The sequence below is a fragment of the Pseudomonas sp. BF-B-30 genome (genome assembly GCF_019956305.1).
GTDB classification, from domain to species: domain Bacteria; phylum Pseudomonadota; class Gammaproteobacteria; order Pseudomonadales; family Pseudomonadaceae; genus Aquipseudomonas; species Aquipseudomonas jessenii.
In genome coordinates this window covers 1-57671 of the sequence record NZ_JAHBDG010000004.1, presented here as the reverse complement: position 1 = coordinate 57671, position 57671 = coordinate 1, and the positions used below count along the sequence as shown (strand labels likewise).

The following is a 57671-nucleotide window of genomic DNA, read 5'->3' as shown; positions in this document are numbered from 1 at the left end:
CACCGGTGGTGGTTTCCGGGCTACCGAACATCACGCCGATTTTCATACGGATCTGGTTGATGAAGATCACCAGGCAGTTGGCGTTCTTGATGTTACCGGTGATTTTACGCAGTGCCTGGGACATCAGACGGGCTTGCAGGCCCACGTGCATGTCACCCATTTCGCCTTCGATTTCAGCCTTTGGCACCAGGGCGGCCACGGAGTCGACGATGATCACGTCAACCGCGTTGGAACGCACCAGCATGTCGGTGATTTCCAGGGCCTGCTCGCCGGTATCCGGCTGGGAAACCAGCAGGTCGTCGACGTTGACGCCCAGCTTGCCGGCGTACTCAGGGTCGAGGGCGTGTTCGGCGTCGACGAATGCGCAGGTCGCGCCGGCTTTTTGAGCCTGGGCGATCACGGACAAGGTCAGCGTGGTTTTACCGGAAGATTCAGGACCGTAGATTTCAACAATACGGCCTTTTGGCAGACCGCCAATGCCGAGAGCGATGTCCAGCCCCAGAGAGCCAGTGGAAATGGCCGGGATCGCCTGACGGTCCTGATCGCCCATACGCATTACGGCACCCTTGCCGAATTGACGTTCGATCTGACCCAAGGCCGCAGCCAAGGCTTTCTTCTTGTTGTCGTCCATTAAAGTCCTCACGTAATCAATAAGGCCTGACGGCCAACACCTGTATAAGTAGCCAGTATTATTCCACAGCGTTTCCGGATCGCCTACCCCTGATTTGAGATTTCTGCCGCGGCATAGCGCAGCAGCCCCTCTAGCGCGGCCTTCACCGTTTGTCGGCGGACGTCATCGCGATTACCCGGGAAGTGCTGCCGTTCGCAGAACACCTGATCTCCGACGCCCCAGGCCAGCCACACCGTGCCAACCGGCTTGTTCGCCGTTCCACCATCCGGCCCGGCGATGCCACTGACCGCCACGGAGAAATACGCGCTATTTTTCTCCTGCGCCCCCCGGACCATCGCCTCGACCACCTCGCGGCTGACCGCGCCCACGGTGGTGAACAACTCCACCGGGACATTCAGTTGCAGGGTTTTCTGTCGGTTGGAGTAAGTGACATAACCGGCCTCGAACCAGGCCGAACTCCCGGGGATACGGGTGATTGCCTCGGCGATGCCTCCGCCGGTGCAGGACTCCGCCGTGGTGACGTGGGCATTGAGAACCTGCAGGCGTCTGCCGAGTTCGGCGGCGAGCTGGGTGATTTCGTTCACGGTCATCTCCTGATCGGGCGGGATGAGGTTAACCGTACACGAGCAGACCGCACTTGCAAGCGACAGGAACGATCAAAATGTAAAGAACCGGAGGCTCTGGAAAAGGCCTGTCGGAGAATCAATCCTCCACGTCACCGGAGGGGGTATGGCCGATACCCATGCGCTTGGCCAGCCAACGCTCATACAACCCCAGAACGACGTCTGTCCCGGCCATCGCCGCTAAACAACCACCCGCACAAGCAGCCCAGATGGAAACATTGGCAGCGTGCAGCAGCATGATGACCGAAGCGCCGCAGATCATGCTGGATCCAGACCGCAGGCTCAGGCGCCGGACAAGGGACCAGCCACGAACGCCCTCTTTTTCGGCACGCCACATTTCACCGGTAACGCCACCAAGTATTGGCAGACTGATGACCAGCCACAGAGGCATGTCCAGCAACGCATATTGCTCAGCGGTCATTTCATGCCTCCTTGAGTAGTGATCACAGCGCATTCTTTAATAGTCAGGCAGCAACATTATGCACTTATGCATAATCAGTCAATGCACAAACGCATGATCAAAGGATGTCCAATGCTTTCGGCACACGAAAAAAACCCGCTCGGGAAGCGGGTTTTATCTAAACGGATGAGTGTTAGCGGGCGTACATACCCCACCAGAAGACATGTCCGAGGATAACAATCGGCTCCTCCTGGATCTCCTGAAAGGTGTAATCTTCGTCCGGATGCTCGTCACGGTTGAAGCTGCGCAGGCGAATCCCGGTCGGCAGGCGATAGAGTTGCTTCACCCGCAATTGGCCGTTGTGATTGATTGCATAAAGGTCGCCGTCAACGATATCGCCAATGCCGCACTTGCCGGCATTGACCCCGACCGTGGCGCCGTCGCGCAGCACCGGCAACATGCTGTTGCCCCGCACTGTCACGCATTTGGCCTGGTCGAACTGCACGCCGTTATGGCGCAGGCTCCGCTTGCCGAAGCGCAGGCTAGAGCGCTCGCTCTCCTCGATAACGAATCTTCCCGATCCCGCAGCCAATTCAACCTCGCGAAGAAAGGGGACCGACACCTCGTCGTCATCGACTGGGGTATCGTCGTCCCACAGACTTATATCCTTGAGTTCCGAATGCACAGGAGCACGCCCGGCATTGGCGGCAGACGAGACGTCCGCGCGACCACGCAACTGGTCGGTGCTCAAGGCGAAATACTCGGCAATCTTCGAAATATGTTTATCCGAAGGATCGACGATCTTCCCGCTGAGAATGCGCGAGAGCGTGGATTGAGGCACGCCGGTGCGACGGTGAAGCTCCGTGGGGGAGATCCCGTGCTGATCGAGCAATGCCCTTAATACAGTAGATACGTTGCGCTTTTGCATAACGCGCATAGTGCTTGCACTTTTCGAAGAAGACAATGCCGATTTGCATAATCGATGCATAACATGATTTTGCATCGTAAAGGATGTCACCCGGCCGTGGCGCCTGCGTCGGGCAGACCGCCCATGGTAACCTTGCGCCCATCGCGGAAAAGCCCGGCCGTTGCCCTGCTTTTGCCCCACCTCTTTCAACGAGCTTCCTGACAATCCGATGAATAAAGCCGTCTCCGACCTGTCCTCCCACACCCCGATGATGCAGCAGTACTGGCGCCTGAAAAACCAGCACCCGGACCAGCTGATGTTCTACCGCATGGGCGACTTCTACGAGATCTTCTATGAAGACGCGAAGAAGGCCGCCAAGTTGCTGGACATCACCCTGACGGCCCGCGGGCAGTCGGCTGGCCAGGCGATTCCGATGTGCGGGATTCCTTACCACGCCGCCGAGGGTTACCTGGCAAAACTGGTGAAGCTTGGCGAATCGGTGGTGATCTGCGAGCAGGTCGGCGACCCGGCCACCAGCAAAGGGCCGGTGGAGCGGCAGGTGGTACGCATCATCACGCCGGGGACGGTGAGTGACGAGGCGCTGCTCGACGAGCGCAGGGACAACCTGATCGCCGCTGTCCTGGGCGATGAGCGCCTGTTCGGCCTGGCGGTGCTGGACATCACCAGCGGCAACTTCAGCGTGCTGGAAATCAAGGGCTGGGAAAACCTGCTGGCGGAACTGGAGCGGGTCAACCCGGTGGAGTTACTGATCCCGGATGACTGGCCCAAGGACTTGCCGGCGGAAAAACGCCGCGGCGTGCGTCGCCGTGCGCCGTGGGATTTCGAGCGCGATTCGGCGCTCAAAAGCCTGTGCCAGCAATTCTCGACCCAGGACCTCAAGGGCTTTGGCTGCGAAAACCTGACCCTGGCGATCGGTGCCGCCGGTTGCCTGCTGGCCTACGCCAAGGAAACCCAGCGCACCGCCCTGCCCCACTTGCGCAGCCTGCGTCATGAACGCCTGGACGACACCGTGGTGCTCGATGGCGCCAGCCGTCGCAACCTGGAGCTCGACATCAACCTGGCCGGGGGCCGCGACAACACCCTGCAATCGGTGGTGGACCGTTGCCAGACCGCCATGGGCAGCCGCCTGCTGACCCGCTGGCTGAATCGCCCATTGCGCGACTTGACGGTGCTGTTGGCACGCCAAAGCTCGATCACTTGCCTGCTCGACGGTTATCGCTTCGAAAGACTGCAACCGCAGCTCAAGGAAATCGGCGACATCGAGCGGATTCTTGCGCGGATCGGCCTGCGTAATGCCCGCCCCCGCGACCTCGCCCGGTTGCGTGACGCCCTCGGCGCACTGCCCGAACTGCAAGTGGCAATGACGGAGCTCGAAGCCCCACACCTCCAGCAACTCGCCACCATCACCAGCACCTACCCGGAACTGGCGGCACTGCTGGAAAAAGCCATCATCGACAACCCGCCCGCGGTCATTCGTGATGGGGGCGTGCTAAAAACCGGCTACGACAGCGAACTCGACGAATTGCAGTCGCTGAGCGAAAACGCCGGACAATTCCTGATCGACCTCGAGGCACGGGAAAAGGCCCGCACCGGCCTGTCGCATCTGAAGGTTGGTTACAACCGCATCCATGGTTACTTCATCGAGCTGCCAAGCAAGCAGGCGGAATCGGCACCGGCCGACTACATTCGCCGCCAGACGCTCAAAGGCGCCGAGCGTTTCATTACGCCGGAACTCAAGGCGTTCGAAGACAAGGCACTGTCAGCCAAGAGCCGCGCCCTGGCCCGCGAGAAGATGCTGTACGAAGCGTTGCTCGAAGATCTGATCAGCCAGCTGCCACCTTTGCAGGACACCGCCGGTGCCCTGGCCGAGCTGGACGTCTTGAGCAACCTGGCCGAACGTGCACTGAACCTCGATCTGAACTGCCCACGCTTCGTCAGTGAGCCGTGCATGCGCATCAGCCAGGGTCGTCACCCGGTGGTCGAACAAGTGCTGACCACGCCGTTCGTGGCCAACGACCTGAGCTTGGACGACAACACCCGCATGCTGGTGATCACCGGTCCGAACATGGGCGGTAAATCCACCTACATGCGTCAAACCGCATTGATTGTGCTCCTGGCGCACATCGGCAGCTTCGTGCCAGCGGCCAGTTGCGAATTGTCGCTGGTCGACCGCATCTTCACCCGGATCGGCTCCAGCGATGACCTGGCCGGCGGGCGTTCGACCTTCATGGTGGAAATGAGCGAAACCGCGAACATCCTGCACAACGCCACCGAGCGCAGCCTGGTGCTGATGGATGAAGTCGGGCGCGGCACCAGCACCTTCGACGGTCTGTCCCTGGCATGGGCGGCGGCCGAGCGCCTGGCGCATCTGCGTGCCTACACGCTGTTCGCCACCCACTACTTTGAACTGACCGTCCTGCCGGAAGCCCAGCCGCTGGTGGCCAACGTGCACCTCAATGCCACCGAGCACAACGAGCGCATCGTGTTCCTGCACCACGTGCTGCCCGGGCCGGCCAGCCAGAGTTATGGCCTGGCAGTTGCGCAGCTGGCAGGCGTACCGAGCGAGGTCATCACCCGTGCTCGCGAGCATCTGAGCCGCCTGGAAGACACCGCCTTGCCCCACGAAACACCGGCACCGGCCAAAGGCAAACCGGCCGCGCCGCAGCAAAGCGACCTGTTTGCCAGCCTGCCGCACCCGGTGCTGGATGACCTGGCCAAGCTCGACCTGGACGACATGACGCCACGTCGTGCTCTCGAAATGCTCTATACACTAAAGACACGGATCTAACGCAGCGGCTTGCAAGCTGTTAGAATCTCGCGCGGTTTGGGATGCTGCTGGCTAATAGCCTGGCCAGCAGACTATCGCTCCCGAACCTGGCGACCCCTACGAGAAGGGGCGCAGCAAGCCGCGCCTGAGGAGAAAATTAGAAATGACCTTCGTCGTCACCGACAACTGCATCAAGTGCAAGTACACCGACTGCGTAGAAGTCTGTCCGGTGGACTGCTTTTACGAAGGCCCGAATTTCCTGGTGATCCACCCGGATGAGTGCATCGATTGCGCGCTGTGCGAACCTGAATGCCCTGCCGTGGCTATCTTCTCTGAAGATGAAGTTCCGGCCGGCATGGAAAACTTCATTGAGCTGAACGCTGAGTTGGCCGATATCTGGCCAAACATCACCGAACGCAAAGATCCAATGCCCGATTCCGCAGAATGGGACGGCAAGCCAGGCAAGATCGCAGACCTCGAACGCTGATTACCCCCGCGTTCGCGAAAAAGGCCCCACAAGGGCCTTTTTGCTTTTCTGCGGGCAAAAAAAAGGGGCGGTTTGACCCGCCCACATTTTTTCCCTATTCCCTGTGTTCCTTTTCATCGTCCTGATGAATCGCGTCCTGCGATATCCATATCCCTCATCCATGAAGGACGTGTCTGTCCGTCGACACAACCTCAATACTAGAGTGTTCCCCTCCGGGATCAATCGGCCCCTGGCGCGAGATTCTGGTGTCACACATCATTAATACTAAAAAATATTAATATAAATCAAACATATATATGCGGTCAGCGCTCCGAATGGACGACTGCCGGGGTGTAAAAATAACGAACACTTACGCAAGAGTAAGCCTAGGCTTACAGCACGAAACCAAAATCCCGAGGGGGCTCGGTCTCCTGGCCAGGCAATAAAAAACCCCGAGCCAGTCGGGGTTTTTCATGCCATCGCAGTGAGTGCCTTATTGGAACAGCGACTCGCTCGACAGACCATTTTTTTCCAGGATCTCGCGTAGCCGCTTCAAGCCCTCCACCTGAATCTGTCTGACCCGCTCCCGGGTCAGGCCGATTTCCAGGCCGACGTCTTCAAGGGTGCTGCTTTCATGGCCGCGCAGGCCGAAGCGGCGTACAACCACTTCGCGTTGCTTGTCGGTCAGTTCCGAGAGCCATTGATCGATGCTCTGGGACAGGTCGTCGTCCTGCAACAACTCGCATGGATCGGTTGGACGATCGTCAGTCAGGGTGTCCAGCAGGGTTTTATCCGAATCCGGACCCAGCGAGACGTCGACCGAAGAAACCCGTTCGTTAAGGCCGAGCATACGCTTGACCTCTCCCACCGGTTTTTCCAGCAGGTTGGCGATTTCTTCGGGTGAGGGTTCATGGTCGAGTTTTTGCGTCAGCTCCCGCGCAGCCCGCAGGTACACGTTCAGCTCCTTGACCACATGGATCGGCAGCCGGATGGTCCGGGTCTGATTCATGATTGCGCGTTCGATGGTCTGGCGAATCCACCAGGTCGCGTAGGTCGAGAAGCGGAAACCGCGTTCCGGATCGAACTTCTCCACCGCCCGGATCAAGCCGAGGTTGCCCTCTTCGATCAGGTCCAGCAGCGACAGCCCACGATTGACGTAGCGTCGGGCGATTTTCACCACCAGTCGCAGGTTGCTTTCAATCATGCGTTTGCGCCCGGCCGGATCGCCACTTTGCGACAGGCGCGCAAAATGAACTTCTTCTTCGGGTGATAGCAGGGGAGAGAAACCAATTTCATTGAGATACAACTGCGTGGCATCAAGTGCCCGCGTGTAGTCAATGTACTTGTGCTGTTTCAAGGATGCGGAGTGTTTGGATTTGGCACGAACGGAAGGTGGAGCCGCCCCTTCATCATTCGACATCGAATCCGTATCGATGCTGCTCTCCATCAGGAGAACCTCATCGTCGATGTCAAACTCCGGCACTTCTTTACTGAGAGCCATTGTTATAGTCCTTTGGTGAGTTCGACCTCAAGCTCAAGCGGCGCCTTTCTCCCTGGCAACGCTGGAGCCTGTCCCCTCTACGCGACGGAACAGGCTGGTAGCGATCAACGGCGTGGCAGGAATTGCAGCGGATCTACAGGTTTACCTTGGCGGCGAATCTCAAAATGCAGTTTCACCCGGTCTGTACCCGTTGACCCCATTTCGGCAATTGTCTGTCCGACCTTGACCTGCTGCCCCTCCCGAACCAACAGCCTGCGGTTATGTCCGTAGGCACTGACGTAGGTTTCACTGTGCTTGATGATCACTAATTCGCCGTAGCCCCTTAAGCCACTCCCGGCGTATACCACCGTCCCATCAGACGCAGCTAAAACAGGCTGTCCCAAATCTCCGGCGATATCAATTCCTTTATTCAAACTACCGTTTGAAGAGAATTTTCCAATCAGAATGCCATTAGATGGCCATCCCCAGCCGGTCGGGGCTGGCCCGGGAGGTGGCAAAGGAGCAGGGGCTGGCTTGCTCGCGACGGACGGTACAACCGTCGTTGTGCTGGTGGTCGTACCGTTTGCCGAACGACGGATGACCGTGGTTTTACTCGACGACGAAGGTGTTGAACTGGACGAGCTGACCACCGCCGTCGACGTTGAATTGGTACGACCATCAAAGCGAATCGTCTGACCCGGACGGATGGTGTAAGGCGCAGGAATGTTGTTGCGTGCCGCCAGGGCCTTGTAGTCCCAGCCGTAACGGAAGGCGATGGAGAACAGGGTGTCCTTGGGCCGAACAATGTATTGCCCGGTGGTCACGGCTGGACGCTGAGCCGCGGCATTGTTACGGTCCACGACACGAACATCGCTGGACTTGTTGCTGGAACAACCGACCAGCAAAGTGCTCAAGACAAGGCCAGTCACCAGGCGCTGAAAGCTCGTTTTACTCATACGCTGCGCAATGACTGTGAGACTCACCCGCCGCTCCCTCTGTGGTGGCTGAAAATGTGAAATGCCGGAGTCCGGCATGAACTGTCGCAAGTATAACGGGCCGTGCACGCTTTACCTTTAATGTGGCGAATCGGTGCCGCGCACACGTTTGCTGCCTGACGATGAATCCCGTTTAACACAACGATGCCGCTGTAAGACAAAGGCAATCGAAGAGAATTCAGCGTGCCGAAACAAATGCTCAGGCCAGTGGCCCATTGAGCAGTGGCACGAAGCGCACAGCCCCCAGGACATGCCTGGAAAAACCTTGTTCCTCGCGGATGATCAGCATCAATTGCTGGACTTCGCCGGCCCCGACCGGGATCACCATTCGGCCTCCCGGTGCCAACTGGTCAAGCAATGCCTGGGGCACGTCGGTTGCCACTGCGGTGACGATAATCCCGTTGTATGGTGCCAGTGCCGGCCAACCCTCCCAGCCATCGCCCCAGCGGAACACCACGTTGCGCAGGTTCAGTTCGACCAGGCGTTCCTTTGCCCGATCCTGCAGAACCTTGATGCGCTCGACCGAGAACACACGCTCGACCAGTTGCGACAGCACCGCCGTCTGATAACCCGACCCGGTGCCGATCTCCAGCACCTTGTCGAGGGGACCGGCCTCCAGCAGCAGCTCGCTCATGCGCGCCACCATATAAGGCTGGGAGATTGTCTGGTTGTTGCCAATCGGCAGCGCGGTGTCTTCATAGGCACGGTGCGCCAGCGCTTCGTCGACGAACAGGTGGCGCGGGGTCCGGCGAATGACCTCCAGTACCCTGGCATTGGAGATGCCTTCTTCGTACAGGCGCTGGATCAGCCGCTCCCGGGTTCGCTGGGAGGTCATGCCGATGCCGCGACGCAGCATATCGTCTTGTTCGCGACCCATCAGCGCAGCCCCTCCAGCCAGCCGTCCAGACTTCTGAAGGCATCATTGAAGGTGCGATCCAGTTGCAGCGGCGTGATCGAAACATAACCCTGCATCACTGCATGGAAATCGGTACCCGGGCCGCCATCTTCGGCATCCCCGGCCGCCGCGATCCAGTAACCGGACTTGCCCCGCGGATCCACCACTTTCATCGGTGCCGCGGCTCGGGCGCGATGGCCCAGGCGGGTCAGCTGGATACCGCGGATGCGGTCCAGCGGCAAATTGGGAATGTTCACGTTCAGTACCGTACGCGGTGGCAGATCCAGGTCAGCATGGGCTTCAACCAGTTTGCGCGCGAAATGGGCAGCTGTGGGAAGGTTCTCTACCTGGCGTGAGACCAGCGAAAAGGCAAACGAGGGGTGATTCAGGAAACGCCCCTCGAGGGCCGCCGCCACCGTGCCGGAATACAGGACATCGTCCCCCAGGTTCGCACCCAGGTTTATTCCGGAAACCACCATGTCCGCTTCGCGCTCCAGCAGGCCGTTGAGGCCCAGGTGCACACAATCGGTTGGCGTGCCGTTGAGGCTGATAAAGCCGTTGGCCAGGGTTTGCGGGTGCAACGGACGGTCGAGCGTCAGCGAACTGCTGGCGCCGCTCTTGTCCTGGTCCGGGGCGATAACCACGCACTCGGTGTAATCCGCCAGCGCAGCATAAAGCGCGGCGAGACCGGGTGCGGTTACCCCATCGTCGTTAGAAATCAGAATACGCATGGGCTGTCCGTCTGCCCCACCGGCACCAGATCAACAAGCTCGCGCACCAATACGGTGGCGAAGCATCCGGCCGGCAGGACGAATTCCAGTTGCAGAATGTCAGGCTCGGGATAATGCCACGTCAACCCGCCAATGGGCAGCCGCAGGATGCGACGTTCGTGGCTCATACCGGCGTTAATCAACCAATCGCGAAGGTCCGCTTCGCGCGCGGCGATTGCCTGCTCCAGTTCATGGACAACACCCGTGGCCGGCGAGTCACCTTCGCCCCACTGCGGGCCGGTCGGGTGCAGATCGAGAATCGCCAGGCGCGGGTCGCTGCACTCGGCTTCGCCTGCCGGGAAAAAGCTGCGGCTGTCGGTGAACGCCAGCAGGTCACCGACCTGGGCACGCTGCCAGGTGCCATCGGCGACGCGGGCGGCCAGCACCTGATTGAACAGAAAACTGCGCGCCGTGGAGAGCAGACGCGAGCGCACGTTGCGCTGCTCCGGCAAGGCCTTGCGCGCGGCCCAGGCGCGAGCATCGACGACGTTGCCGCCGTCATGGCCGAAGCGCTGTGCGCCGAAATAGTTAGGGATGCCGTGTTTAACGATCAGTTGCAGGCGTTCTTCGATAGCAGCCTTGTCGCCAGCGAACTGGGTGAGGCGCAAAGTAAAGCCGTTGGCCGAGTGGGCACCGCGTTGCAGTTTGCGCTTGTGGCGGGCGGTCTTGAGGATCTTCAGCGTATCGTTTTCCGCAGCCGACAGATCAGGGTCGGCCTTGCCCGGCAATTGCACGCTGAACCACTGGCGAGTCAACGCCTGACGGTCCTTGAGCCCGGCATAACTGACGGTGCGCAATGGCACGCCGGCAGCCTTGGCAATCCGTCGCGCCGCTTCTTCAGTATTCAGACCACGCTTTTCCACCCAGATCCACAGGTGTTCGCCCTCGCCGCTGAGGGGAATGTCGAGGACTTCGTCGACCTGGAAATCTTCGGCGATCGCTTTCAGGACCGCCGTGCCGAGGGCCTCACCGTACGCCCGCGGGCCGAGCAATTGCAGTTCGTTCATGCGCGCAGCAACAAGGCAACGGAGTGCACGGCAATGCCTTCTTCGCGACCAACAAAGCCGAGCTTTTCGGTGGTGGTAGCTTTCACGTTCACTTGATCCAACTCTACTTGAAGATCCGCGGCAATCAGCGCGCGCATCGATTCGATATGCGGGGCCATTTTCGGCGCCTGGGCGACGATGGTGTTATCGACGTTGCCGACTTTCCAGCCTTTGGCATGGACCAGTGCGACGACGTGACACAACAGCGCACGGCTGTCGGCGCCCTTGAATTGCGGGTCGGTATCCGGGAAATGCTTGCCGATGTCGCCCAGCGCCGCGGCGCCGAGCAAGGCATCGCTCAAGGCGTGCAAGAGGACGTCACCGTCAGAGTGGGCGAGCAGCCCGAAGCTGTGTGCAATGCGCACACCGCCCAGAGTGATGAAATCGCCTTCAGCGAAACGGTGCACATCATAGCCGTGGCCAATACGCATAAAAAAACGCCCCGATTTTTGTCAGGGCGTGATTCTACCTGCATTAGCCAACCAGAGCATGCGCGTGATGCCGCAAGTGCTCATCGATGAAACTGGCAATGAAGAAATAGCTGTGGTCATAGCCCGGTTGCAGGCGCAACGTCAGCGGGTGACCGGCCAGTTTGGCCGCCTGCTGCAAGGCTTCCGGCTTGAGCTGGTTGGCGAGGAAATCGTCGCGATCACCCTGGTCGACCAACAGCGGCAGCTGTTCATCGGCCTCGGCAATCAACGCGCAGGCATCCCATTCGCGCCATTTCGAACGGTCCTCTCCCAGATAGCGGGAAAAGGCTTTCTGCCCCCACGGGCAATCCATCGGGTTGTTGATTGGCGAGAACGCCGACACCGACAGATAGCGCCCCGGATTGCGCAAGGCGCAGACCAGCGCACCGTGGCCGCCCATGGAATGGCCACTGATACCGCGCCTGTCCGACGCAGGGAAATGGGCTTCGACCAATGTCGGCAATTCCTGCACGACATAGTCATGCATCCGATAGTGACGCGACCAAGGCTCCTGAGTGGCATTCAGGTAAAACCCGGCGCCGAGGCCAAAGTCCCAGGCACCATCCGGATCGCCCGGCACTTCAGGACCGCGAGGGCTGGTGTCCGGTGCGACGATGATCAGCCCGAGCTCCGCGGCCATGCGCATGGCGCCGGCCTTCTGCATGAAGTTCTCGTCGGTGCAGGTCAGGCCGGACAACCAGTACAACACCGGCAGCTTGCCGCCCTGCTCCGCTTGCGGCGGCAGGTAGACGGCGAACACCATGTCGCAGCCGAGTACTTCCGAGCGATGGCGATAGCGTTTGTGCCAGCCGCCGAAGCTTTTCTGGCAGGAGATGTTTTCCAGGCTCATGGCGGACCTCAGAAATGGATGACGGAGCGAATGCTTTTCCCTTCGTGCATCAGGTCAAACGCCTTGTTGATATCTTCCAGGCCCATGGTGTGGGTGATGAAGGTATCCAGCGGAATCTCGCCGGTTTCGGCCATTTCCACATAGCTTGGCAACTCGGTACGGCCGCGCACGCCGCCGAACGCCGAACCGCGCCAGACGCGGCCGGTGACCAGCTGGAACGGACGGGTCGAGATTTCCTGGCCGGCACCGGCAACGCCGATGATCACCGACTCGCCCCAACCCTTGTGGCAGCACTCCAGTGCGGCACGCATCAGTTGCACGTTACCGATGCACTCGAAGGAAAAATCCACGCCGCCATCGGTCATGTCGACGATGACTTCCTGGATCGGACGATCGAAGTCTTTCGGGTTCACACAATCGGTTGCACCCAGTTGCTTGGCGATCTCAAATTTGGCCGGGTTGATGTCGATGGCGATGATGCGGGCAGCCTTGGCTTTTACGGCGCCGATAACAGCCGACAGACCGATGCCGCCAAGACCGAAAATGGCGACCGTATCACCCGGTTTCACCTTGGCGGTGTTGAGCACTGCACCGATACCGGTAGTGACACCGCAGCCCAGCAGGCAGACTTTTTCCAGTGGCGCTTCCTTGGCGATTTTCGCAACGGAAATCTCCGGAAGCACGGTGTACTCGGAGAACGTGGAAGTGCCCATGTAGTGGAAAATCGTTTCGCCCTTGTAGGAAAAACGCGAAGTACCGTCGGGCATCAAGCCTTTGCCCTGGGTCGCGCGAATCGCCTGGCAGAGGTTGGTTTTTCCCGACAGGCAGAATTTGCACTGACGGCATTCCGGGGTGTACAGCGGGATCACATGATCACCGACTGCAACGGAGGTCACACCCTCGCCGATCGCTTCCACGATCGCACCACCTTCATGGCCGAGGATCGACGGGAAGATGCCTTCCGGATCAGCGCCGGACAAGGTGTAGGCATCGGTATGGCAAACACCGGAGGCCACCACGCGCAGCAAGACTTCGCCGGCCTTGGGCATGGCGACATCGACTTCAACGATTTCGAGGGGCTTCTTGGCCTCGAAGGCAACGGCGGCGCGCGACTTGATCATGGTGATTCTCCAGTGAATTAAAACGAGACAAGGAGTGTAATACATGGCTCAACGATGAATAATCGATGCAAATGCAAAATATTATTGCCACACGGGGATAATCATTGATGTCCGAAAATCGCTGGGAAGGGATCGACGAGTTTGTCGCCGTTGCCGAATGCAGCCAGTTCACCGCTGCCGCGCAACGCCTGGGGGTTTCTTCCTCCCATATCAGTCGACAAATCGTACGCCTCGAAGAGCGCCTGCAAACCCGCCTGCTCTACCGCAGCACCCGCCGGGTCACGCTGACCGAGGCCGGGCAAACCTTCCTGCAACATTGCCAACGCTTGCAGGATGGCCGCGAAGAGGCGTTGCGCGCGGTCGGCGATTTGACCAGCGAGCCCAAAGGCATGCTACGCATGACCTGTGCCGTGGCCTATGGCGAACGGTTCATCGTGCCGCTGGTGACCCGCTTCATGGGCCTGTATCCGCAATTGCGCGTCGATATCGAATTGAGCAACCGCCAGCTTGATCTGGTGCATGAAGGCCTCGACCTGGCGATTCGCCTCGGGCGCTTGCAGGACTCACGGCTGGTCGCCACCCGCCTCGCGCCGCGACGCATGTTTCTCTGTGCCTCTCCGTCCTACCTTGAACGGTACGGTCGCCCACACAGTTTGTCGGAACTGAGCCGCCACAACTGCCTCATCGGCAGTTCGGACCTGTGGCAGCTGGAACAGAACGGGCGGGAATATTCGCAACGGGTGCAGGGAAACTGGCGCTGCAACAGTGGGCAAGCGGTGTTGGACGCGGCGCTACAAGGCGTGGGGCTGTGTCAGTTGCCGGACTATTACGTGCTGGAGCATCTGAAGAGCGGTGCGCTGACTTCGCTGCTGGAGGCGCATCAACCACCGAACACAGCGGTTTGGGCGCTGTATCCGCAGCAGCGGCATCTGTCGCCGAAGGTGCGCAAGTTGGTGGATTATTTGAAGGAAGGGTTGGCCGAACGGCCGGAGTACCAGTGCTAGTGTTTTGTTGGTGTGTCAGCGAGATGTCAGCTGCCTGGACCACCGCTTTCGCGAGAAAGCCCGCTCCCACAGGGGATTAGGGTTGTTCACTAGTATTGCGGGTAACGCCGATCAAATGTGGGAGCGGGCTTGCTCGCGAAAGACGCGACGCAGTCCAGCAGTTACCCCCAAAACCCTCTAGCGGCGGTTAGCCCAACGCTGCTTCAACCATTCCAGATCCTCCGGCCGAGTGACTTTGAGGTTGTCAGCTCGACCTTCAATCAAGCGTGGCGCCAGCCCCGCCCACTCCATGGCCGACGCCTCGTCGGTGATCACCGCGTCAGCCACCAGACTGTCCGCCAAAGCCCGATGCAACGCCCCAAGGCGGAACATCTGCGGCGTGTAGGCCTGCCAGATCACACTGCGATCCACGGTTTCGACCACACGACCGTGCTTGTCGACCCGCTTGAGCGTATCCCGCGCAGGAACCGCCAGCAGCCCGCCGACAGGATCGTCAGCCAGTTCAGCCAGCAATTTGTCCAGATCGTCACGGCTGAGGTTCGGCCGTGCGGCATCGTGAACCAGTACCCAATCCTCATCATCAGCGCCCTGCGCATGCAAGTGCAGCAAGGCGTTGAGCACCGACCCGGAACGCTCCGAGCCGCCCTCGACCCGGGCAATACGCGGATCACTGGCACACGCCAGGTTCGGCCAATAAGGATCGTCCACAGCAACACTGACCACCAAACCTTTCAGGCATGGATGATCAAGGAAACAGCCAAGGCTGTGTTCGAGAATAGTGCGCCCGCCCAGTTGCAGATACTGCTTGGGACGGTCCGCGGCCATACGGGCACCGACGCCCGCGGCAGGAATCACGGCCCAGAAGGCCGGTAACGAATTAATCATTGGGCCAACTGGTAAAGGGTTTCACCGTCCTTGACCATACCCAACTCATGGCGAGCCCGTTCTTCGACGGTCTCCATGCCCTTTTTCAACTCACTGACCTCGGCGTCCATCACCCGGTTGCGTTCCAGCAATGCCTGGTTCTCAGCCTGCTGATCCGCAATCTGCTGAGTCAACTCGGCCACTTGCGCCAGACTGCCATTTCCCACCCACAGGCGGTACTGCAGGCCAGCCAGCAACAAAAGCAGGATGAGGAACAACCAATTGGGACTGCGCATCGAATATCAGGTATCCAGTGAAAAAAGACAGCCATGCCAAACGTGAAGCTTCTGATAGCACGAAGCCTGGAAGAACCAGGCTTGTGCATATAAGGCATCAGATTAGTGGCAAAAACGTCGCTGTAGCGATTTTTCCGACACAATCCGGTGTCTTTTTACCAGTTACCGCTTAACCGCGGAACTCGCCGCGACCGTTGTACTTGGCTTTGCCGTTCAACTGCTCTTCGATACGCAGCAGTTGGTTGTACTTGGATACGCGGTCGGAACGGCACAGGGAGCCGGTCTTGATCTGGCCAGCCGAAGTGCCCACGGCCAGGTCGGCAATGGTCGAGTCTTCGGTTTCGCCGGAGCGGTGCGAGATCACGGCAGTGTAACCGGCGGCCTTGGCCATCTGGATGGCTTCCAGGGTTTCGGTCAGGGTGCCGATCTGGTTGAACTTGATCAGGATCGAGTTGGCGATCTTCTTGTCGATGCCTTCTTTCAGGATCTTGGTGTTGGTGACGAACAGGTCGTCGCCTACCAGCTGAGTCTTCTCGCCGATCTTGTCGGTGAGGATCTTCCAGCCAGCCCAGTCGGACTCGTCCAGGCCATCTTCGATGGAGATGATCGGGTAACGCTCGGTCAGGCCTTTGAGGTAGTCAGCGAAACCTTCGGCGGTGAACACCTGGCCTTCGCCGGACAGGTTGTACTTGCCGTCTTCGTAGAATTCGCTGGCTGCGCAGTCCAGGGCCAGGGTCACGTCGGTGCCCAGCTTGTAACCGGCGTTGGCCACGGCTTCGGAGATCACTTTCAAAGCGTCTTCGTTGGAGGCCAGGTTCGGCGCGAAACCACCTTCGTCACCGACGGCAGTGCTCAGGCCACGGGCCTTCAGCACGGCTTTGAGGTGGTGGAAAATCTCGGTGCCCATGCGCAGACCTTCCGAGAAAGACTTGGCGCCAACCGGCTGAACCATGAATTCCTGGATGTCGACGTTGTTATCGGCGTGCTCGCCGCCGTTGATGATGTTCATCATCGGAACCGGCATCGAGTAGACACCCGGGGTGCCGTTCAGGTTGGCGATGTGAGCGTACAGCGGCAGGTCCTGGTCCTGTGCTGCTGCCTTGGCCGCGGCCAGGGAAACGGCGAGGATCGCGTTGGCGCCCAGGGAACCTTTGTTTTCAGTACCGTCGAGCTTGATCATTGCCAGATCGAGCGCTTTCTGGTCGCTTGGGTCCATGCCTTTCAACAGGTCGCGGATCGGACCGTTGATGTTGGCTACGGCCTTCAGAACGCCCTTGCCCAGGTAACGGCTCTTGTCGCCATCGCGCAGCTCGAGCGCCTCACGCGAGCCAGTGGAAGCACCGGACGGCGCGCAGGCACTGCCGATGATGCCGTTGTCGAGAAGCACGTCCGCTTCCACGGTGGGATTGCCACGGGAGTCGAGAACTTCACGACCTTTGATGTCGACGATTTTAGCCATTGTTGTAAACACTCCAAAGTTGACGAAAACGACGCAGCTGTAGGAAATCTTTGATCGTCGGCAAGTGATGTGCAGCGGGCAGTCTTGCAGACGATAAGGCTCAGGCCCGAGGGCCTGAGCGTTAAATCGTGCGGTACTTTACCGGAGAATTGAGGATTACGCGGTTTCTACCGTCGGAAAACTCTTCACCAGTTCGTCCAAAGCTTTGAGCTGGGCCAGGAATGGCTCCAGTTTGTCCAGGCGCAAGGCGCAAGGACCGTCGCACTTGGCGTTGTCCGGATCCGGGTGGGCTTCCAGGAACAGGCCGGCCAGCGACTGGCTCATACCGGCTTTTGCCAGGTCGGTGACCTGGGCGCGACGACCGCCGGCGGAATCGGAGCGACCACCAGGCATTTGCAGCGCGTGGGTCACATCGAAGAACACCGGGTATTCGAACTGCTTCATGATGCCGAAGCCGAGCATGTCGACGACGAGGTTGTTGTAGCCGAAGCTCGAACCACGCTCGCAGAGGATCAACTGATCGTTACCCGCTTCCACGCACTTGTTCAGGATGTGCTTCATTTCCTGGGGGGCGAGGAACTGGGCTTTCTTGATGTTGATCACGGCGCCCGTTTTGGCCATCGCGACCACGAGGTCGGTCTGGCGCGACAGGAATGCCGGCAACTGGATGATGTCGCAGACTTCAGCGACGACCGCGGCCTGGTCAGGCTCGTGGACGTCGGTGATGATCGGCACGCCGAAGGCTTGCTTGATGTCCTGGAAGATGCGCATGCCTTCTTCCAGGCCAGGACCACGATAGGAGGTCACAGAAGACCGGTTGGCCTTGTCGAAACTGGCCTTGAACACGTAAGGGATACCGAGCTTTTCGGTGACCTTCACATACTCTTCGCAAACCTGCATGGCCATGTCACGGCTTTCCAGCACGTTCATGCCGCCGAACAGCACCATGGGTTTGTCGTTGGCAATCTCGATGTCGCCGACGCGGATGATCTTCTGTGCCATCGGGGTTACGCCTTCTTCTGGTGTTGAGCCAACGCGGCCTTGACGAAACCGCTGAACAGCGGGTGACCGTCGCGTGGCGTCGAGGTGAACTCAGGGTGGAACTGGCAAGCGACGAACCATGGGTGATCCGGAGCTTCAACCACTTCAACCAGTGCGCCATCACCGGAACGACCGGAGATTTTCAAACCGGCTTCCATGATTTGCGGCAGCAGGTTGTTGTTCACTTCGTAGCGATGACGATGACGCTCGACAATCACGTCCTTGCCGTAGCAACCGTGGACCAGGGAACCCGGCTCCAGCAGGCAATCCTGCGCGCCCAGGCGCATGGTGCCGCCCAGGTCGGAGGTTTCGGTACGGGTTTCGACGGCGCCGGTGGCATCTTCCCACTCGGTGATCAGGCCCACGACCGGGTGACCGCTTGCACGATCGAACTCGGTGGAGTTGGCGTCTTTCCAGCCCATCACGTTACGTGCGAACTCGATAACGGCCACTTGCATGCCCAGGCAGATACCCAGGTACGGAACCTTGTTTTCGCGAGCGTATTGAACGGCAGTGATCTTGCCTTCAACGCCACGCAGACCGAAGCCGCCCGGTACCAGGATGGCATCGACGCCTTCGAGCAGCGCGGTGCCCTGGTTCTCGATGTCTTCGGAATCGATGTAGCGCAGGTTGACCTTGGTACGGTTGCTGATGCCCGCGTGACTCATCGCTTCGATCAGCGACTTGTAGGCGTCCAGCAGCTCCATGTACTTGCCGACCATGGCGATGGTGACTTCGTGCTCAGGGTTGAGCTTGGCGTCGACCACGGCTTCCCACTCGGACAGATCGGCACCGCCGCATTGCAGGCCGAAACGCTCGACGACGAAATCGTCCAGGCCCTGGGAGTGCAGGATGCCCGGGATCTTGTAGATGGTATCGGCGTCTTCCAGCGCGATTACCGCACGTTCTTCGACATTGGTGAACTGCGCGATCTTGCGACGCGACGACACATCGATCGGGTGGTCGGAGCGGCAGACCAGCACGTCTGGTTGCAGGCCGATCGAACGCAGTTCCTTCACCGAGTGCTGGGTAGGCTTGGTCTTGGTTTCGCCGGCAGTGGCGATGTACGGCACCAGTGTCAGGTGCATCAGCATCGCGCGCTTGGCGCCGACTTCGAAACGCAGTTGGCGGATCGCCTCGAGGAACGGTTGCGACTCGATGTCACCCACGGTGCCACCGATTTCGACCATTGCCACGTCAGCGTCGCCGGCACCCTTGATGATGCGGCGCTTGATTTCGTCGGTGATGTGCGGGATCACCTGGATGGTTGCACCCAGGTAGTCACCACGGCGCTCCTTGCGCAGGACGTGTTCGTAGACACGGCCCGTGGTGAAGTTGTTGTTCTGGGTCATGGTCGTGCGGATGAACCGCTCGTAGTGACCCAGGTCCAGGTCGGTCTCGGCGCCGTCGTGAGTGACGAACACTTCACCGTGCTGGAACGGGCTCATCGTGCCCGGGTCGACGTTGATGTACGGGTCCAGCTTCAGCATGGTGACCTTAAGTCCCCGCGCCTCCAGGATGGCCGCCAATGATGCCGATGCAATGCCTTTCCCCAATGAAGAAACAACACCGCCCGTGACGAATATGTAGCGCGTCATGAAAAACCCTAGAAGTCTGCGTTAAAGCGGTCCGAGCCGCCGGGGAAAGCGAAGGAAGGCCGAAGCCCCCGATCACCTGCATTAATCACAGTGCACCTTTCGAAAAAACCGCCGCGTTGGGACAGACCGGAAAATGAAACACCGGTTCGTTGCTCGCTACACATTTTTTGGAATCGCCCAGCAAAGACTGCTTGGTAATCGGCAACTCCTGCAATTCAGGCGAATCCACAGAAGTTGTATCAAGAAGGGAGCGTAGTCTACCGGAAAGCCCCTTTCAGCTCAAACCTTGATCTTCGTTCAGTGGCTGCCAATGCAAATGCCAGTCGCCGAGTGCACCACCATCGAGCCCCTTGAGGTTCGCTACCGCCAGCAGTTGCCCGTCTTTGTAGAGCAGCGGCAATCTGCCGCGTACGAAGGACGGTACAGCGCTTTCATTGAGCAAACGTTTCAGGTCCCTATGGCCGCGGCCTGGCAATGCCATGACCTCTCCCCCTTCACGATAGCGGATATGCAGCGGGCCATCGGGGATTTGCCCGGTCAGCGAAAGCACGCCGTTGCCCGGGATAACCAGCGGTGAAGCCGGATCCAGCCACACCCCGGCGCCGGGCAGAGGCCTCAGCCAGTGGCCGGACAGCCACCAGATCCGCCCGCCCGCCCGATGCAGTTCGCCATCGGCCAGCCGCCACACCGGGCAGGCATCGCCGGTGGCATCGCGCAAATCCTCCCAACCCGACCAATGGTCAGTGTCCGGCAAGCGGGTCAGCGGTTCGAGCCAATGACTCAAGGCATTGCGCTGCCGGGCACCGGACATTTGCGCAAGCGGCGCCAGCTCAAGCGACCGCAAGCCCAGCCAGGCAAACTCACTGGCAGAGCTGGCCTCACGCAAATCCATGTCCGCCAGTTCTTCAAGCAGTCCCTGAGCCTCACTCAAATGCGTCGCGCTGCGGGCCATGGTCGCCACCGCTTGCGGCCAGCGCTGGATCAGCACGGGCAAGACTTGATGCCTAAGGTAATTGCGCGAGTACTGCCGATCCTGATTCGAGGGATCTTCGACCCAGCTCAAGCCATGCGCACTGGCATAAGCCTCCAACTCAGCCCGCGTGACATCAAGCATTGGCCGCAGCAAATGCCCCTTGCCCAAAGGGCGCTGACGCGGCATCCCGGACAGTCCGCGCACGCCCGCTCCGCGCAACAAGCGAAACAGCAGCGTTTCCGCCTGATCGTCGCGGTGCTGGGCCGCCAGCAGCACTTCGTTGGCCTGAAGGGCTTCAGTGAAGGCGTGATACCGCGCATCCCGGGCTGCACGTTCAAGGCTGGCACCCGGTTGCACCTGCACGCGAACCACTTGCAGCGGCACGCCCAGCGCAGCGCACACGGCACGACAATGTTCCGGCCACGTATCGGCTACGGCTTGAAGGCCGTGATGCACATGGATGGCGTTGAGCGCCGGCAGGGATTCGGTTTGGGAGAGTGTTGCCAGAAGGTGCAGCAGGACAGTGGAGTCGAGGCCGCCGGAGAAGGCGATGCGCCAGGTCGCAGCATTGCGCCACGAGGCAAGATTCAACAAGAGTCTGGCGGGCAAATCAATATTGGACCGACTCATATCCATCACCTTGCACAAATCAAATGTGGGAGCGGGCTTGCTCGCGAAGGCGGATCAACATTCAACGCACCCGTTGACTGTTATACCGCTTTCGCGAGCAAGCCCGCTCCCACATGGGCACTGCGTGTACGGCTTAGAGACCGTAGCTCATCAGTCGATCGTAGCGGCGCTTGAGCAGCGCGTCGTTATCGAACTTCTTCAGCATCGCCAGTTGCGAGCTCAGCTCGGCGCGAATCGATGCGGCTGCGGCGGCCGGGTCGCGGTGCGCGCCGCCCAGTGGCTCGCCAATCACCTTGTCCACGATGCCCAGGCCTTTGAGGCGCTCGGCGGTGATGCCCATCGCTTCTGCGGCATCCGGTGCCTTCTCGGAGGTTTTCCACAGAATCGAAGCGCAACCTTCCGGCGAAATCACCGCGTAGGTGGAGTATTGCAGCATGTTCAACTGGTCGCAGACACCGATCGCCAGTGCACCACCGGAACCACCCTCACCGATCACGGTGGCGATGATTGGGGTTTTCAGGCGGGCCATGACACGCAGGTTCCAGGCAATCGCTTCGCTCTGGTTGCGCTCTTCAGCGTCAATGCCAGGGTAAGCGCCCGGAGTGTCGATGAAGGTCAGGATCGGCATTTTGAAACGTTCGGCCATTTCCATCAGGCGGCAAGCCTTGCGGTAGCCTTCCGGACGCGGCATGCCGAAATTGCGGCGAACTTTCTCGCGCACTTCACGGCCTTTCTGGTGACCGATGATCATCACCGGCTTGTCGTCCAGACGGGCAATACCGCCAACGATGGCAGCGTCGTCCGAGAAGTGACGGTCACCGTGCAGTTCGTCGAACTCGGTGAAGATGTGTTCGATGTAGTCCAGGGTATACGGACGTTTCGGGTGACGCGCCAGACGTGCGATCTGCCAGCTGGTCAGCTTGCCGAAGATGTCTTCGGTCAGCGTTTTGCTCTTGTCCTGCAGGCGGGAGATCTCATCGCCGATATTCAGCGAATTGTCATTACCGACCAAGCGCAACTCTTCGATCTTGGCTTGCAGGTCGGCGATCGGCTGTTCGAAATCTAGAAAATTCGGGTTCATAGGCGTCCGTCTTGGGTCGAGTCCCAAGGGTTCTTGGGCCGGCCGGTTGTCTATTCGCGCCCTACCTTAAGGGACAGGCGCGTTGAGGTCGAGATTAAAAATTCAGGTCAAGGTCAGGGCAATCTGATAGCACTGACCGTCAACGGTATTGGAGGAAGACGTTGTCTCGCCCGAACTGGTCACGCAGGGCTTGAATCAACGCATCCGCCGGATCGATTCGCCAGCCTTCGCCGAACTGCAACAAGGCCTTCGCATCGGGGCTGGTGTAGTCCAAGGTGATCGGGCACGCGCCGCGGTGACGCTTCAACAGTTCACCCAGCCAGCGTAGCTGATCGCCCTTGAGGTCCTTGGTATGCAACTTCAGGCGCAGGCTTTCGGCCAGATTGGTGCGCGCATCCTCCATGCTCATCACCCGCTTGACCCGCAATTTCAGGCCACCGGAGAAGTCGTCGTTGCTGACCTCGCCTTCGACCACCACCATCGCGTCGGTCTGCAACAACGATTGCGCGGAATGGAACGCCTCGGAAAACAGCGAGGCCTCGATTCGTCCGGAGCGGTCGTCGAGGGTGATGAACCCCATCTTGTCGCCCTTTTTGTTCTTCATCACCCGCAAGGCGATGATCATCCCGGCAACGGTCTGGGTATCACGCGCCGGTTTCAGGTCGATGATGCGCTGGCGGGCGAAGCGACGGATTTCACCTTCGTACTCGTCGATCGGGTGACCGGTCAGGTACAGGCCGAGGGTATCTTTCTCCCCCTTCAGGCGCTCCTTGAGGGTCAGTTCCTTGGCCTTGCGGTGATTGGCGTAGACGTCGGCGTCTTCTTCGACAAACAGACCGCCAAACAGGTCGGAGTGACCGCTGTCCTGGGTGCGCGCGGTCTGTTCGGCCGCCTTGATCGCCTCTTCCATGGCCGTCAGCAGCACCGCGCGATTGCGGTCGATGTTGGCCTGGTAGGCTTTCTGCTCGTCGTGGAAATACGGCCCGAGGCGATCCAGGGCGCCGCTGCGGATCAAACCGTCGAGGGTGCGCTTGTTGATGCGCTTGAGGTCGACCCGTGCGCAGAAATCGAACAGATCCTTGAACGGACCGGCCAGACGCGCTTCGGTGATCGCCTCGACCGGACCTTCACCCACGCCCTTGATGGCGCCCAGGCCGTAAATGATCCGGCCTTCGTCGTTCACCGTGAACTTGAACTCGGACGTGTTCACGTCCGGCGCGTCGAGACGCAGCTTCATCGTCCGCACTTCTTCGATCAAGGTCACGACCTTGTCGGTGTTGTGCATATCCGCAGAGAGTACCGCGGCCATGAACGGCGCCGGGTAGTGCGCCTTCAGCCATGCGGTCTGGTACGACACCAGGCCATAGGCGGCGGAGTGGGATTTGTTGAAGCCGTAACCGGCGAATTTTTCCACCAGGTCGAAAATGTTACCGGCGAGGTCCGCGTCGATATTGTTGGTGGCGCAACCTTCAATGAAGCCACCGCGCTGCTTGGCCATTTCCTCGGGTTTTTTCTTACCCATGGCTCGACGCAGCATGTCCGCACCACCGAGGGTGTAACCGGCCATGACCTGGGCAATCTGCATCACCTGTTCCTGGTACAGGATGATGCCGTAAGTCGGTGCCAGTACCGGCTTGAGGCCTTCGTACTGGTAGTCCGAGTGCGGATACGCCAGCTCGGCGCGACCGTGCTTACGGTTGATGAAGTCGTCCACCATGCCCGATTGCAGCGGGCCCGGACGGAACAGTGCCACCAGTGCGATCAAGTCTTCCAGGCAGTCGGGCTTGAGCTTTTTGATCAGCTCCTTCATGCCCCGGGATTCAAGCTGGAACACCGCCGTGGTTTCGGCTTTTTGCAGCAAGGTGTAGGTCGGTTTGTCATCCAGCGGGATGAACGCGATATCCAGCGGCGGTTCGTTGACCTTGGCACGGTCGCGGTTGATCGTTTTCAGCGCCCAGTCGATGATCGTCAGGGTCCGCAGGCCGAGGAAGTCGAACTTCACCAGGCCGGCCGCCTCGACGTCATCCTTGTCGAACTGGGTTACCAGGCCATCACCGGCTTCGTCGCAATAGATCGGCGAGAAGTCGGTCAGCTTGGTCGGGGCGATTACCACACCACCGGCGTGCTTGCCGACGTTACGCACAACGCCTTCGAGCTTGCGGGCCATCTCCCAGATTTCTGCGGCCTCTTCATCGACCTTGATGAAATCGCGCAGGATCTCTTCCTGCTCATAGGCCTTTTCCAGGGTCATGCCGACTTCGAACGGAATCATCTTCGACAGACGATCCGCCAGGCCATAGGACTTGCCCTGCACCCGCGCCACGTCGCGGACCACCGCCTTTGCCGCCATGGAACCGAAGGTGATGATCTGGCTCACGGCGTTGCGGCCGTACTTCTCGGCTACGTAGTCGATTACCCGGTCGCGACCGTCCATGCAGAAGTCGACGTCGAAGTCGGGCATGGATACCCGTTCCGGGTTGAGGAATCGTTCGAACAGCAGGTCATATTCCAGCGGGTCGAGGTCGGTGATCTTCTGCACATAGGCCACCAGCGACCCGGCACCCGATCCACGGCCAGGACCCACCGGTACGCCGTTGTTCTTGGCCCACTGGATAAAGTCCATCACGATCAGGAAGTAACCGGGGAACCCCATCTGGATGATGATATCCAGCTCGAAATTCAGCCGGTCGACATAGACCTGGCGCTTGGCCTCGTAGTCTTCGGTGGTGTCCTTGGGCAGCAGAACGGCAAGGCGCTCTTCCAGACCGTCGAAGGACACCTTGCGGAAGTACTCGTCGATGGTCATGCCATCGGGGATCGGGAAGTTGGGCAGGAAGTGCGTGCCCAGCTTCACTTCAATGTTGCAGCGCTTGGCGATCTCGACGGTGTTTTCCAGCGCTTCGGGAATGTCGCTGAACAGCTCGGCCATTTCCTCGGCGCTTTTGAGATACTGCTGATCGCTGTAATTCTTCGAACGCCGCGGATCGTCGAGGGCGCGGCCCTCACCGATGCAAACGCGGGTTTCGTGGGCAGCGAAGTCTTCCTGCTTGATGAAGCGCACGTCGTTGGTCGCCACCAGCGGCGCACCGAGCTTCTCGGCCAGGGCCACGGCACCGTGCAGTTGTTCTTCATCGTTGGGGCGGTTGGTGCGCTGGATTTCCAGATAGAAACGATCCGGAAACACGTCCATCCATTCGCGGGCCAGGGTTTCGGCCTCGGCGGGGTTGCCGCTGAGCATGGCCTGGCCGATCTCGCCTTCTTTGGCCGCCGACAGCATGATCAAGCCCGAGTTGGCTTCAGCGACCCATTCGCGCTCGATGATGATCGCGCCGTTGCGCTGACCATCGATAAAGCCGCGGGAAATCAGTTCGGTGAGGTTGCGATAGCCTTCGGCGTTCATCACCAGCAGGCTGATCCGGCTCAGGGGGTTGTCCGGATCCTTGTTCGACAGCCACAGGTCGGCGCCGCAGATCGGCTTGATCCCGGCACCCATGGCGTTTTTATAGAATTTGACCAGGGAACACATGTTGTTCTGGTCGGTGACCGCCACGGCAGGCATGTTCATGCCCACCAGGGTCTTGACCAGCGGTTTGATCCGCACCAGACCGTCGACCAGAGAGTATTCAGTGTGCAGGCGTAGGTGAACGAATGAAGCCGGCATAGTGATCCTGTCTATAAACATGAAGACAACAAGGCCCGGATTGTACCGGGCCTTGGTAAAAAAAATCAGCCTTGCGACTAACTCTCTACGGCGCTCTCTAGCGCCTCATACGCCAGCCGCACCGGGGCAAACGAACGCCGATGAATCGGGGTCGGCCCAAGCCGTGCAAGCGCTTCCAGATGAACAGGCGTCGGGTAGCCTTTGTGCCCGCCGATGCCGTAACCCGGGTAGATCAATTCGAACGCGGCCATTTCACGATCACGGCTGACCTTGGCCAGAATCGATGCGGCGGCGATGGCTGGAACCTTGCTATCGCCCTTGACCACGGCTTCGGAGCGCATCGGCAGTTTCGGGCAACGATTACCGTCGATCATCGCCAGCTTCGGCTGAACGTGCAGCCCGGCGACCGCGCGCTGCATGGCCAACATGGTGGCGTGCAGGATATTCAGTTCGTCGATTTCTTCGACTTCGGCGCGAGCGATGCACCAGCTCAGGGCTTTTTCGCAGATTTCGTCGTAGAGCTTTTCGCGACGGGCTTCGGTGAGTTTCTTCGAGTCATTCAGGCCGAGGATCGGACGGTTCGGATCGAGGATCACCGCCGCTGTCACCACCGCACCACAGAGCGGACCGCGACCCACCTCATCGACACCGGCAACCAACTCTTCGATTTCAGCGACCAAGGTGAAATCCAGCCCCATCTGCATATTCGTTTTACTCATTTTACTTGGCCGATCAGGTTCAGCACTGCGTCCGCAGCCTGGTTGGAGGCATCCAGACGCAGGGTCCGGTGAATCTCGTCAAAACCGCGGGTCTGCTCTTCCCCATCCTCGATCAGTGGCGACAAGGTCTGGGCCAGCGCTTCGACCGTGGCATCGTCCTGCAACAACTCGGGCACCAACAGACGTTGGGCCAACAGGTTCGGCAACGAAATGTAGGGGCTTTTCACCATGCGCTTGAGAATCCAGAACGTCAGCGGCGCCAGGCGATAGGCGACCACCATCGGTCGCTTGTACAGCAGCGCTTCAAGCGTCGCGGTACCGGAGGCGATCAACACCGCATCGCACGCTGCCAGGGCCAGATGAGATTGCCCGTCGAGCAGGGTCAGCGGCAGATCGCGACCGGCCAACAGTTCTTCGAGCTGTGCGCGACGTTGCGCACTGGCGCACGGCATGACAAACCGCACCCCCGGGCGCAATGCCCGCAGGCGCTGCGCCGTATCGAGAAACAATGAACCGAGCCGGCCAACTTCACCGCCACGGCTGCCTGGCATCAACGCCACCAGCGGCCCGTCAGGCAAACCGAGTTCGGCCCGCGCAGCAGCGCGATCGGCCTGCAGTGGAATGGCATCGGCCAGGGTATGGCCGACGAAACGCACCGGCACGCCTTTCTCTTCGTAGAATCTGGCTTCGAACGGGAACAGCGTGAGCATCAGGTCGCAGCCTTCGCGAATCTTCAGCACGCGTTTCTGACGCCAGGCCCAAACCGACGGGCTGACGTAATGCACCGTCTTGATCCCGGCCTGGCGCAGCTTGAGTTCGATATTGAGGTTGAAGTCCGGCGCGTCGATACCGATGAATACATCGGGTTTCGCGTCGATCAGGTCGGCGACCAGCTTCTTGCGCCGAGCCAGCAACTCGCGCAATCGGCCCAGCACTTCCACCAGGCCCATGACGGACAGACGCTCCATCGGGAAATACGAGGTCAGGCCTTCAGCCTGCATCAACGGACCACCGACACCGATGAACTCGACCGCCGGGTGGCGAGTCTTGAGCGCGCGCATGAGACCCGCACCCAGAATGTCACCGGAAGCCTCACCCGCTACCAGCGCAATACGCAGATTGGCCATGGTTAGCGGGTGATGCCGCGGGTCGAAGACTGGATGGAGTCACGGAACACCGCTACTTCCGGGAACTGCGCAGATGGCTCCGCCAGTTCGGCGAGCGCCTGCTCCACGGTCAGGCCCTGGCGGTACACCACCTTGTAGGCACGACGCAGCGCGTGGATCGCATCTTCGCTGAAGCCCCGACGGCGCATGCCCTCGAAGTTCATGCTCCGGGCTTCGGCTGGGTTGCCGAACACCGTGACATACGCAGGAACATCCTTGCCGATCGCTGTACCCATACCTGAAAAGCTGTGGGCGCCAATGTGGCAATACTGGTGAACCAGGGTAAAACCGGAAAGGATCGCCCAGTCTTCCACATGCACATGGCCCGCCAGTGCGGTGTTGTTCACCAGGATGCAATGGTTGCCGATAACGCTGTCGTGGCCTATGTGGGCATAGGCCATGATCAGGTTGTGGTCGCCCAGGGTCGTTTCCGAGCGGTCCTGGATGGTGCCACGGTGAATCGTCACACCTTCACGGATGACGTTGTGGTCACCGATCACCAGGCGGGTTTCCTCGCCCTTGTACTTCAGGTCGGGTGTGTCTTCGCCCACCGAGGAAAACTGGTAGATGCGATTGTGCTTACCGATTCGGGTCGGGCCCTTGAGAATCACGTGTGGCCCGATGATTGTCCCCTCGCCGATTTCCACACCTGCGCCGACGATCGACCACGGGCCGACTTCGACGCCGTCAGCCAGAACGGCTGCCGGATCGATGATTGCACGAGGGTCAATCAAACTCATAGCTTGCGTTCCGCACAGATGATTTCAGCCGAGCAGACAGGCTTGCCATCGACCGAAGCCTGGCACTCGAACTTCCAGATCTGACGCTTGCAGCTGATGAACTTGGCCTCAAGGATCAGCTGATCGCCCGGCAAAACCGGCTGGCGGAAGCGCAGCTTGTCGGACCCGACGAAGTAATAGAGCGTGCCGTCAGCCGGTTTCACGTCAAGCATTTTGAAACCAAGGATCCCGGCAGCCTGAGCCATTGCCTCGATGATCAATACGCCCGGCATGATTGGATGCGCAGGGAAGTGACCATTGAAGAACGGTTCGTTGATGCTGACATTCTTGTAGGCGCGAATGCGCTTGCCTTCAACATCCAGCTCCACTACCCGGTCCACCAGCAGGAACGGGTAACGGTGAGGCAGGTATTCGCGAATCTCGTTGATGTCCATCATTTCGGGGGGAAGCCTATGTAAAGATTGGGAGCGCACGACTGACACACGCCCCTCTAGCAAATCAAGCAGGCCGTCTAACGGCTGTGCACACTTGATATGGAAATGGTATCAGCCATCTGATGAAGCATTACCGTCAGGGGTCACTTCCCCTACACGCTTTTCCAGCTGTCGCAGGCGCCGCGCGATGTCATCGAGCTGACGGATGCGAGCCGCGCTTTTGCGCCATTCGGCTGCTGGCTGCATTGCCGTTCCGGAAGAATAGGAACCCTTTTCGGTAATCGAGTGGGTCACCATGGTCATTCCGGTGATGAAAACGTTGTCGCAAATTTCGATATGCCCCACCAGCCCTACACCGCCAGCGAGCATGCAATGCTTGCCGATTTTGGTGCTGCCGGAGATCCCGACGCAGGCGGCCATGGCGGTGTGATCACCGACCTGAACGTTGTGGGCGATCTGGATCTGGTTGTCGAGCTTCACACCATTACCGAGAACGGTATCGGCCAATGCGCCGCGGTCGATAGCGGTATTCACGCCAATCTCTACATCGTCACCGACCAACACACCACCGATCTGGGCAATTTTCTGCCAGACACCTTTCTCATTGGCAAAACCGAAACCTTCGCCACCAAGCACGGCACCTGACTGAATGACCACACGCTTGCCGATGCGCACGTCGTGGTACAGCGTGACCCGCGGGGCCAGCCAGCCGCCTTCGCCAATTTCGCAACGGGCACCGATGAAGCAATGCGCACCGATGGTCACACCCGCAGCAATACGTGCCGCGCTTTCGATCACCGCAAAGGCACCAATACTCGCAGCCGGGTCAACCACCGCGTCCTCGGCCACAACGGCTGTCGGGTGAATGCCGGCAGCCGCTTTCGGCTTTGGATCGAACAGGTGGGAAACACGCGCGTAGGCCAGATACGGATCAGGCACCATCAGCGCATTACCGGCAAAACCTTCGGCATCAGCAGCCTTCAGTAACAGAGCTGCGGCCTGGCTATCTGCCAGGTACTTACGGTATTGAGGGTTTGCGAGAAAGCTCAACTGAGCTGGGCCAGCCTCTTGCAAAGTGGCTAGCCCAGTAATTTCTTTCTCCGGGTCGCCACGTAGCGTGGCGCCGAGGAACTCGGCCAATTGGCCGAGCTTTATAGTCGCGGTCATAGTTACTTCAGCTGATTCATGCGCTCGATAACCTGGCGAGTGATGTCGTACTGAGGCTTGACATCAATCACTGCGCCACGCTCGAAGACCAGGTCAAAAGCACCTTTCTTGATGACTTCTTCCACAGCGCTGTCCAGTTTCGGCTTGAGCTGCTTCAGCATTTCACGGTCGGCAACGGCTTTGGCTTCGTTCAGTTCCTTGGACTGGAACTGGAAGTCACGGGCCTTTTGCTTGAATTCAAGCTCCAGACGCTCGCGCTCGCCCTGCTGCATTTTGTCGCCACCGGCCATCAGGCGGTCCTGAATGCCCTTGGCGCTGCTTTCCAGCGTCTTGAGCTTGGTCAGCTGAGGACCGAACTTCTTCTCGGCATCCACGGCGTATTTCTTGGCCGCGTCGGACTCCAGCAGAGCCATCTGATAGTTCAGAACAGCAATTTTCATGTCGGCGAACGCCGGACCAGCGACCAGTACGCTGGCCAGGAGAACCAATTGAGTCAACTTACGCACGATGCACCCCTACAAAATTCATTGTCGTTATCTGGGTCAGACGCTTAGAACGTCTGGCCGAGAGAGAATTGGAACACTTGAGTTTCAGCGTCATCCGGTTTCTTGACTGGCATGGCCAGGGCGAAACTCAGAGGACCCAGTGCGGTGACCCAGGTCACACCCACACCGACGGAACTGGCCATGTTGCTCAGACTGATATCGTTGCACTTGGTGTTGGACTTCGAGCCATCCGCGTTTGTGGTATCCGAGCAAGATGAATCGAACACGTTACCCACATCCCAGAATACCGAGGTCCGCAGGGAGCGTTGATCCTTGATGAACGGCAGCGGGAACAGAACCTCCACACCACCCTGGATCAGGACGTTACCACCGAACGGCAGCGGATCCTGGTCCGGATCGACCGCTGTACCAGGGTTCTTGCCGGTACTTGGTGTACTGCGAGGCCCCAGAGTGCTGTCCTTGAAGCCACGAACCGAGTTGAAACCACCAGCATAGTAGTTTTCATAGAATGGCAAGCCATCCGTCGACCCGTAGCCATCGCCATAACCCAGCTCGGTGTGCAGGCGCATGGTGTAGTTCTCGCTCAATGGCTGGAACAACTGGCCACGGTAGTCGAGCTTGAAGAACGACAGGTCGCTGCCTGGAATCGTGGATTCCAGCACCAGGCTCTGGGAATGACCACGGGTAGCGAGCACACCCTTGTTCAGGGTGGACTCGGACCAACCGGCCGAAGCCTTGAAGTTCAGGTACTTGTCGCCTTCCTTGTTAACGAAGTCGAAGATCTCGTCAACGGTGTACACACCTGTCTTGATCTCGTCCTGCTGAGCCGTCAGGCCAAAGGTCAGACGCGAAGTCTCGCTGATCGGGTAGCCAACGCTCACGCCTGCACCCAGGCTGTCTACGGCGTAGCTGGCGATGTCAGTATCGAGCTCGTCATAGTCAGTCGTGCGGTAAAACGCGTTGTAACCCAGGCTCACGCCGTCGGCGGTCCAGTAGGGGTCGACAAAGCCGAAGTTATAGCGGGTCTGGTATTCGCTTTTGGTCAAGCCGACGCTGACCTTGTTACCGGTACCCAGGAAGTTGTTCTGGGTGATCGAACCACCGAGGATCAGACCGGCGCTCTGGGCGAAACCGACGCTGGCGGTAATCGAACCGGAGGCTTGTTCTTCAACGCTGTAGTTGACGTCCACCTGGTCATCGACACCCGGCACGGCCGGGGTCTCAACGTTGACTTCCTTGAAGAAGCCCAGACGTTCAAGACGGGTCTTGGATTGGTCGATCAGGTAAGTGGAAGCCCAGCCGCCTTCCATCTGACGCATTTCACGACGCAGCACTTCGTCTTCGGACTTGGTGTTGCCACGGAAGTTGATGCGGTTCACGTAGGCACGCTTGCCCGGATCGACCGCGAACAGGATGTCTACGGTGTGATCTTCGTCGTGCGGTTGAGGCACACCGTTGACGTTGGCGAAGGTGTAACCCTCGTTACCCAGGCGACGGGTGATCAGTTCGGAGGTGGTGGTCATCAGCTTGCGCGAGAACACCTGGCCTTTTTGCACCAGCAACAGGGACTTGATCTGGTCTTCAGGGACTTTCAGGTCACCGCTGAGCTTGACGTCACGAACGGTGTACTTCTCGCCTTCGTTGACGTTGACGGTGATGTAGACGTGTTTCTTGTCTGGCGTAATGGAGACCTGAGTCGAAGCGATATCCATGTTGATGTAGCCACGGTCCAGATAGTAGGAACGCAGGCGCTCCAGGTCACCGGACAGCTTTTCACGGGCGTACTTGTCGTCGTTCTTGAAGAACGACAACCAGTTGGTGGTCTTGAGTTCGAACAGGTCGATCAGGTCTTCGTCAGGGAAGACCGTGTTGCCCACCACGTTGATGTGCTGGATAGCCGCAACGGTGCCTTCGTTGATGTTGACCTTCAGGCCGACGCGGTTACGCGGCTGCGGCACCACTTCGGTGTCGACGGTAGCCGAGTAGCGACCCTGGGCGACGTACTGACGTTGCAGCTCGTTACGCACACCTTCGAGGGTGGCACGCTGGAAGATCTCGCCTTCGGCCAGACCGGATTGCTTGAGGCCTTTCATCAGGTCTTCGGTAGAGATCGCCTTGTTGCCTTCGATCTCGATACTGGCGACCGACGGGCGCTCGACTACCGTGATGACCAGGACGTTGCCATCGCGGCCCAGCTGGATATCTTGAAAGAAACCGGTTTTGAACAACGCACGAGTGGATTCCACCAGGCGACGATCATCCGCCTGTTCACCGACGTTCAACGGCAAAGCACCAAAGACGCTACCCGCGGAGACCCGCTGGAGGCCATTGACGCGAATATCAGAGATAGTGAAGGACTCGGCGTGAACTTCGGCGATCATCAATACGGTGAGAACCGCAGTTAGCAGCAGACGTTTCATGAAGTCCTTTCTTATTCCAACTGGCAATAAACAAACTGCCGCAAAATGCGGCAGATTCGCAATTCAGCGAAGCGTTACAGTCGACCCAGATCATTAACCAGAGCAAGCAACATCACCCCGATCACCAAACTGATACCGATCTGTATCCCCCAACCTTGCACCCGATCTGACAAGGGACGACCACGCACCCACTCGATCAGATAAAACAACAAATGCCCCCCATCCAGTACCGGAATGGGCAACAAATTCAGAACGCCCAAGCTAATACTCAGATAAGCAAGGAAATTCAGGAAATCAGCAACACCCGACTGGGCCGAAGCGCCCGCCACTTTAGCAATGGTTATCGGTCCACTCAAGTTTTTTACCGAGAGCTCGCCGAACAACATTTTCTTCAGTGAATCGAGGGTCAACACGCTCATGGTCCAGGTGCGTCGAGCCCCCTCGCCAATTGCTGCCAATGGCCCGTAGCTGACCTCGCGGATCATCTCCGGCGGCCAGTCGATCGCTTTCACCCCTGCCCCCAAATAACCGCTGGGTGACTTGCTCTCGCCACGAGCGGCAAGTGTTACCGGGACGTCGATCTGAGCACCGTCGCGCTCAACCCGCAGCATGATTTTGGTATCAGGATGCATACGGACGGTATCGACAACCTGCTGCCAGTCATCGAGCGTACGACCATCGAGCGCGAGCAACCGGTCACCGGTCTTCAGGCCGGCAGCCTTGGCCGGCCCCTTTGGATCGAGTTCGGCCAGGACAGGCGGCAATGCCGGACGCCACGGACGAATCCCCAACGAATGGATAGGGTCGGGCTCGTCAGCCCCTTTGAGCCACTTGTCCAGCACAAGTTCACGAGGAGAGTCGGCCGTGGAACCCTGTTCGCGCACCACTATCTGCAACGAACCGCTTTCGCCCAGGCGACGCACCAGCTGCAGGTTCACCGCAGCCCAGCCGGAAGTCGCCTCACCATCAATGGCCACGATTTCCTGGCCGGGGCTCAAACCTGCCTTGGCCGCAATACTCCCGGACTCGACAGCGCCGATGACCGGACGCACCTGCTCGCTGCCGAGCATTGCCAATACCCAGAAGAACGCCAATGCCAGCAGGAAGTTGGCAATCGGCCCCGCCGCTACGATGGCAATGCGCTGACGAACGGATTTACGATTGAAGGATTGATCAAGCTGATCGAGCGGTACTTCACCTTCGCGCTCGTCGAGCATCTTGACGTAGCCGCCCAACGGGATGGCGGCGACGACAAATTCGGTGCCCTGCTTGTCGTGCCAACGCAGCAAAGGCATGCCGAAGCCTACGGAGAAACGCAGCACTTTGACCCCACAGCGACGCGCGACCCAAAAATGGCCGAACTCGTGGAAGGTAACCAGCACACCCAGAGCGACCAGGGTGCCGACAATCATATAGAGCGCGCTCATCTACTTTCTCCGCATTCCTATCCGCTGCTGCCTGGGCCAACTATCCGCAGCATTTACCGCCCGTGACGGCTCAACCATTGTCCGGCCAGCAATCGGGCCTTCGCGTCTGCCGTGAACACCGCATCGAGATCATCCACTGCCACTACGGGCTCCAGATTCAGTACTTCCTCGATGATACTCGCGATTTCCGGGTAACGAACCCGTTCGTCGAGAAATGCCGCTACAGCCACTTCGTTCGCCGCATTGAGCATGGCTGGCGCGCTGTTACCCGCTTCGGCCGCCTGACGAGCCAGACGCAGGCACGGGAAACGTTTTTCATCGGGCGCCTGGAAGTCCAGCCGCGCAATGGCAAACAGGTCCAGCGGCGCCACGCCCGAGTCAATCCGCTCCGGCCAGGCCAGGGCATTGGCGATGGGCGTGCGCATATCCGGATTACCCAGCTGTGCCAGAACAGAACCATCGACGTAGTCGACCAGCGAATGGATCACACTTTGCGGGTGAATCACCACCTCGACCTGCGAAGGCTTGGCATCGAACAGCCAGCAGGCTTCGATCAACTCAAGCCCCTTGTTCATCATGCTGGCCGAGTCAACGGAGATTTTTCGCCCCATGGACCAATTCGGATGAGCACACGCCTGATCGGGAGAAACATGCGCCAGCTCAGCCATGGGCGTCTGTCGGAACGGACCGCCGGAAGCCGTCAGCAGAATCCGACGCACGCCAACCGCCTCAAGGCCACGGGCATAATCGAGCGGCATGCACTGGAAAATGGCGTTGTGCTCGCTATCGATCGGCAGCAACACCGAACCGCTCTTGCGCACGGCCTGCATGAACAGCGCGCCGGACATGACCAGCGCTTCTTTATTGGCCAGCAGTATCTTCTTGCCGGTCTCCACCGCCGCCAGTGTCGGGCGCAAACCCGCCGCACCGACGATGGCCGCCATGACCGTATCGACTTCCGGATCGGAAGCGACCTGACACAAACCTTCCTCACCCACCAGAACACGGGTCGAGAGACCCGCCGCGCGCAAATCATCTTGCAGGGTGCGGGCAGCTGCGACCTCAGGCACCACGGCAAATCGTGGGACATGGCGCACGCAGAGCGCCAGCAATTCACTCAAGCGGGTGAAGCCAGTCAAGGCAAAGACCTGATACCGATCAGGGTGACGAGCGATGACGTCGAGCGTGCTCAGGCCAATCGAGCCGGTCGCCCCCAAAACGGTAATCTGTTGCGGGCGGCTCATGGGGCAGCCATCCACAGCAGCACCGCAAACACCGGAATCGCTGCCGTCAGGCTGTCGATACGATCCAGAACGCCGCCGTGACCCGGAAGCAGATTACTGCTGTCCTTGATCCCGGACTGACGCTTGAACATGCTTTCAGTGAGATCGCCCACCACCGAAATGAACACGATCAGCGCGGCACCGATCAACCCTTTGAGCAGCTCGGCCACCGTCCAGTCGCGTACCAGACCAACGATTGTGGTAATCACCAGGCTCAGCGCCAGACCACCGTACACGCCCTCCCAGCTTTTGCCCGGACTGACCTGTGGTGCGAGCTTGCGTTTGCCGAAAGCGCGACCGGAGAAGTAGGCGCCAATATCGGCACCCCAGACCAACACCATCACCGCCATGATCAGCCAGTTACCCAGCGGGTATTGCTTGATCTGCACCAGACCTTGCCAGGCTGGCAGGAGAATCAACAGACCGATCACCAACTTGGTCGCCGCACTGGACCATTGCTCGCTCGAGCGCGGATAGGTCAGCACCAGATACGTCGCCACTGCCCACCACAGCACTGAAGCGCCCAACACCCAAGGCGCAAGGCCGGGCAGGATGTACATGAGGAACAGCACCAAAGCGACCACAGCGGCATAGCCGACGCGGTACGCTTGAGCGGCAAAACCCGCCAGACGCGCCCATTCCCAGGCACCAAGGGTCACGACCAGCCCGATGAACAGTGCAAAACCGGAACCTTCAAGCAGGAAAAATCCGCACAAGGCAATCGGCAACAGGATCAGTGCGGTGATGATTCGTTGTTTAAGCATTAAACCCGGGCCCCAGCCTCGACCTGCTCGCTCGTTTTACCGAAGCGGCGCTGGCGGGAAGCGAAATCGGCCAGCGCATTGCGCATGGCGTCGTGTTTGAAGTCCGGCCAGAACAGGTCGGAGAAATACAACTCGGCATAGGCCAGTTGCCAGAGCAGGAAGTTGCTGATGCGGTGCTCGCCACCGGTGCGGATGCACAGGTCCGGCAACGGCAGATCGCCTGTGACCAGGCAGGTCTGCAGCAGATCAGGCGTGATGTCTTCCGGACGCAAGTGCCCGGCCTGAACTTCTCGCGCCAGTCGTTGCGCAGCTTGCGCGATATCCCACTGACCGCCGTAATTGGCGGCGATCTGCAGAACAAAACGATTGGCACCAACCGTCATGGCCTCGGCTTCACGCATGGCAGCCTGCAGCTCAGGATGAAAACGCGAGCGGTCACCAATGATGCGCAGGCTGATGTTGTTGTCGTTGAGGCGTTTGGCCTCACGACGCAGCGCCCTGAAGAACAGGTCCATCAAAGCGCTGACCTCATCGGCAGGACGCTGCCAGTTCTCACTGGAGAAGGCGAACAGGGTCAGCACCTCGACCTTGGCCTCGGCGCAGACTTCAATGACTGCACGTACCGCATCCACGCCCGCTTTATGCCCGGCGACACCAGGCATAAAGCGCTTCTTCGCCCAGCGATTGTTACCATCCATGATAATCGCGACATGGCGCGGCACCGCGGACGGTGCTGTCTGCTTAGTCTTTTCCATGAAAACACAACCCTTTATACGGCCATCAGGTCTTTTTCTTTCTGCGCCAGGTCCGCGTCGATTTTAGCCACGAATTTTTTGGTCAGGTCGTCGATCTCGCCAGTCGCACGACGCTCTTCGTCTTCACTGATCTCTTTTTCCTTGACCAGATCCTTGAGCTGACTGTTGGCATCACGACGAATGTTGCGCACGGCAACACGGGCATCCTCTGCAACGTCACGAGCCTGCTTGGTGAAGCCCTTACGGGTTTCTTCGGTCAGGGCAGGCATGGAGATCAGCAGAAGCTCGCCGAGGTTGGTCGGGTTCAGGTTCAAACCTGCGCTACCGATCGCCTTGTCGACGGCACCCAGCATGTTGCGCTCGAAAGCAACGACTTGCAGGGTACGGGCGTCCTTGACGGTGATGTTGGCCACTTGCTTGATCGGGGTGTCGGAGCCGTAGTACGGCACCATCACACCTTCCAGGATGCTCGGGTGCGCCTGGCCGGTACGAATACGGCCGAAGTTGTGCGCGAGCGACTCCACGGACTTCTGCATGCGCTCTTGAGCGTCTTTCTTGATTTCGTTGATCATTGTGCGCCTTCCTCGATCAGGGTCCCTTCCGCGCCGCCATGTACGATATTCAGCAGGGCGCCGGGCTTGTTCATGTTAAATACGCGTAGTGGCATCTTGTGGTCGCGGCACAGGCAAATGGCCGTCAGATCCATCACACCCAGCTTGCGATCCAGCACTTCATCATAAGTCAGATGATCGAACTTCTCGGCATGCGGGTCTTTGAACGGGTCAGCGGTGTAGACACCATCGACTTTGGTCGCCTTGAGCACGACATCGGCATCGATTTCGATTGCACGCAGGCAGGCTGCCGAATCCGTCGTAAAGAACGGGTTGCCGGTACCGGCCGCGAAAATCACCACGTCCTTGGAGTTCAGGTGACGCATGGCCTTGCGACGATCGTAGTGATCGGTCACGCCAACCATGGAAATAGCGGACATCACGATGGCCGAGATGTTGGCGCGCTCAAGGGCGTCGCGCATGGCCAGGGCGTTCATCACAGTGGCCAGCATGCCCATGTGGTCGCCGGTGACCCGGTCCATGCCAGCCTTGCTCAGCGCTTCACCGCGGAACAGGTTGCCACCACCGATAACCAGGCCAACCTGAACGCCGATGCCGACCAGTTGGCCAACTTCCAATGCCATGCGATCCAGAACTTTCGGATCGATCCCGAACTCTTCCGAGCCCATCAGGGCCTCGCCGCTAAGCTTGAGTAGAATGCGTTTATAGCGAGCCTGATAACCACTGCCCTGCTGAGCCATTGCGAATCTCTCCTGCGGCGTATTTTAAAAAAAATTCTTTGCGAGCTGTTTACAGCTGACGCTCACTCTAGCTTGGCACTGCTTCAGCGCCATCGGAACACGGCTTTGTAAGCCAGTTCCAAAGGGAAACCAAATAAAAATTGATACCCCATCTGAAAAGAGGCTGCGCGCGTGAGCGGGCAGCCTCTTCTGGGCGACAGTTAAAAAACCGTCTTATTGCTTGGCGGCAGCCAGCTGGGCAGCAACTTCTTCTGCGAAGTTGTCCACTGGCTTCTCGATGCCTTCGCCTACTTTGAAGTAAGTGAAGGAAACGATTTCAGCGCCGGCTTTCTTGGCCAGGGCACCAACGGTGACTTCCGGGTTCATCACGAAAGCTTGCTCTACCAGGCTGGCTTCAGCCAGGAACTTGGTGATACGGCCGGCAATCATCTTCTCGACGATTTCAGCTGGCTTGCCTTTCATCTTGTCTTCGTTCAGGGTCAGGAAAACGCCCTTCTCGCGCTCGATGGCTTCTGGCGAAACCTGCGATGGCAGCAGGAACTCAGGGTTGCTTGCCGCCACGTGCATGGCGATCTCTTTGGCCAGCTGAACATCGCCGCCCTTGAGAACAACAGCAACACCGATCTTGTTACCGTGCAGGTAGGTGCCGACAACGTCGCCCTCTACGCGTACCAGGCGACGAATGTTGACGTTCTCGCCTACTTTGGCGACCAGAGCTTCACGAGCCGATTCCTGAGCGGCGATCAGCGGAGCTGCGTCGGTCAGTTTTTCGTCGAAGGCTTTTTCTACGCAGGCAGAAACGAAGTTCTTGAAGTCGTCTTGCAGGGCCAGGAAGTCGGTCTGCGAGTTAACTTCCAGCAGCACGGCTGCCTTGTCGTCAGCCTTGATGGCGATAGCGCCTTCAGCGGCAACGTTGCCAGCTTTCTTGGCAGCCTTGATGGCGCCCGAAGCACGCATGTCATCAATGGCTTTCTCGATGTCGCCGCCAGCCTTGGTCAAGGCCTTTTTGCAGTCCATCATGCCTTCGCCAGTACGCTCGCGCAGTTCTTTGACCAACGCTGCAGTAATCTCTGCCATTTCAAAATCCTCTTGGATAGGTTTTCAACCATTCCACCCGATCGAACGGGCGATCAATTCTTCCCGAACCACCCTTGTTAGCTGCCGCACGTTACAGATAGAGCAGTGGGCGCCGACAAATGGTTTTCGAGGTGGCAAAAAGGGGGCCAAGCCCCCTTTTTGCTTACTGAGTCAACGCCAAGGCGTCAATTACTCAGCTGCTGCTACCGGAGCTTCTTCAACGAAAACTTCGGTGCCGCCGGCAACATTGTTGCGACCGCGGATGACAGCGTCAGCCATCGAACCCATGTACAGCTGGATAGCGCGGATTGCGTCATCGTTGCCTGGGATGATGTAGTCAACGCCTTCCGGGCTGCTGTTGGTATCGACTACGCCAATAACCGGGATGCCCAGCTTGTTGGCTTCGGTGATCGCGATGCGCTCGTGATCAACGTCGATAACGAACAGAGCGTCTGGCAGACCGCCCATGTCCTTGATACCACCCAGGGAACGATCCAGCTTTTCCAGGTCACGAGTGCGCATCAGCGCTTCTTTCTTGGTCAGCTTGGCGAAAGTACCGTCTTCGGCTTGTACTTCAAGGTCACGCAGACGCTTGATGGAAGCACGGATGGTCTTGAAGTTGGTCAGCATGCCGCCCAACCAGCGGTGATCGACGTACGGCGAACCGCAACGTGCTGCTTCTTCAGCAACGATCTTGCCAGCGGAACGCTTGGTGCCGACGAACAGAATCTTGTTTTTGCCCTGGGCCAGACGCTCTACGAAAGTCAGAGCTTCGTTGAACATTGGCAGGGTTTTTTCAAGGTTGATGATGTGGATCTTGTTACGCGCACCGAAAATGTACTTGCCCATTTTCGGGTTCCAGTAACGGGTCTGGTGACCGAAGTGCACACCGGCCTTCAGCATATCGCGCATGTTGACTTGGGACATGATAGTTCCTTAATAAGTCGGGTTTGGCCTCCACGTATCCCAATGACCAACCAGCAGCATCAGCTGAAGGCACCCAGGTCATCGTGTCGACACGTGTGTGGATTTAGGCTTCCCGGGACATCCCCGGAAAGCGGCGCATTTTATATCACAAGACAGGGCAAAACGGAACCCGGATTCTGAAATCCTGGCGAGCGTTTTGTTCCACCCCTTGGAATCCGCCAAGAATGCACCATTCTATAGAGAGAAGCGATGCACACAGCCGCAGATTTGCGCTGATCGTCTGGTAGAATCGTATTTTTCAGGGCTGCGAAGTTCGATCGCGCGCTGCCCTTTCCGTTTAGAAAGCGCCGCCTGGCGCAGAGAGAGCCTGTATGACCGTCACCCTCAAAACCCCCGAGGATATCGCCAAAATGCGTATCGCCGGCAAACTGGCCGCCGATGTGCTGGAAATGATTGCCGAATACGTCAAGCCGGGCGTTACCACCGATCAACTGAACCAGATCTGCCACGACTACATCGTCAATGAGCAGAAAGCCATCCCGGCCCCGCTCAATTACAAGGGCTATCCAAAGTCGATCTGCACGTCGATCAACCATGTGGTCTGCCATGGCATTCCAAACGACAAGCCGCTCAAAGATGGCGACACCCTGAACATCGACGTCACCGTCATCAAGGACGGTTTCCACGGTGATACCAGCCGGATGTTCCACGTCGGCAACGTACCGGTCTGGGCCGAGCGCCTGTCCCAGGTGACCCAGGAATGCATGTACAAGGCGATCGAGATCGTCAAACCCGGCTGCCGCCTGGGCGACATCGGCGAAATCATCCAGAAGCACGCGGAAAAGAACGGCTTCTCGGTGGTTCGCGAATTCTGCGGCCATGGTATCGGCAAGGTGTTCCACGAGGAGCCGCAGATCCTGCATTACGGCCGCGCTGGCACCGGCATGGAACTCAAGGCTGGCATGACCTTCACCATCGAGCCGATGATCAACCAGGGCCGCGCCGACACCAAGGTACTGGGCGACGGCTGGACCGCGATCACCAAGGACCGCAAGCTCTCGGCACAGTGGGAACACACCCTGCTGGTGACCGAAACCGGTTACGAGATCTTCACCTTGCGCAGCGATGACACCATCCCTCGCGTTTCGGCCTGATCCCGCTACCGTACATCGCCTATAGAAAGGAAAGCCAATCGATGCCGCAGGTGGATCCCGAACTCTTCGACCGCGGCCAGTTCCAGGCTGAACTGGCCCTGAAGGCAAGCCCGATCGCGGCCTTCAAGAAGGCGATCCGTCAGGCCCGCGAAGTGCTCGACACGCGTTTTCGCAATGGCCGGGACATTCGCCGGCTGATCGAGGATCGCGCCTGGTTCGTCGATAACATCCTGCAAAAGGCCTGGGAGCAGTTCAGCTGGAGCGAGGACGCCGACATCGCGCTGGTCGCGGTCGGCGGCTACGGCCGTGGCGAATTGCACCCTTATTCCGATATCGACCTGCTGATCCTTCTGGACAGCGCCGACCACGAGGTTTTCCGCGATTCCATCGAGCGTTTTCTGACGCTGTTGTGGGACATCGGCCTGGAGGTCGGTCAGAGCGTTCGCTCGGTCGAAGAATGCGCCGTCGAGGCCCGCGCCGACCTGACGGTCGTCACCAACCTGATGGAAAGCCGCACCATCGCGGGCCCCGAGCGTTTGCGCCAGCGCATGCTGGATGTCACCAGCACCGGGCACATGTGGCCGAGCAAGGACTTCTTCCTGGCCAAGCATGCCGAACAAAAGGCTCGCCACCACAAGTACAACGACACCGAATACAACCTGGAACCCAACGTCAAAGGCTCACCCGGCGGCCTGCGGGATATCCAGACGATTCTGTGGGTGGCCCGTCGCGAGTACGGCACCCTGAACCTGCGGGCACTGGCAGGCGAAGGATTCCTGGTAGAGAGCGAAAACGCCCTGCTCGCCTCCTCCCAGGAGTTCCTGTGGAAGGTTCGCTATGCCCTGCACATGCTGGCCGGCCGCGCCGAAGACCGCCTGCTGTTCGATCACCAGCGCACCATTGCCGGGCTGCTGGGCTTCAAAGGCGACGACGCCAAGCAAGCCATCGAAAACTTCATGCAACAGTATTATCGGGTGGTCATGAGCATCGCCCAACTCAGCGACCTGATCATCCAGCACTTCGAGGAAGTCATCCTCGCACCGGAAGACGAAGCGCCACCGCAGCCGATCAACTCGCGTTTCCAGTTGCATGACGGCTACATCGAGGCACGCAACGACAACGTCTTTCGCCGCACGCCGTTCGCCATGCTCGAAATCTTCGTGCTGATGGCCCAGCAGCCCGAAATCAAGGGTGTGCGCGCCGACACCATTCGCCTGCTGCGGGAACACCGCCACCTGATCGACGACGACTTCCGCAACGATATTCGCAACACCAGCCTGTTTATCGAATTGTTCAAATGCAAGATCGGCATCCACCGCAACCTGCGGCGAATGAACCGTTACGGCATCCTTGGGCGTTATCTGCCCGAATTCGGTTTTATCGTCGGGCAGATGCAACACGATCTGTTCCACATCTATACGGTCGATGCCCACACCCTGAACCTGATCAAACACCTGCGTAAGTTGCAGTACACCCAGGTGTCGGAAAAGTTCCCGCTGGCCAGCAAAGTCATGGGCAAGCTGCCCAAGCCCGAGCTGATCTACATGGCCGGCCTGTACCACGACATCGGCAAAGGCCGGCATGGCGATCACTCGGACATCGGTGCCGTGGATGCCGAGGCCTTTTGCCAGCGTCATCAACTGCCCACGTGGGACAGTCGCCTGATCGTGTGGCTGGTGCAAAACCACCTGGTGATGTCGACCACCGCCCAGCGCAAGGACTTGTCCGACCCGCAGGTGATCCACGATTTCGCCCAGATCGTTGGCGACGAAACCCGCCTCGACTACCTGTATGTGCTGACTGTCGCCGACATCAACGCCACCAACCCGACCCTGTGGAACTCCTGGCGCGCCAGCCTGCTGCGCCAGCTCTACACCGAGACCAAGCGCGCCCTGCGCCGTGGCCTGGAGAACCCGGTGGATCGCGAAGAGCAGATCCGCCAGACCCAGAGCGCCGCCCTGGATATCCTGGTGCGCGGCGGCACCGACCCGGACGATGTCGAGCAGTTGTGGGCGCAGTTGGGTGATGACTATTTCCTGCGCCACACCGCCGGCGACGTGGCCTGGCACAGCGACGCGATACTCCAGCAACCGGCCGACGGCGGACCACTGGTGCTGATCAAGGAAACCACCCAGCGCGAGTTCGAAGGTGGCACGCAGATCTTCATCTATGCCCCGGACCAGCACGACTTCTTTGCCGTGACCGTGGCAACGATGGACCAGCTCAACCTGAACATTCACGACGCCCGGGTCATCACCTCCAGCAGCCAGTTCACCCTCGACACCTATATCGTGCTCGACACCGACGGCGACTCGATTGGCGATAATCCGGCGCGGGTCAAACAGATCCGCGAGGGTCTGACCGAAGCCCTGCGCAACCCGGACAACTACCCGACCATCATCCAGCGCCGGGTGCCACGTCAGCTCAAGCATTTCGCCTTTGCACCACAAGTGACGATCCACAACGACGCCCAGCGCCCGGTGACGGTACTGGAACTCACCGCGCCCGACCGCCCGGGCCTGCTGGCGCGGATCGGCACGATCTTCCTGGAGTTCGATCTGTCGTTGCAGAACGCCAAGATCGCCACCCTCGGCGAACGCGTGGAAGACGTGTTCTTCATCACCGACGCCAACAATCAGCCGTTGTCCGACCCGCTGCTGTGCAGCCGCCTGCAGGATGCGATCGTCGAACAACTGAGCGTCAACCAGGAACCCGATATCAAACTGTCGCGCATCAGCATCTGAATCAACAAATTTCCCCCTGTGGCAACGGACTTCCTGTGGCGAGGGGGCTTGCCCCCGTTGGGTCGCGGAGCGGCCCCAAAACCTGCAAACGCGGCGTATCAGGTACACCGCACACCATGGTTTTACGACTGCTACGCAGCCGAACGGGGGCAAGCCCCCTCGCCACACAAGCCTGCTCCCACATTGAACGAGGCCACCATGAACAACGCTCTGTCCCAGCTCCAGCCCTACCCGTTCGAGAAGCTCCGCGCCCTGCTCGGCAGCGTGACGCCCAATCCGGACAAGCGTCCGATCGCGCTGTCCATCGGCGAGCCGAAACACCGTTCACCAAGCTTTGTCGCCGAGGCCCTGGCCGGCAATCTGGAAAAAATGGCCGTGTACCCGACCACACTCGGTATCCCGGAGCTGCGTGAAGCCATCGCGGCATGGTGCGAGCGTCGCTTCGATGTGCCCAAGGGCTGGATCGACCCGGCGCGCAACGTGCTGCCGGTCAACGGTACCCGCGAAGCGCTGTTCGCTTTCACCCAGACCGTGGTCAACCGTGGCGATGATGCGCTGGTGGTCAGCCCGAACCCCTTCTACCAGATCTACGAAGGCGCGGCGTTCCTCGCCGGGGCCAAGCCGCATTACCTGCCATGCCTGGACGAAAACGGCTTCAACCCGGATTTCGACGCCGTATCGCCGGACATCTGGCAACGCTGCCAGATCCTGTTCCTGTGCTCTCCGGGCAATCCGACCGGCGCCCTGATCCCGGTCGAGACCCTGAAAAAGCTGATCGCCCTGGCCGACGAATACGACTTCGTCATTGCCGCCGATGAGTGCTACAGCGAGCTGTACTTCGACGAACAAACGCCGCCGCCAGGCCTGCTCAGCGCTTGCGCGGAACTGGGTCGCAAGGACTTCAAGCGTTGCGTGGTGTTCCACAGCCTGTCCAAGCGTTCGAACCTGCCAGGCCTGCGCTCGGGCTTTGTGGCCGGTGATGCCGACGTCCTCAAGGGCTTCCTGCTCTATCGCACCTACCATGGCTGTGCGATGCCGGTTCAAACCCAACTGGCCAGCGTAGCCGCGTGGAATGACGAAGTGCACGTGCGCGCCAACCGGGCGCTGTATCGCGAGAAGTTCGATGCGGTGCTGGAAATCCTCAGCCCGGTGCTGGACGTACAGCGTCCGGATGGCAGTTTCTACCTGTGGCCGAATGTCGCCGGTGACGACGCTGCGTTCTGCCGAGACCTGTTCGAGCAGGAGCACGTGACCGTGGTGCCGGGTTCTTACCTGTCGCGGGACGTCGATGGCGTCAATCCAGGGGCCGGGCGTGTGCGCATGGCGCTGGTTGCGCCGTTGGCAGAGTGCGTTGAAGCCGCCGAGCGGATTCGCGATTTCATCCAGCGCCGCAAATAACTCCCCCACGGGGGGCAGGTGTTACTTCACCTGACCGAGTTTCGCCTCGCTCAGGTCCAACTCCCCCAACACCTCACGCAACACGTCATCACCAATCTGGTGATGACGACTGAGGCTGTACAACTCCAGGCGCTGCGCCCGCAGCGCCTTCAAGCGCAAGCGCCGCTCCAGCAAATCCATCTGAAACGCCAGGGCTTGCGCCTCAGCGGAGTCGTTGAACACCTCCAACTGATGTCGGTACTCGGACATGATCCGCGCCTTGAGCTCGACGGCCAGTGCGGACTGGGCGGCGTCCTGCGGATTGACCTCTTCTGTCTCAAGCGCATGAATGGCCGCCTCGGCGGTCTTGCGCCAGGCATCGCGCACTTCGTTGCGCCGCTTGTCGTCCGGACTGGCTTCGATGCCACGCAACAACAGTGGCAGCGCGATGCAGGCCGCAATCAACGAAAGCAGAATCACCCCGGCGGCGATGAAAATCAGCAGATCGCGCTCGGGAAATGCGCTCTCGCCCATGAGCATCGGCACCGACATCACACCCGCCAGCGTCACGGCCCCGCGCACGCCGCCCACGGTCAGCAACCAACAGGATCGCGCCGTCGGCACCCGGGTCACTTCACCCTTGCCACGCAAGCGCCGCAGCAGTACCGACAATCGCCAGATGCTTTGCACCCAGACGAACCGCAAAACCAGCAGCACCAGGAAAATCGCCACCACGTCGAGCCCGCGATACAACAACGTCGGCCATAGCGAAGTTTCGTGACTGGCCACCGCCTTGATGATGTCCGGCAACTGCAAACCCAACAGCAGGAAGATCAAACCGTTGAACGCGAACTCCAGCAGCGACCAGACACTTCGGTTGAGCAAGCGCGTGTTGGTCTGGCGCGGCAACAGGTCGAGCCAGCTCTGCATCATTCCCGCCGCCACCGCCGAGAGGATGCCCGACACTTCCATGCGCTCGGCCAGCACGTAGGCCGCAAACGGCAGCAGCAACATGAACACCACATGCGTCGCCGGATCATCCCAGCCCCGCTCGATCATCCACGCCCGCAGACGGCCGACCAGCCAACTCAAAGCCACCCCGACCGCCAGGCCACCGACAGCGACCAACACGAACGTCAGGCTGGCATTGGCCAGCGAGAACACACCGGTCACCGCCGCCACCAGGGCAAACTTGAATGTCACCAGGCCCGAGGCGTCGTTCATCAGCGCCTCGCCCTGCAAGATGTGCATCAAGGGCGTCGGCAGTCTGTTGCGGGAAATGGCCGACACCGCCACCGCATCCGTCGGTGACAGCACCGCTGCCAGGGCGAACGCCACCGGCAACGGCACACCGGGCAGCAACCAGTGAATGAAATACCCGGCGCCGACCACGGTGAACAGCACCAGGCCCACTGCCAGGGTCAGGATCGGGCCGCGCAAGTGCCAGAATTCGCGTTTGGGCATGCGCCAGCCGTCGGAGAACAACAGTGGTGGCAGGAACAGAAACAGGAACAGTTCGGGATCGAGGGCTACATGGAGGCCGAGCGTCGGCCAGGCAAGCAAGGCCCCAGCGGCAATCTGCACCAATGGCAACGGCAGCGGAACCACCCGTCCGATCAGGCGCGAAACGCCAACCAGCATCAACAGGATCAGAACGGTATAAGCGGTTTGCATAAAGCGTGGTTCCCGGACAATCGACAGCATTGAAGTGCCATATTAGCCGCTTAGACTTCGGGCGACCCTTGCACCTATGTCGCACGCAGGTCGCCGAGCACCGTATTCCCTGTGGGAGCGAGCTTGCTCGCGATAGCGGAGGGTCTATCGACATGGATGTTGAATGTTATTGCGCCATCGCGAGCAAGCTCGCTCCCACAGGATTTGCGCTTCCATGGCATAATCCGTCACCTTTTATTTACGGCACCTGCAAAGGGGGCAATTCCTTGACCGTTTCAAGTAAAACGTTGCACCTTTTCGGCATCAAAGCCTGCGACACCATGAAAAAGGCGCGCACCTGGCTCGATGAACACGCTGTCAGTTATGACTTTCATGATTACAAAGCGGTCGGTATCGACCGTGAACACCTGACCCAATGGTGCAACGAGCACGGCTGGGAAGTGGTGTTGAACCGTGCAGGCACGACCTTTCGCAAGCTCGACGACGAATGCAAAGCCGATCTCGACCAGACGAAAGCCATCGAACTGATGCTCGCACAACCCTCGATGATCAAGCGCCCGGTGCTTGATCTCGGTGACCGAACCCTGATTGGCTTCAAGCCAGATATCTACGCGGCCGCGCTCAAGTAAGCAGCCCGTTTCAATTTGCTAGAGGTATCAACATGTCTACTACCCTGTTCAGCCTGGCCTTTGGTGTCGGCACTCAAAACCGTCAAGGCGCATGGCTGGAAGTGTTCTACGCCCAGCCACTGCTCAACCCGTCCGCCGAACTGGTCGCCGCCATTGCGCCGATCCTCGGTTACAGCGAAGGCAACCAGGCCATCACCTTCACCACCGCGCAGGCCGCGCAACTGGCTGAAGCCGTGAAAGGCATCGACGCGGTACAAGGCAAACTGCTGACCCGCCTCGCCGAGAGCCACAAACCGCTGGTTGCCACCTTGCTGGCCGAAGACGCCCAGCTGTCGTCCACCCCTGAGGCCTACCTCAAGCTGCACCTGCTGAGCCATCGCCTGGTCAAGCCACACGGCCTGAACCTGGCCGGGATCTTCCCGCTGCTGCCGAACGTGGCCTGGACCAGCCAGGGCGCTGTCGACCTGAGCGAACTGGCCGAACTGCAACTCGAAGCCCGCCTGCGCGGCGAGCTGCTGGAAGTGTTCTCGGTGGACAAGTTCCCGAAAATGACCGACTACGTGGTTCCGGCCGGCGTGCGTATCGCTGACGCTGCGCGCCTGCGTCTGGGTGCCTACGTGGGCGAAGGCACCACCGTGATGCACGAAGGTTTCATCAACTTCAACGCCGGCACCGAAGGCCCGGGCATGATCGAAGGCCGCGTATCCGCTGGCGTATTCGTCGGCAAGGGTTCGGACCTGGGCGGCGGCTGCTCGACCATGGGTACCCTGTCGGGCGGCGGCAACATCGTGATCAAGGTCGGCGAAGGCTGCCTGATCGGCGCCAACGCCGGTATCGGTATCCCGTTGGGCGACCGCAACACCGTCGAGTCGGGCCTGTACGTGACCGCCGGCACCAAAGTGGCGCTGCTGGACGAAAACAATCAGCTGGTCAAAGTGGTCAAGGCCCGTGAACTGGCCGGCCAGCCAGACCTGCTGTTCCGTCGCAATTCGGAGACCGGTGCCGTGGAATGCAAAACCCACAAATCGGCCATCGAACTGAACGAAGCGCTGCACGCTCACAACTAAGCCACACGATCCCTGTTCCTGTAGGAGCGAGCCTGCTCGCGATGGACGTCAACCATAACGCGGGGCATCAGACAGCCCGTGTCGTCCAAGCGATCATCGCGAGCCAGCTCGCTCCTACAGGGATCAAGTGCATAGGCCGAACAGCATGATGATTCTCTCCCCCTGGCGTGTCGATTTTCCGGCCATCGCCGCCCTGCAACGGCAAGACCAGACCTATCTGGACAACGCTGCCACCACGCAAAAACCTCAAGCCCTGCTCGATGCCCTGGCGCACTACTATGCCAACGGCGCGGCCAACGTGCATCGGGCGCAGCATTTGCCCGGCGCCCACGCCACCCAGGCGTTCGAGGACAGCCGCCGCAAAGTCGCGCAATGGCTCAATACTGGCGATTGCGGGCAGATCATATTTACCCACGGCGCGACGTCCGCGCTGAATCTCCTGGCCTATGGCCTGGAACATCTTTTCAATCCGGGCGACGAGATTGTCATCAGCGCCCTGGAGCATCACGCCAACCTGCTGCCCTGGCAGCAACTGGCGCACCGTCGCGACCTGAAACTGGTGATCCTGCCGCTGGATGCCGACGGCGTGATCGACCTTGAAGCCGCCGCCGGTTTGATCGGCGCACGCACGCGTCTGTTGGCGGTCAGCCAGCTGTCCAACGTGATTGGCGCATGGCAGCCGCTGCCGCAATTGCTGGCACTGGCCAAGGCGCACAACGCCCTGACCGTGATCGACGGCGCCCAGGGCGTGGTCCATGGTCGCCACGACGTGCAGGCGCTGGGCTGCGATTTCTATGTGTTCTCCAGCCACAAGCTCTACGGCCCCGATGGCCTGGGTGTGCTGTTCGGGCGCAACACAGCACTGCAACAACTGCGTCCCTGGCAGTTCGGTGGTGAAATGGTGCTCGATGCCAATTATCACGACGCACGCTTTCGCCCGGCACCGCTGGGTTTCGAGGCCGGTACGCCGCCGATTGCCAGCGTGATCGGCCTGGGAGCGACCCTGGACTACCTCGCCGGGCTCGATCAGGACGCCGTGTCTGCCCATGAAGCTGCGTTGCATGCCTGTCTGCTCAAGGGCCTGGAGGCGCGCAACGGCATTCGCCTGTTGGGCAAGCCGCAAGTGGCACTGGCCAGTTTCACCGTCGAGGGTGTGCATAACTCCGATCTCGCGCATTTGCTGACCGAACAAGGGATCGCGGTGCGTGCCGGCCACCACTGCGCGATGCCGCTGCTCAAACGCTTCGAACTGGCCGGAGCGATTCGGGTGTCGTTGGCGCTGTACAACGATTCCGAAGACCTGGAGCGGTTCTTTGAAGCCCTGGATCAGGCGCTGGAGCTATTGCGATGAAACTGCCTGCCGATGCCGTGACGGCACTCGATATCTTTCAGAAAGCGGCAGGCTGGGAACAACGCGCGCGCCTGCTGATGCAATGGGGCGAGCGCCTGCCCGCGTTGAGCGACACGCAAATGTGCGACGCCAATCGGGTACACGGCTGTGAAAGCCAGGTGTGGCTGGTGGGCGAGTTGCGCGACGGTCATTGGCAGTTCAGCGCCAACAGTGATGCACGGTTGATTCGCGGGTTGGTGGCGTTGCTGCTGGCGCGGGTCAACGGCTTGTCCGCAGCCGAGTTGCAACAGGTGGATTTGCCGGACTGGTTCAATCAGCTGGGGTTGGGACGGCAGTTATCCGAGTCCCGCAGCAATGGCTTGAATGCGGTGCTTCAGCAAATGCGGGAGTTGGCCGGTTAATCGCCTTCGCGAGCAAGCCCGCTCCCACATTGGACTTCGGTCGTACACAAAAACTGTATTCACTGAAGATCAAATGTGGGAGCGGGCTTGCTCGCGAAGAGGCCATCAGCAACAACCTCAGGCCTGCGACTTGACCCGCTCCGCCGGCCGCCGCACACCCGCGACAATCTTGTCCACAGCCTTGGTCGCCGCGACCATGCCAAACGTCGCCGTCACCATCATCACTGCGCCAAACCCGCCGGCACAGTCGAGCTTCACGCCATCACCTACAAAACTCTTCTGCAGGCAAATGCTGCCGTCCGGTTTCGGGTAGCGCAGTTGCTCGGTGGAAAACACGCACGGCACGCTGTAGTGGCGGGTCACGGTGCGTGAGAAGCCGTAGTCGCGGCGCAGCGTGGAGCGCACCTTCGACGCCAATGGATCATTGAACGTGCGATTGAGGTCGCAGACTTGGATCAACGTCGGGTCAATCTGCCCGCCCGCGCCGCCGGTAGTGATGATCTGGATCTTGCGCCGCTTGCACCAGGCGATCAACGCGGCCTTGGCGTTGACGCTGTCGATGCAGTCGATCACGCAGTCGATGTTCGGCGTGATGTACTCGGCCATGGTGTCGCGGGTGACGAAGTCAGGCACCGCATGCACCGTGCAGTCCGGGTTGATCCCGCGCAGACGCTCGGCCATCACCTCGACCTTGGGCTTGCCCACCGTGCTGTCCAGCGCGTGCAACTGGCGGTTGGCGTTGCTGACGCAGACATCATCGAGGTCGAACAGCGAAATTTCGCCAACGCCACAACGGGCCATGGCTTCCGCCGCCCAGGAACCGACGCCACCGACGCCCACGATCGCCACATGGGCCGCTTTCAGACGCTCAAGGCCTTCGATGCCATACAAGCGGGCGATGCCAGCAAACCGCGGATCTTCTGTACTCATGACCATTACCCCAAAAACCGGCGCGCATTATAGGGCCGTCGACGCCCAAGAGCATCATTGCGCTATGAACGGGCAACATCCACGAAAACTAAATCGAACAAAGATTCGTCCTACACGCTCTAAAGAAAGAACTTAAACCGACTTGGATTGCCCAATGTCCGGCAATTCCCTGTCCGCTGTACGACCAGAGAATGCCCGGTGTAGGATGCGCGCCCCTTGGCGACCGCCAACCGTTCCTTCGTTCCACAGTCTTTGGAACCCGAAATAACTATGTCATCGCGTAAATTTGGACTCAACCTGGTCGTGGTGCTCGCCATCGCAGCCTTGTTTACCGGCTTCTGGGCGCTGATCAACCGCCCGGTCACCGCCCCCAACTGGCCTGAACAGATCTCCGGCTTCTCGTACTCGCCATTCCAGCAGGGCCAGTTCCCGCAGAAAGACCAGTTCCCGACCGACGATCAAATGCGTCGCGACCTGGAGATCATGAGCAAGCTGACGGACAACATCCGCATCTACTCGGTCGATGGCACGCTGCAGAACATCCCGAAGCTGGCGGAAGAGTTCGGCTTGCGGGTGACCCTAGGGATCTGGATCAGCCCGGACCTGGAACGCAACGAACGGGAAATCACCCGCGCCATTGAAATCGCCAACTCCTCGCGCAGCGTGGTTCGCGTGGTGGTCGGCAACGAGGCCATTTACCGCAAGGAAATCACCGCCCAGGAACTCAGCGTCATGCTCGATCGCGTGCGTGCCGCCGTGAAAGTGCCGGTGACCACGTCCGAACAGTGGCACGTGTGGGAAGAACACCCGGAACTGGCCAAGCACGTCGACCTGATTGCCGCGCACGTCCTGCCTTACTGGGAATTCGTCCCGATGGACAAGGCCGGGCAGTTCGTCCTCGACCGCGCCCGCGACCTGAAAAAGATGTTCCCGAAAAAACCACTGCTGCTGTCCGAGGTGGGCTGGCCGAGCAACGGCCGCATGCGTGGTGGCGCCGACGCCTCCCCGGCGGACCAGGCGATTTATCTGCGAACCCTGGTCAACAAGCTCAATCGCCAGGGCTTCAACTACTTCGTGATCGAAGCGTTTGACCAGCCGTGGAAAGCCAGCGACGAAGGTTCCGTCGGCGCCTACTGGGGCGTGTTCAACGCCGCGCGCCAGCAGAAGTTCAACTTCGAAGGCCCGGTGGTGGCGATTCCGCAATGGCGCGTGTTGGCCATTGGTTCGGTGGTATTGGCGCTGTTGTCGCTGACCCTGCTGATGATCGACGGCTCGGCCCTGCGCCAGCGTGGCCGTACCTTCCTGACCTTCATTGCGTTCCTGTGTGGTTCGGTGCTGGTGTGGATCGGTTACGACTACAGCCAGCAATACAGCACCTGGTTCAGCCTGACGGTGGGCTTCTTGCTCGCCCTCGGTGCGCTCGGGGTGTTTATCGTGCTGCTGACCGAAGCCCATGAACTGGCCGAAGCGGTGTGGGTGCACAAGCGCCGGCGCGAGTTCCTGCCGGTGGAAGGCGACTCCAGCTACCGCCCGAAAGTGTCGATTCACGTGCCCTGCTACAACGAGCCGCCGGAGATGGTCAAACAGACCCTCAACGCCCTGGCCAACCTCGACTATCCGGACTTCGAAGTCCTGATCATCGACAACAACACCAAGGACCCGGCGGTCTGGGAGCCGGTGCGCGATTATTGCGAAACCCTCGGCCCGCGCTTCAAGTTCTTCCACGTGGCACCACTGGCCGGCTTCAAGGGCGGTGCGCTGAACTACCTGATCCCGCACACCGCCAAGGACGCCGAAGTGATCGCGGTGATCGACTCCGATTACTGCGTGCACCCGAACTGGCTCAAGCACATGGTGCCGCACTTCGCCGACCCGAAAATCGCCGTGGTGCAGTCGCCGCAGGATTACCGCGACCAGAACGAAAGCACCTTCAAGAAGCTCTGCTACGCGGAATACAAAGGCTTCTTCCACATCGGCATGGTCACCCGCAACGACCGCGACGCGATCATCCAGCACGGCACCATGACCATGACCCGTCGCTCGGTGCTCGAAGAACTGGGCTGGGCCGACTGGTGCATCTGCGAAGACGCCGAACTGGGCCTGCGGGTATTCGAAAAAGGCCTGTCGGCAGCGTACTACCACACCAGCTACGGCAAGGGCCTGATGCCCGATACCTTCATCGACTTCAAGAAACAGCGTTTCCGCTGGGCCTACGGAGCGATCCAGATCATCAAGCGCCACACCGCCAGCCTGCTGCGCGGCAAGGACACCGAGCTGACCCGTGGCCAGCGCTACCACTTCCTCGCGGGCTGGTTGCCATGGGTGGCGGACGGCATGAACATCTTCTTCACCGTCGGCGCGCTGTTGTGGTCGGCGGCGATGATCATCGTGCCGCAACGGGTCGATCCGCCGCTGCTGATCTTCGCAATCCCGCCATTGGCGTTGTTCGTGTTCAAGGTCGCCAAGATCATCTTCCTCTACCGTCGTGCGGTCGGGGTGAATCTGAAGGACGCCTTCTGCGCGGCGCTGGCCGGTCTGGCGTTGTCCCACACCATCGCCAAAGCGGTGCTGTACGGCTTCTTCACCAGCAGCATTCCGTTCTTCCGTACGCCGAAGAATGCCGACAACCACGGCTTCTGGGTGGCGATTTCCGAAGCCCGGGAAGAGATGTTCATCATGCTGCTGTTGTGGAGCGCGGCCCTGGGGATCTACCTGGTGAACGGCATGCCGAGCAACGACATGCGCTTCTGGGTCACCATGCTGCTGGTGCAGTCGCTGCCGTACGTCGCGGCGCTGATCATGGCGTTCCTGTCGTCGCTGCCGAAACCGGCCGCCGAGCCTGAAACGGCACCTGTCGTCTAAATCTGCGCGGATGCACTAAACGGCGGCCAATGGTCGCCGTTTTGCTTTAAGATAAGCGCCATTTTGCAGGGCTTGGCGTGATACAGGTCGTACTGACCGCACACAATTTCTGTGGGAGCGGGCTTGCTCGCGAATGCGTTGTAACAGTCGAGGAGTATGTTGACTGACACACCGCATTCGCGAGCAAGCCCGCTCCCACATTAAAAGCCAAAGCCCATATCTAATGATTCCGGAGTTTTCCATGACGGCCCACGCCGACCTTTCGCCGACCCTCCAACTCGCCATCGACCTGATCCGCCGTCCGTCCGTGACGCCGATCGACGCCGATTGCCAGAAGCAGATGATGCAGCGCCTGGGCGATGCCGGTTTCACCCTGGAACCGATGCGCATCGAAGATGTAGATAACTTCTGGGCCACACACGGCCAGGACGACGGTCCGGTGCTGTGCTTCGCCGGCCACACCGACGTGGTCCCGACCGGCCCGGTGGCGGCCTGGCAGATCGAACCGTTCAACGCGCTGATCGACGAACACGGCATGCTCTGCGGCCGTGGCGCCGCCGACATGAAAGGCAGCCTCGCCGCCATGACCGTCGCCTCCGAGCGTTTTGTCACCGACTACCCGAATCACAAGGGCAAAGTCGCCTTCCTGATCACCAGCGACGAAGAAGGCCCGGCGCATCACGGCACCAAGGCCGTGGTCGAACGCCTCGCTGCGCGCAAGGAACGTCTGGACTGGTGCATCGTCGGCGAACCGTCGAGCACCACCCTGGTGGGTGACGTGGTCAAGAACGGTCGTCGCGGCTCCCTCGGCGCCAAGCTGACCGTGCGCGGTGTGCAAGGCCACGTGGCCTACCCGCACCTGGCCAAGAACCCGATCCACCTCGCTGCCCCGGCCCTGGCCGAACTGGCTGCCGAGCACTGGGATCACGGTAACGATTTCTTCCCGCCCACCAGTTTCCAGATCTCCAACGTCAACTCCGGCACCGGTGCGACCAACGTGATCCCGGGTGACCTGGTGGCGGTGTTCAACTTCCGTTTCTCCACCGAATCGACGGTCGAAGGCCTGCAAAAGCGCGTCGCCGACATCCTCGACAAGCATGGCCTGGACTGGCACATCGACTGGGCGCTGTCCGGCCTGCCGTTCCTCACCGAACCTGGCGCGCTGCTCGACGCGGTATCGTCGAGCATCAAGGACATCACCGGTCGTGAAACCAAGGCGTCCACCAGCGGTGGTACCTCCGACGGCCGTTTCATCGCAACCATGGGTACCCAGGTTGTTGAGCTGGGCCCGGTCAACGCGACCATCCACCAGGTCAACGAACGCGTGCTGGCAGCCGATCTCGACGTACTGACCGAAATCTACTACCAGACCCTGATCAAGTTGCTCGCCTGATGCTTGCGTGCCCGATCTGCAGTGAGCCGCTCAATGCGGTGGACAACGGCGTGGCCTGCCCCGCCGGGCATCGTTTCGACCGTGCGCGCCAGGGTTACTTGAACCTGTTGCCGGTGCAGCACAAGAACAGCCGTGACCCTGGGGATAACCAGGCAATGGTCGAAGCCCGTCGCGACTTCTTGAACGCCGGGCACTACGCCCCGGTGGCCAAGCGTCTGGCGGAGCTGGCGGCAGGTGTAGCACCACAGCACTGGCTGGACATCGGTTGTGGCGAGGGTTACTACACCGCGCAAATCGCCGAGGCCCTGCCAGATGCCGAAGGTTATGCCCTGGACATCTCCCGCGAAGCGGTCAAACGCGCCTGCAAACGCAACCCGCAGCTGACCTGGTTGATCGCCAGCATGGCGCGGGTGCCGTTGGCTTCCGGCAGTTGCCAGTTCCTGGCCAGCGTCTTCAGCCCGCTGGATTGGGAAGAAGCCAAGCGCCTGCTCAGTGTTGGCGGCGGCCTGATGAAAGTCGGGCCGACCAGCGGCCACCTGATGGAACTGCGTGAGCGGCTGTACGACGAAGTCCGTGAATACACTGACGACAAGCACCTGGCCCTGGTGCCGGAAGGCATGGCGCTGGCCCACAGCGAAACCCTGGAATTCAAACTGACGCTGCAAAGCGGTCAGGACCGGGCGAACCTGCTGGCCATGACGCCCCATGGCTGGCGCGCCAGTGCCGAGCGCCGTGCTGCCGTTATCGAACAGGCCGAGCCGTTCGAGGTCACCGTGTCGATGCGCTACGATTATTTCGTACTTCAATAACCTTAATTTTTGGTCTCGGGCAAATGCTCAAGACCGGCTAAATCCGCGAATGGATTTTTCAGACCCGCAGTGAGGACATCCATGCGCCAACCCGATATCGAGATTTACCTGAAAGACGCCGACGTCGACCACAAAGCCATTGCCGCCTGGCTCGGTGCGGCATTGGGTCCGTGCACCGATTGGGTCCAGAAGGGCCAGACCTACAAGTGCAAGGCTGGCAACGTGCCAGTGACCTGGCTGCCAAAAGCCGTCGGCAAATGGAACAGCCTGTATCTGGAAAGCGACCAGACCCCATGGGACGACGACATCGCCTGCGCCCGCGCCGCGTTTGCCGCGCTCAACGTGGAAGTGCGTTGTGCACCGGGCACCTGGGTCGAGGAAGAAGGTGAAGAGACGGCGGACCGCTGGATCCGCATCAGCGCCGATGGTGAAGAAGAAATCACCTGGAAAACTGCTTAACAACAAGCGGCACCGACCAAACGTGGGAGCGGGCTTGCTCGCGAAAGCGGTACATCAGTCGACATCAGCTTTGAC

At 59.8% G+C, this 57671-nt stretch carries 51 protein-coding genes (1 of these 51 running past the window's edge); 14 read left to right on the top strand and 37 right to left on the bottom strand.

Features of this window, described 5'->3' with window-relative positions; all coding sequences use genetic code 11:
• The 4 genes from recA to KGB29_RS02530 all read right to left on the bottom strand — a co-directional run.
• Positions 1 to 631 carry the 5' portion of a recombinase RecA gene (recA, locus tag KGB29_RS02545; protein WP_007996915.1) on the bottom strand. It extends 428 nt beyond the left edge of the window, so the window shows 631 of its 1059 coding nt (coding positions 1-631); its start codon is at positions 629 to 631; its stop codon lies beyond the left edge, outside the window.
• A gap of 83 nt (positions 632 to 714) precedes the next feature.
• Positions 715 to 1215, bottom strand: coding sequence for a CinA family protein (locus KGB29_RS02540; protein WP_057716659.1), 501 nt, complete (start codon positions 1213 to 1215; stop codon positions 715 to 717).
• Positions 1216 to 1333: 118 nt separating this feature from the next.
• On the bottom strand, positions 1334 to 1675 hold the full coding sequence (locus KGB29_RS02535; RefSeq protein WP_150812918.1) for a phage holin family protein: 342 nt from the start codon (positions 1673 to 1675) through the stop codon (positions 1334 to 1336).
• Positions 1676 to 1847: 172 nt separating this feature from the next.
• Complete coding sequence (locus tag KGB29_RS02530) at positions 1848 to 2582, bottom strand: helix-turn-helix transcriptional regulator (protein ID WP_150812917.1); 735 nt, start codon at positions 2580 to 2582, stop codon at positions 1848 to 1850.
• A 208-nt stretch (positions 2583 to 2790) separates the two neighbouring features.
• On the opposite strand from KGB29_RS02530, the gene mutS reads away from it, so the two are divergent.
• Positions 2791 to 5370, top strand: a complete 2580-nt coding sequence (gene mutS / locus KGB29_RS02525) for a DNA mismatch repair protein MutS (RefSeq protein WP_154861808.1) — start codon at positions 2791 to 2793, stop codon at positions 5368 to 5370.
• 142 nt (positions 5371 to 5512) lie between these two features.
• Positions 5513 to 5836 (top strand): ferredoxin FdxA, encoded by a 324-nt coding sequence (gene fdxA / locus KGB29_RS02520; RefSeq protein ID WP_007970729.1) that lies wholly within the window; start codon positions 5513 to 5515, stop codon positions 5834 to 5836.
• 472 nt (positions 5837 to 6308) lie between these two features.
• On the opposite strand, the gene rpoS is transcribed toward fdxA, so the two are convergent.
• The 8 genes from rpoS to KGB29_RS02480 all read right to left on the bottom strand — a co-directional run bounded on the left by rpoS (position 6309) and on the right by KGB29_RS02480 (position 13442).
• Entirely contained in the window at positions 6309 to 7316 is a 1008-nt protein-coding gene (rpoS, locus tag KGB29_RS02515) for an RNA polymerase sigma factor RpoS (protein ID WP_007990225.1), read from the bottom strand.
• 104 nt (positions 7317 to 7420) lie between these two features.
• Positions 7421 to 8278, bottom strand: coding sequence for a peptidoglycan DD-metalloendopeptidase family protein (locus tag KGB29_RS02510; protein WP_090453404.1), 858 nt, complete (start codon positions 8276 to 8278; stop codon positions 7421 to 7423).
• Between the two features lie 211 nt (positions 8279 to 8489).
• On the bottom strand, positions 8490 to 9125 hold the full coding sequence (locus KGB29_RS02505; protein WP_172435346.1) for a protein-L-isoaspartate(D-aspartate) O-methyltransferase: 636 nt from the start codon (positions 9123 to 9125) through the stop codon (positions 8490 to 8492).
• Positions 9126 to 9166: 41 nt separating this feature from the next.
• Positions 9167 to 9916 (bottom strand): 5'/3'-nucleotidase SurE, encoded by a 750-nt coding sequence (surE, locus tag KGB29_RS02500; protein ID WP_057716156.1) that lies wholly within the window; start codon positions 9914 to 9916, stop codon positions 9167 to 9169.
• Positions 9904 to 10962, bottom strand: a complete 1059-nt coding sequence (gene truD, locus KGB29_RS02495) for a tRNA pseudouridine(13) synthase TruD (RefSeq protein ID WP_057716157.1) — start codon at positions 10960 to 10962, stop codon at positions 9904 to 9906. Before truD ends, surE begins: the two co-directional genes overlap by 13 nt.
• Positions 10959 to 11432, bottom strand: coding sequence for a 2-C-methyl-D-erythritol 2,4-cyclodiphosphate synthase (gene ispF / locus KGB29_RS02490; RefSeq protein WP_223616247.1), 474 nt, complete (start codon positions 11430 to 11432; stop codon positions 10959 to 10961). The genes truD and ispF overlap by 4 nt, the downstream gene beginning before the upstream one ends.
• Before the next feature lie 43 nt (positions 11433 to 11475).
• Positions 11476 to 12321 (bottom strand): S-formylglutathione hydrolase, encoded by an 846-nt coding sequence (gene fghA / locus KGB29_RS02485; protein ID WP_154861809.1) that lies wholly within the window; start codon positions 12319 to 12321, stop codon positions 11476 to 11478.
• 8 nt (positions 12322 to 12329) lie between these two features.
• On the bottom strand, positions 12330 to 13442 hold the full coding sequence (locus KGB29_RS02480; protein WP_015093777.1) for an S-(hydroxymethyl)glutathione dehydrogenase/class III alcohol dehydrogenase: 1113 nt from the start codon (positions 13440 to 13442) through the stop codon (positions 12330 to 12332).
• Between the two features lie 107 nt (positions 13443 to 13549).
• On the opposite strand from KGB29_RS02480, the gene KGB29_RS02475 reads away from it, so the two are divergent.
• Positions 13550 to 14446: a LysR substrate-binding domain-containing protein gene (locus KGB29_RS02475; RefSeq protein ID WP_223616246.1), complete on the top strand. Its 897-nt coding sequence runs from the start codon at positions 13550 to 13552 to the stop codon at positions 14444 to 14446.
• Positions 14447 to 14623: 177 nt separating this feature from the next.
• On the opposite strand, the gene ispD is transcribed toward KGB29_RS02475, so the two are convergent.
• The 23 genes from ispD to rpsB all read right to left on the bottom strand — a co-directional run bounded on the left by ispD (position 14624) and on the right by rpsB (position 40746).
• Positions 14624 to 15331, bottom strand: a complete 708-nt coding sequence (ispD, locus tag KGB29_RS02470) for a 2-C-methyl-D-erythritol 4-phosphate cytidylyltransferase (RefSeq protein WP_154861811.1) — start codon at positions 15329 to 15331, stop codon at positions 14624 to 14626.
• Positions 15328 to 15606, bottom strand: coding sequence for a cell division protein FtsB (ftsB, locus tag KGB29_RS02465; protein WP_007970710.1), 279 nt, complete (start codon positions 15604 to 15606; stop codon positions 15328 to 15330). The genes ispD and ftsB overlap by 4 nt, the downstream gene beginning before the upstream one ends.
• A gap of 169 nt (positions 15607 to 15775) precedes the next feature.
• The gene (gene eno / locus KGB29_RS02460; protein ID WP_008019783.1) at positions 15776 to 17065 is read right to left on the bottom strand and encodes a phosphopyruvate hydratase; all 1290 of its coding nucleotides are present in this window, start codon (positions 17063 to 17065) and stop codon (positions 15776 to 15778) included.
• Positions 17066 to 17221: 156 nt separating this feature from the next.
• On the bottom strand, positions 17222 to 18067 hold the full coding sequence (kdsA, locus tag KGB29_RS02455; RefSeq protein ID WP_015093773.1) for a 3-deoxy-8-phosphooctulonate synthase: 846 nt from the start codon (positions 18065 to 18067) through the stop codon (positions 17222 to 17224).
• 5 nt (positions 18068 to 18072) lie between these two features.
• Positions 18073 to 19704, bottom strand: coding sequence for a CTP synthase (locus tag KGB29_RS02450; protein ID WP_057716161.1), 1632 nt, complete (start codon positions 19702 to 19704; stop codon positions 18073 to 18075).
• Positions 19705 to 19978: 274 nt separating this feature from the next.
• Positions 19979 to 21307 carry a tRNA lysidine(34) synthetase TilS gene (gene tilS / locus KGB29_RS02445; protein WP_154861812.1) on the bottom strand — a complete coding sequence of 443 codons (1329 nt, stop codon included), beginning with the start codon at positions 21305 to 21307 and terminating at the stop codon, positions 19979 to 19981.
• Between the two features lie 133 nt (positions 21308 to 21440).
• Complete coding sequence (locus KGB29_RS02440) at positions 21441 to 22388, bottom strand: acetyl-CoA carboxylase carboxyltransferase subunit alpha (RefSeq protein ID WP_057716163.1); 948 nt, start codon at positions 22386 to 22388, stop codon at positions 21441 to 21443.
• Between the two features lie 139 nt (positions 22389 to 22527).
• A complete protein-coding gene (gene dnaE, locus KGB29_RS02435; RefSeq protein ID WP_057716164.1) occupies positions 22528 to 26049 on the bottom strand; it encodes a DNA polymerase III subunit alpha in 3522 nt (1173 codons plus the stop codon).
• Between the two features lie 77 nt (positions 26050 to 26126).
• Complete coding sequence (gene rnhB, locus KGB29_RS02430; protein WP_150812975.1) at positions 26127 to 26753, bottom strand: ribonuclease HII; 627 nt, start codon at positions 26751 to 26753, stop codon at positions 26127 to 26129.
• An 11-nt stretch (positions 26754 to 26764) separates the two neighbouring features.
• On the bottom strand, positions 26765 to 27895 hold the full coding sequence (gene lpxB, locus KGB29_RS02425) for a lipid-A-disaccharide synthase (RefSeq protein ID WP_150812909.1): 1131 nt from the start codon (positions 27893 to 27895) through the stop codon (positions 26765 to 26767).
• A gap of 2 nt (positions 27896 to 27897) precedes the next feature.
• On the bottom strand, positions 27898 to 28674 hold the full coding sequence (gene lpxA, locus KGB29_RS02420) for an acyl-ACP--UDP-N-acetylglucosamine O-acyltransferase (RefSeq protein WP_150812908.1): 777 nt from the start codon (positions 28672 to 28674) through the stop codon (positions 27898 to 27900).
• Positions 28671 to 29111 carry a 3-hydroxyacyl-ACP dehydratase FabZ gene (gene fabZ / locus KGB29_RS02415; RefSeq protein WP_007978374.1) on the bottom strand — a complete coding sequence of 147 codons (441 nt, stop codon included), beginning with the start codon at positions 29109 to 29111 and terminating at the stop codon, positions 28671 to 28673. Before fabZ ends, lpxA begins: the two co-directional genes overlap by 4 nt.
• 108 nt (positions 29112 to 29219) lie before the next feature.
• The gene (gene lpxD, locus KGB29_RS02410; RefSeq protein WP_090453388.1) at positions 29220 to 30275 is read right to left on the bottom strand and encodes a UDP-3-O-(3-hydroxymyristoyl)glucosamine N-acyltransferase; all 1056 of its coding nucleotides are present in this window, start codon (positions 30273 to 30275) and stop codon (positions 29220 to 29222) included.
• 2 nt (positions 30276 to 30277) lie between these two features.
• Entirely contained in the window at positions 30278 to 30781 is a 504-nt protein-coding gene (locus KGB29_RS02405) for an OmpH family outer membrane protein (protein ID WP_007990260.1), read from the bottom strand.
• Between the two features lie 44 nt (positions 30782 to 30825).
• Complete coding sequence (bamA, locus tag KGB29_RS02400) at positions 30826 to 33201, bottom strand: outer membrane protein assembly factor BamA (RefSeq protein WP_057716169.1); 2376 nt, start codon at positions 33199 to 33201, stop codon at positions 30826 to 30828.
• Positions 33202 to 33275: 74 nt separating this feature from the next.
• Positions 33276 to 34628 (bottom strand): sigma E protease regulator RseP, encoded by a 1353-nt coding sequence (rseP, locus tag KGB29_RS02395; RefSeq protein WP_150812906.1) that lies wholly within the window; start codon positions 34626 to 34628, stop codon positions 33276 to 33278.
• Positions 34629 to 34681: 53 nt separating this feature from the next.
• On the bottom strand, positions 34682 to 35872 hold the full coding sequence (gene ispC / locus KGB29_RS02390) for a 1-deoxy-D-xylulose-5-phosphate reductoisomerase (RefSeq protein WP_150812905.1): 1191 nt from the start codon (positions 35870 to 35872) through the stop codon (positions 34682 to 34684).
• Positions 35869 to 36675 (bottom strand): phosphatidate cytidylyltransferase, encoded by an 807-nt coding sequence (locus KGB29_RS02385; RefSeq protein ID WP_057716172.1) that lies wholly within the window; start codon positions 36673 to 36675, stop codon positions 35869 to 35871. The genes ispC and KGB29_RS02385 overlap by 4 nt, the downstream gene beginning before the upstream one ends.
• The gene (gene uppS, locus KGB29_RS02380; RefSeq protein WP_150812904.1) at positions 36675 to 37430 is read right to left on the bottom strand and encodes a polyprenyl diphosphate synthase; all 756 of its coding nucleotides are present in this window, start codon (positions 37428 to 37430) and stop codon (positions 36675 to 36677) included. Before uppS ends, KGB29_RS02385 begins: the two co-directional genes overlap by 1 nt.
• Before the next feature lie 14 nt (positions 37431 to 37444).
• The gene (gene frr / locus KGB29_RS02375) at positions 37445 to 38002 is read right to left on the bottom strand and encodes a ribosome recycling factor (protein WP_008000041.1); all 558 of its coding nucleotides are present in this window, start codon (positions 38000 to 38002) and stop codon (positions 37445 to 37447) included.
• Positions 37999 to 38742 carry a UMP kinase gene (gene pyrH / locus KGB29_RS02370; protein WP_056720982.1) on the bottom strand — a complete coding sequence of 248 codons (744 nt, stop codon included), beginning with the start codon at positions 38740 to 38742 and terminating at the stop codon, positions 37999 to 38001. Before pyrH ends, frr begins: the two co-directional genes overlap by 4 nt.
• Before the next feature lie 213 nt (positions 38743 to 38955).
• Positions 38956 to 39819, bottom strand: coding sequence for a translation elongation factor Ts (gene tsf, locus KGB29_RS02365; protein WP_150812903.1), 864 nt, complete (start codon positions 39817 to 39819; stop codon positions 38956 to 38958).
• 189 nt (positions 39820 to 40008) lie between these two features.
• A complete protein-coding gene (gene rpsB / locus KGB29_RS02360; protein ID WP_007978390.1) occupies positions 40009 to 40746 on the bottom strand; it encodes a 30S ribosomal protein S2 in 738 nt (245 codons plus the stop codon).
• A gap of 371 nt (positions 40747 to 41117) precedes the next feature.
• On the opposite strand from rpsB, the gene map reads away from it, so the two are divergent.
• From map to dapC, 3 genes are all read left to right on the top strand, one after another.
• A complete protein-coding gene (gene map, locus KGB29_RS02355) occupies positions 41118 to 41900 on the top strand; it encodes a type I methionyl aminopeptidase (RefSeq protein WP_057716174.1) in 783 nt (260 codons plus the stop codon).
• A 41-nt stretch (positions 41901 to 41941) separates the two neighbouring features.
• Positions 41942 to 44644: a [protein-PII] uridylyltransferase gene (locus tag KGB29_RS02350; protein ID WP_150812902.1), complete on the top strand. Its 2703-nt coding sequence runs from the start codon at positions 41942 to 41944 to the stop codon at positions 44642 to 44644.
• 198 nt (positions 44645 to 44842) lie between these two features.
• The gene (gene dapC / locus KGB29_RS02345; protein ID WP_150812901.1) at positions 44843 to 46042 is read left to right on the top strand and encodes a succinyldiaminopimelate transaminase; all 1200 of its coding nucleotides are present in this window, start codon (positions 44843 to 44845) and stop codon (positions 46040 to 46042) included.
• 21 nt (positions 46043 to 46063) lie between these two features.
• Here the strand turns inward: dapC and KGB29_RS02340 are convergent, their stop codons facing one another.
• Positions 46064 to 47695, bottom strand: coding sequence for a Na+/H+ antiporter (locus KGB29_RS02340; RefSeq protein ID WP_154861813.1), 1632 nt, complete (start codon positions 47693 to 47695; stop codon positions 46064 to 46066).
• A gap of 266 nt (positions 47696 to 47961) precedes the next feature.
• Between KGB29_RS02340 and KGB29_RS02335 the strand changes: the two genes are divergently transcribed.
• The 4 genes from KGB29_RS02335 to KGB29_RS02320 all read left to right on the top strand — a co-directional run bounded on the left by KGB29_RS02335 (position 47962) and on the right by KGB29_RS02320 (position 51143).
• Positions 47962 to 48324 carry an ArsC family reductase gene (locus KGB29_RS02335; RefSeq protein ID WP_154861814.1) on the top strand — a complete coding sequence of 121 codons (363 nt, stop codon included), beginning with the start codon at positions 47962 to 47964 and terminating at the stop codon, positions 48322 to 48324.
• Between the two features lie 32 nt (positions 48325 to 48356).
• Positions 48357 to 49391, top strand: coding sequence for a 2,3,4,5-tetrahydropyridine-2,6-dicarboxylate N-succinyltransferase (gene dapD, locus KGB29_RS02330; RefSeq protein WP_008019559.1), 1035 nt, complete (start codon positions 48357 to 48359; stop codon positions 49389 to 49391).
• A 145-nt stretch (positions 49392 to 49536) separates the two neighbouring features.
• Positions 49537 to 50742 carry an aminotransferase class V-fold PLP-dependent enzyme gene (locus KGB29_RS02325; protein WP_150812897.1) on the top strand — a complete coding sequence of 402 codons (1206 nt, stop codon included), beginning with the start codon at positions 49537 to 49539 and terminating at the stop codon, positions 50740 to 50742.
• Positions 50739 to 51143, top strand: a complete 405-nt coding sequence (locus KGB29_RS02320; protein WP_154861816.1) for a SufE family protein — start codon at positions 50739 to 50741, stop codon at positions 51141 to 51143. The genes KGB29_RS02325 and KGB29_RS02320 overlap by 4 nt, the downstream gene beginning before the upstream one ends.
• A gap of 117 nt (positions 51144 to 51260) precedes the next feature.
• On the opposite strand, the gene tcdA is transcribed toward KGB29_RS02320, so the two are convergent.
• Positions 51261 to 52079, bottom strand: a complete 819-nt coding sequence (gene tcdA, locus KGB29_RS02315) for a tRNA cyclic N6-threonylcarbamoyladenosine(37) synthase TcdA (RefSeq protein ID WP_154861817.1) — start codon at positions 52077 to 52079, stop codon at positions 51261 to 51263.
• A 264-nt stretch (positions 52080 to 52343) separates the two neighbouring features.
• On the opposite strand from tcdA, the gene KGB29_RS02310 reads away from it, so the two are divergent.
• The 4 genes from KGB29_RS02310 to KGB29_RS02295 all read left to right on the top strand — a co-directional run bounded on the left by KGB29_RS02310 (position 52344) and on the right by KGB29_RS02295 (position 57596).
• Complete coding sequence (locus tag KGB29_RS02310; RefSeq protein WP_154861818.1) at positions 52344 to 54935, top strand: glycosyltransferase; 2592 nt, start codon at positions 52344 to 52346, stop codon at positions 54933 to 54935.
• 241 nt (positions 54936 to 55176) lie between these two features.
• Entirely contained in the window at positions 55177 to 56328 is a 1152-nt protein-coding gene (gene dapE, locus KGB29_RS02305) for a succinyl-diaminopimelate desuccinylase (RefSeq protein WP_102669819.1), read from the top strand.
• Positions 56328 to 57137: a putative RNA methyltransferase gene (locus tag KGB29_RS02300; protein WP_150812894.1), complete on the top strand. Its 810-nt coding sequence runs from the start codon at positions 56328 to 56330 to the stop codon at positions 57135 to 57137. The genes dapE and KGB29_RS02300 overlap by 1 nt, the downstream gene beginning before the upstream one ends.
• Positions 57138 to 57218: 81 nt before the next feature.
• Positions 57219 to 57596 carry a hypothetical protein gene (locus tag KGB29_RS02295; RefSeq protein ID WP_057716183.1) on the top strand — a complete coding sequence of 126 codons (378 nt, stop codon included), beginning with the start codon at positions 57219 to 57221 and terminating at the stop codon, positions 57594 to 57596.
• The last annotated feature ends 75 nt before the right edge of the window (positions 57597 to 57671 follow it).

Bases quoted from the DNA above. Each gene is read 5' to 3' on its own strand.
- KGB29_RS02535 (WP_150812918.1), bottom strand. From the start codon at position 1,675: ATGACCGCTGAGCAATATGCGTTGCTGGACATGCCTCTGTGGCTGGTC.
- KGB29_RS02530 (WP_150812917.1), bottom strand. From the start codon at position 2,582: ATGCAAAAGCGCAACGTATCTACTGTATTAAGGGCATTGCTCGATCAG.
- mutS (WP_154861808.1), top strand. From the start codon at position 2,791: ATGAATAAAGCCGTCTCCGACCTGTCCTCCCACACCCCGATGATGCAG.
- fdxA (WP_007970729.1), top strand. From the start codon at position 5,513: ATGACCTTCGTCGTCACCGACAACTGCATCAAGTGCAAGTACACCGAC.
- rpoS (WP_007990225.1), bottom strand. From the start codon at position 7,316: ATGGCTCTCAGTAAAGAAGTGCCGGAGTTTGACATCGACGATGAGGTT.
- KGB29_RS02505 (WP_172435346.1), bottom strand. From the start codon at position 9,125: ATGACCTCCCAGCGAACCCGGGAGCGGCTGATCCAGCGCCTGTACGAA.
- surE (WP_057716156.1), bottom strand. From the start codon at position 9,916: ATGCGTATTCTGATTTCTAACGACGATGGGGTAACCGCACCCGGTCTC.
- truD (WP_057716157.1), bottom strand. From the start codon at position 10,962: ATGAACGAACTGCAATTGCTCGGCCCGCGGGCGTACGGTGAGGCCCTC.
- ispF (WP_223616247.1), bottom strand. From the start codon at position 11,432: ATGCGTATTGGCCACGGCTATGATGTGCACCGTTTCGCTGAAGGCGAT.
- fghA (WP_154861809.1), bottom strand. From the start codon at position 12,321: ATGAGCCTGGAAAACATCTCCTGCCAGAAAAGCTTCGGCGGCTGGCAC.
- KGB29_RS02480 (WP_015093777.1), bottom strand. From the start codon at position 13,442: ATGATCAAGTCGCGCGCCGCCGTTGCCTTCGAGGCCAAGAAGCCCCTC.
- KGB29_RS02475 (WP_223616246.1), top strand. From the start codon at position 13,550: ATGTCCGAAAATCGCTGGGAAGGGATCGACGAGTTTGTCGCCGTTGCC.
- ispD (WP_154861811.1), bottom strand. From the start codon at position 15,331: ATGATTAATTCGTTACCGGCCTTCTGGGCCGTGATTCCTGCCGCGGGC.
- ftsB (WP_007970710.1), bottom strand. From the start codon at position 15,606: ATGCGCAGTCCCAATTGGTTGTTCCTCATCCTGCTTTTGTTGCTGGCT.
- eno (WP_008019783.1), bottom strand. From the start codon at position 17,065: ATGGCTAAAATCGTCGACATCAAAGGTCGTGAAGTTCTCGACTCCCGT.
- kdsA (WP_015093773.1), bottom strand. From the start codon at position 18,067: ATGGCACAGAAGATCATCCGCGTCGGCGACATCGAGATTGCCAACGAC.
- KGB29_RS02450 (WP_057716161.1), bottom strand. From the start codon at position 19,704: ATGACGCGCTACATATTCGTCACGGGCGGTGTTGTTTCTTCATTGGGG.
- tilS (WP_154861812.1), bottom strand. From the start codon at position 21,307: ATGAGTCGGTCCAATATTGATTTGCCCGCCAGACTCTTGTTGAATCTT.
- KGB29_RS02440 (WP_057716163.1), bottom strand. From the start codon at position 22,388: ATGAACCCGAATTTTCTAGATTTCGAACAGCCGATCGCCGACCTGCAA.
- dnaE (WP_057716164.1), bottom strand. From the start codon at position 26,049: ATGCCGGCTTCATTCGTTCACCTACGCCTGCACACTGAATACTCTCTG.
- rnhB (WP_150812975.1), bottom strand. From the start codon at position 26,753: ATGCAGATGGGGCTGGATTTCACCTTGGTCGCTGAAATCGAAGAGTTG.
- lpxB (WP_150812909.1), bottom strand. From the start codon at position 27,895: ATGGCCAATCTGCGTATTGCGCTGGTAGCGGGTGAGGCTTCCGGTGAC.
- lpxA (WP_150812908.1), bottom strand. From the start codon at position 28,674: ATGAGTTTGATTGACCCTCGTGCAATCATCGATCCGGCAGCCGTTCTG.
- fabZ (WP_007978374.1), bottom strand. From the start codon at position 29,111: ATGATGGACATCAACGAGATTCGCGAATACCTGCCTCACCGTTACCCG.
- lpxD (WP_090453388.1), bottom strand. From the start codon at position 30,275: ATGACCGCGACTATAAAGCTCGGCCAATTGGCCGAGTTCCTCGGCGCC.
- bamA (WP_057716169.1), bottom strand. From the start codon at position 33,201: ATGAAACGTCTGCTGCTAACTGCGGTTCTCACCGTATTGATGATCGCC.
- rseP (WP_150812906.1), bottom strand. From the start codon at position 34,628: ATGAGCGCGCTCTATATGATTGTCGGCACCCTGGTCGCTCTGGGTGTG.
- ispC (WP_150812905.1), bottom strand. From the start codon at position 35,872: ATGAGCCGCCCGCAACAGATTACCGTTTTGGGGGCGACCGGCTCGATT.
- KGB29_RS02385 (WP_057716172.1), bottom strand. From the start codon at position 36,675: ATGCTTAAACAACGAATCATCACCGCACTGATCCTGTTGCCGATTGCC.
- uppS (WP_150812904.1), bottom strand. From the start codon at position 37,430: ATGGAAAAGACTAAGCAGACAGCACCGTCCGCGGTGCCGCGCCATGTC.
- frr (WP_008000041.1), bottom strand. From the start codon at position 38,002: ATGATCAACGAAATCAAGAAAGACGCTCAAGAGCGCATGCAGAAGTCC.
- pyrH (WP_056720982.1), bottom strand. From the start codon at position 38,742: ATGGCTCAGCAGGGCAGTGGTTATCAGGCTCGCTATAAACGCATTCTA.
- tsf (WP_150812903.1), bottom strand. From the start codon at position 39,819: ATGGCAGAGATTACTGCAGCGTTGGTCAAAGAACTGCGCGAGCGTACT.
- rpsB (WP_007978390.1), bottom strand. From the start codon at position 40,746: ATGTCCCAAGTCAACATGCGCGATATGCTGAAGGCCGGTGTGCACTTC.
- map (WP_057716174.1), top strand. From the start codon at position 41,118: ATGACCGTCACCCTCAAAACCCCCGAGGATATCGCCAAAATGCGTATC.
- KGB29_RS02350 (WP_150812902.1), top strand. From the start codon at position 41,942: ATGCCGCAGGTGGATCCCGAACTCTTCGACCGCGGCCAGTTCCAGGCT.
- dapC (WP_150812901.1), top strand. From the start codon at position 44,843: ATGAACAACGCTCTGTCCCAGCTCCAGCCCTACCCGTTCGAGAAGCTC.
- KGB29_RS02340 (WP_154861813.1), bottom strand. From the start codon at position 47,695: ATGCAAACCGCTTATACCGTTCTGATCCTGTTGATGCTGGTTGGCGTT.
- dapD (WP_008019559.1), top strand. From the start codon at position 48,357: ATGTCTACTACCCTGTTCAGCCTGGCCTTTGGTGTCGGCACTCAAAAC.
- KGB29_RS02325 (WP_150812897.1), top strand. From the start codon at position 49,537: ATGATGATTCTCTCCCCCTGGCGTGTCGATTTTCCGGCCATCGCCGCC.
- KGB29_RS02320 (WP_154861816.1), top strand. From the start codon at position 50,739: ATGAAACTGCCTGCCGATGCCGTGACGGCACTCGATATCTTTCAGAAA.
- tcdA (WP_154861817.1), bottom strand. From the start codon at position 52,079: ATGGTCATGAGTACAGAAGATCCGCGGTTTGCTGGCATCGCCCGCTTG.
- KGB29_RS02310 (WP_154861818.1), top strand. From the start codon at position 52,344: ATGTCATCGCGTAAATTTGGACTCAACCTGGTCGTGGTGCTCGCCATC.
- dapE (WP_102669819.1), top strand. From the start codon at position 55,177: ATGACGGCCCACGCCGACCTTTCGCCGACCCTCCAACTCGCCATCGAC.
- KGB29_RS02300 (WP_150812894.1), top strand. From the start codon at position 56,328: ATGCTTGCGTGCCCGATCTGCAGTGAGCCGCTCAATGCGGTGGACAAC.
- KGB29_RS02295 (WP_057716183.1), top strand. From the start codon at position 57,219: ATGCGCCAACCCGATATCGAGATTTACCTGAAAGACGCCGACGTCGAC.